Source organism: Flavobacterium terrisoli, assembly GCF_030167905.1.
Lineage (GTDB): Bacteria > Bacteroidota > Bacteroidia > Flavobacteriales > Flavobacteriaceae > Flavobacterium > Flavobacterium terrisoli.
Map to the genome: position 1 here is coordinate 57,672 of NZ_JARGNA010000009.1, position 57,671 is coordinate 115,342.

General features: G+C 32.4%; 48 protein-coding genes (1 of these 48 only partly in view). 27 read left to right on the forward strand and 21 right to left on the reverse strand.

Going from position 1 to position 57,671, the window contains the following annotated elements; all coding sequences use genetic code 11:
- Positions 1 to 124: 124 nt before the first annotated feature.
- Entirely contained in the window at positions 125 to 262 is a 138-nt protein-coding gene (locus P1K33_RS15390; RefSeq protein ID WP_350028985.1) for a DUF5763 domain-containing protein, read from the reverse strand.
- Between the two features lie 111 nt (positions 263 to 373).
- On the opposite strand from P1K33_RS15390, the gene P1K33_RS13400 reads away from it, so the two are divergent.
- The 8 genes from P1K33_RS13400 to P1K33_RS13435 all read left to right on the forward strand — a co-directional run bounded on the left by P1K33_RS13400 (position 374) and on the right by P1K33_RS13435 (position 10,666).
- Positions 374 to 1,177 (forward strand): hypothetical protein, encoded by an 804-nt coding sequence (locus P1K33_RS13400; RefSeq protein WP_284653497.1) that lies wholly within the window; start codon positions 374 to 376, stop codon positions 1,175 to 1,177.
- Positions 1,178 to 1,341: 164 nt separating this feature from the next.
- Positions 1,342 to 2,079, forward strand: a complete 738-nt coding sequence (locus tag P1K33_RS13405) for a methyltransferase domain-containing protein (protein WP_284653498.1) — start codon at positions 1,342 to 1,344, stop codon at positions 2,077 to 2,079.
- A 186-nt stretch (positions 2,080 to 2,265) separates the two neighbouring features.
- The gene (locus P1K33_RS13410) at positions 2,266 to 3,078 is read left to right on the forward strand and encodes a restriction endonuclease (protein WP_284653499.1); all 813 of its coding nucleotides are present in this window, start codon (positions 2,266 to 2,268) and stop codon (positions 3,076 to 3,078) included.
- 160 nt (positions 3,079 to 3,238) lie between these two features.
- Complete coding sequence (locus tag P1K33_RS13415) at positions 3,239 to 4,000, forward strand: hypothetical protein (RefSeq protein ID WP_284653500.1); 762 nt, start codon at positions 3,239 to 3,241, stop codon at positions 3,998 to 4,000.
- Between the two features lie 263 nt (positions 4,001 to 4,263).
- The gene (locus P1K33_RS13420) at positions 4,264 to 7,365 is read left to right on the forward strand and encodes a GmrSD restriction endonuclease domain-containing protein (protein WP_284653501.1); all 3,102 of its coding nucleotides are present in this window, start codon (positions 4,264 to 4,266) and stop codon (positions 7,363 to 7,365) included.
- Positions 7,362 to 9,236, forward strand: coding sequence for an AAA family ATPase (locus tag P1K33_RS13425; RefSeq protein ID WP_284653502.1), 1,875 nt, complete (start codon positions 7,362 to 7,364; stop codon positions 9,234 to 9,236). The genes P1K33_RS13420 and P1K33_RS13425 overlap by 4 nt, the downstream gene beginning before the upstream one ends.
- Positions 9,237 to 9,678: 442 nt before the next feature.
- A complete protein-coding gene (locus tag P1K33_RS13430; RefSeq protein ID WP_284653503.1) occupies positions 9,679 to 9,993 on the forward strand; it encodes a hypothetical protein in 315 nt (104 codons plus the stop codon).
- A gap of 10 nt (positions 9,994 to 10,003) precedes the next feature.
- Positions 10,004 to 10,666, forward strand: coding sequence for a GNAT family N-acetyltransferase (locus tag P1K33_RS13435; RefSeq protein ID WP_284653504.1), 663 nt, complete (start codon positions 10,004 to 10,006; stop codon positions 10,664 to 10,666).
- A gap of 20 nt (positions 10,667 to 10,686) precedes the next feature.
- Here P1K33_RS13435 and P1K33_RS13440 read toward each other — a convergent pair whose 3' ends face one another.
- The 6 genes from P1K33_RS13440 to P1K33_RS13465 are packed head-to-tail and all read right to left on the reverse strand — an operon-like array spanning position 10,687 to position 18,100.
- Positions 10,687 to 11,742, reverse strand: coding sequence for a hypothetical protein (locus tag P1K33_RS13440; RefSeq protein ID WP_284653505.1), 1,056 nt, complete (start codon positions 11,740 to 11,742; stop codon positions 10,687 to 10,689).
- 1 nt (position 11,743) lies between these two features.
- Positions 11,744 to 13,252: a restriction system-associated AAA family ATPase gene (locus P1K33_RS13445; RefSeq protein ID WP_284653506.1), complete on the reverse strand. Its 1,509-nt coding sequence runs from the start codon at positions 13,250 to 13,252 to the stop codon at positions 11,744 to 11,746.
- A 5-nt stretch (positions 13,253 to 13,257) separates the two neighbouring features.
- A complete protein-coding gene (locus tag P1K33_RS13450; RefSeq protein WP_284653507.1) occupies positions 13,258 to 14,856 on the reverse strand; it encodes a restriction endonuclease subunit S in 1,599 nt (532 codons plus the stop codon).
- Complete coding sequence (locus P1K33_RS13455; RefSeq protein WP_284653508.1) at positions 14,853 to 16,268, reverse strand: class I SAM-dependent DNA methyltransferase; 1,416 nt, start codon at positions 16,266 to 16,268, stop codon at positions 14,853 to 14,855. The genes P1K33_RS13450 and P1K33_RS13455 overlap by 4 nt, the downstream gene beginning before the upstream one ends.
- A 20-nt stretch (positions 16,269 to 16,288) precedes the next feature.
- A complete protein-coding gene (locus tag P1K33_RS13460) occupies positions 16,289 to 17,350 on the reverse strand; it encodes a nucleotidyl transferase AbiEii/AbiGii toxin family protein (protein WP_284653509.1) in 1,062 nt (353 codons plus the stop codon).
- Positions 17,351 to 17,374: 24 nt separating this feature from the next.
- Entirely contained in the window at positions 17,375 to 18,100 is a 726-nt protein-coding gene (locus P1K33_RS13465) for a DUF6577 family protein (protein WP_284653510.1), read from the reverse strand.
- Between the two features lie 340 nt (positions 18,101 to 18,440).
- On the opposite strand from P1K33_RS13465, the gene P1K33_RS13470 reads away from it, so the two are divergent.
- Positions 18,441 to 20,129 carry a hypothetical protein gene (locus P1K33_RS13470; protein WP_284653511.1) on the forward strand — a complete coding sequence of 563 codons (1,689 nt, stop codon included), beginning with the start codon at positions 18,441 to 18,443 and terminating at the stop codon, positions 20,127 to 20,129.
- 4 nt (positions 20,130 to 20,133) lie between these two features.
- Here P1K33_RS13470 and P1K33_RS13475 read toward each other — a convergent pair whose 3' ends face one another.
- Both P1K33_RS13475 and P1K33_RS13480 read right to left on the reverse strand, forming a co-directional pair.
- A complete protein-coding gene (locus P1K33_RS13475; protein WP_284653512.1) occupies positions 20,134 to 20,982 on the reverse strand; it encodes a phospholipase D-like domain-containing protein in 849 nt (282 codons plus the stop codon).
- On the reverse strand, positions 20,960 to 21,664 hold the full coding sequence (locus P1K33_RS13480; protein WP_284653513.1) for an Nmad2 family putative nucleotide modification protein: 705 nt from the start codon (positions 21,662 to 21,664) through the stop codon (positions 20,960 to 20,962). Before P1K33_RS13480 ends, P1K33_RS13475 begins: the two co-directional genes overlap by 23 nt.
- A 123-nt stretch (positions 21,665 to 21,787) precedes the next feature.
- Between P1K33_RS13480 and P1K33_RS13485 the strand changes: the two genes are divergently transcribed.
- The 4 genes from P1K33_RS13485 to P1K33_RS13500 all read left to right on the forward strand — a co-directional run bounded on the left by P1K33_RS13485 (position 21,788) and on the right by P1K33_RS13500 (position 28,254).
- A complete protein-coding gene (locus P1K33_RS13485) occupies positions 21,788 to 25,039 on the forward strand; it encodes an SNF2-related protein (protein ID WP_284653514.1) in 3,252 nt (1,083 codons plus the stop codon).
- Positions 25,040 to 25,320: 281 nt separating this feature from the next.
- The gene (locus tag P1K33_RS13490; RefSeq protein WP_284653515.1) at positions 25,321 to 26,160 is read left to right on the forward strand and encodes a hypothetical protein; all 840 of its coding nucleotides are present in this window, start codon (positions 25,321 to 25,323) and stop codon (positions 26,158 to 26,160) included.
- Between the two features lie 302 nt (positions 26,161 to 26,462).
- The gene (locus P1K33_RS13495; RefSeq protein ID WP_284653516.1) at positions 26,463 to 27,080 is read left to right on the forward strand and encodes an HD domain-containing protein; all 618 of its coding nucleotides are present in this window, start codon (positions 26,463 to 26,465) and stop codon (positions 27,078 to 27,080) included.
- Between the two features lie 346 nt (positions 27,081 to 27,426).
- Complete coding sequence (locus P1K33_RS13500; RefSeq protein WP_284653517.1) at positions 27,427 to 28,254, forward strand: RteC domain-containing protein; 828 nt, start codon at positions 27,427 to 27,429, stop codon at positions 28,252 to 28,254.
- A gap of 94 nt (positions 28,255 to 28,348) precedes the next feature.
- On the opposite strand, the gene P1K33_RS13505 is transcribed toward P1K33_RS13500, so the two are convergent.
- On the reverse strand, positions 28,349 to 29,071 hold the full coding sequence (locus P1K33_RS13505; RefSeq protein ID WP_284653518.1) for a hypothetical protein: 723 nt from the start codon (positions 29,069 to 29,071) through the stop codon (positions 28,349 to 28,351).
- A 339-nt stretch (positions 29,072 to 29,410) separates the two neighbouring features.
- Here P1K33_RS13505 and P1K33_RS13510 point away from each other — a divergent pair, with 339 nt between their 5' ends.
- The 4 genes from P1K33_RS13510 (at position 29,411) to P1K33_RS13525 (ending at position 33,464) form a co-directional block, all read left to right on the forward strand.
- Positions 29,411 to 31,084: an AraC family transcriptional regulator gene (locus P1K33_RS13510; protein WP_284653519.1), complete on the forward strand. Its 1,674-nt coding sequence runs from the start codon at positions 29,411 to 29,413 to the stop codon at positions 31,082 to 31,084.
- Between the two features lie 312 nt (positions 31,085 to 31,396).
- A complete protein-coding gene (locus tag P1K33_RS13515) occupies positions 31,397 to 31,672 on the forward strand; it encodes a helix-turn-helix domain-containing protein (RefSeq protein WP_284653520.1) in 276 nt (91 codons plus the stop codon).
- Between the two features lie 80 nt (positions 31,673 to 31,752).
- Positions 31,753 to 32,553, forward strand: a complete 801-nt coding sequence (locus tag P1K33_RS13520; RefSeq protein ID WP_284653521.1) for a transcriptional regulator — start codon at positions 31,753 to 31,755, stop codon at positions 32,551 to 32,553.
- Positions 32,554 to 32,840: 287 nt separating this feature from the next.
- Entirely contained in the window at positions 32,841 to 33,464 is a 624-nt protein-coding gene (locus P1K33_RS13525) for a P-loop NTPase family protein (protein WP_284653522.1), read from the forward strand.
- Between the two features lie 26 nt (positions 33,465 to 33,490).
- Here P1K33_RS13525 and P1K33_RS13530 read toward each other — a convergent pair whose 3' ends face one another.
- From P1K33_RS13530 to P1K33_RS13565, 8 genes are all read right to left on the reverse strand, one after another.
- Positions 33,491 to 33,844 carry an immunity 22 family protein gene (locus tag P1K33_RS13530; RefSeq protein ID WP_284653523.1) on the reverse strand — a complete coding sequence of 118 codons (354 nt, stop codon included), beginning with the start codon at positions 33,842 to 33,844 and terminating at the stop codon, positions 33,491 to 33,493.
- Positions 33,845 to 33,905: 61 nt separating this feature from the next.
- Positions 33,906 to 34,154 carry a hypothetical protein gene (locus tag P1K33_RS13535; protein WP_284653524.1) on the reverse strand — a complete coding sequence of 83 codons (249 nt, stop codon included), beginning with the start codon at positions 34,152 to 34,154 and terminating at the stop codon, positions 33,906 to 33,908.
- Positions 34,147 to 36,135: a hypothetical protein gene (locus P1K33_RS13540; protein WP_284653525.1), complete on the reverse strand. Its 1,989-nt coding sequence runs from the start codon at positions 36,133 to 36,135 to the stop codon at positions 34,147 to 34,149. The genes P1K33_RS13535 and P1K33_RS13540 overlap by 8 nt, the downstream gene beginning before the upstream one ends.
- A 99-nt stretch (positions 36,136 to 36,234) precedes the next feature.
- Positions 36,235 to 40,014 (reverse strand): hypothetical protein, encoded by a 3,780-nt coding sequence (locus P1K33_RS13545; protein WP_284653526.1) that lies wholly within the window; start codon positions 40,012 to 40,014, stop codon positions 36,235 to 36,237.
- A 467-nt stretch (positions 40,015 to 40,481) separates the two neighbouring features.
- A complete protein-coding gene (locus tag P1K33_RS13550) occupies positions 40,482 to 42,026 on the reverse strand; it encodes a T9SS type A sorting domain-containing protein (RefSeq protein WP_284653527.1) in 1,545 nt (514 codons plus the stop codon).
- Positions 42,027 to 42,284: 258 nt separating this feature from the next.
- On the reverse strand, positions 42,285 to 43,688 hold the full coding sequence (locus P1K33_RS13555; RefSeq protein ID WP_284653528.1) for a hypothetical protein: 1,404 nt from the start codon (positions 43,686 to 43,688) through the stop codon (positions 42,285 to 42,287).
- A 66-nt stretch (positions 43,689 to 43,754) separates the two neighbouring features.
- A complete protein-coding gene (locus P1K33_RS13560) occupies positions 43,755 to 44,417 on the reverse strand; it encodes a response regulator transcription factor (protein WP_284653529.1) in 663 nt (220 codons plus the stop codon).
- 2 nt (positions 44,418 to 44,419) lie between these two features.
- The gene (locus tag P1K33_RS13565) at positions 44,420 to 45,154 is read right to left on the reverse strand and encodes a hypothetical protein (protein WP_284653530.1); all 735 of its coding nucleotides are present in this window, start codon (positions 45,152 to 45,154) and stop codon (positions 44,420 to 44,422) included.
- A gap of 530 nt (positions 45,155 to 45,684) precedes the next feature.
- Between P1K33_RS13565 and P1K33_RS13570 the strand changes: the two genes are divergently transcribed.
- From P1K33_RS13570 to P1K33_RS13605, 8 genes are all read left to right on the forward strand, one after another.
- Complete coding sequence (locus P1K33_RS13570; RefSeq protein WP_284653531.1) at positions 45,685 to 47,202, forward strand: hypothetical protein; 1,518 nt, start codon at positions 45,685 to 45,687, stop codon at positions 47,200 to 47,202.
- Entirely contained in the window at positions 47,202 to 48,626 is a 1,425-nt protein-coding gene (locus tag P1K33_RS13575; RefSeq protein ID WP_284653532.1) for a membrane dipeptidase, read from the forward strand. Before P1K33_RS13570 ends, P1K33_RS13575 begins: the two co-directional genes overlap by 1 nt.
- A 38-nt stretch (positions 48,627 to 48,664) precedes the next feature.
- A complete protein-coding gene (locus tag P1K33_RS13580) occupies positions 48,665 to 49,228 on the forward strand; it encodes a hypothetical protein (protein WP_284653533.1) in 564 nt (187 codons plus the stop codon).
- Positions 49,229 to 49,414: 186 nt separating this feature from the next.
- Positions 49,415 to 50,617, forward strand: coding sequence for a tetratricopeptide repeat protein (locus tag P1K33_RS13585; protein ID WP_284653534.1), 1,203 nt, complete (start codon positions 49,415 to 49,417; stop codon positions 50,615 to 50,617).
- A gap of 10 nt (positions 50,618 to 50,627) precedes the next feature.
- Positions 50,628 to 50,915, forward strand: a complete 288-nt coding sequence (locus P1K33_RS13590) for a hypothetical protein (RefSeq protein ID WP_284653535.1) — start codon at positions 50,628 to 50,630, stop codon at positions 50,913 to 50,915.
- A gap of 49 nt (positions 50,916 to 50,964) precedes the next feature.
- Complete coding sequence (locus P1K33_RS13595) at positions 50,965 to 51,339, forward strand: hypothetical protein (protein ID WP_284653536.1); 375 nt, start codon at positions 50,965 to 50,967, stop codon at positions 51,337 to 51,339.
- Positions 51,340 to 52,234: 895 nt separating this feature from the next.
- Complete coding sequence (locus P1K33_RS13600) at positions 52,235 to 52,702, forward strand: DUF6943 family protein (protein WP_284653537.1); 468 nt, start codon at positions 52,235 to 52,237, stop codon at positions 52,700 to 52,702.
- 21 nt (positions 52,703 to 52,723) lie between these two features.
- Positions 52,724 to 52,903: a hypothetical protein gene (locus P1K33_RS13605; protein WP_284653538.1), complete on the forward strand. Its 180-nt coding sequence runs from the start codon at positions 52,724 to 52,726 to the stop codon at positions 52,901 to 52,903.
- 24 nt (positions 52,904 to 52,927) lie between these two features.
- Here the strand turns inward: P1K33_RS13605 and P1K33_RS13610 are convergent, their stop codons facing one another.
- From P1K33_RS13610 to P1K33_RS13620, 3 genes are all read right to left on the reverse strand, one after another.
- Positions 52,928 to 53,671: a hypothetical protein gene (locus P1K33_RS13610; protein WP_284653539.1), complete on the reverse strand. Its 744-nt coding sequence runs from the start codon at positions 53,669 to 53,671 to the stop codon at positions 52,928 to 52,930.
- Between the two features lie 310 nt (positions 53,672 to 53,981).
- A complete protein-coding gene (locus P1K33_RS13615; RefSeq protein WP_284653540.1) occupies positions 53,982 to 54,326 on the reverse strand; it encodes a hypothetical protein in 345 nt (114 codons plus the stop codon).
- A 174-nt stretch (positions 54,327 to 54,500) separates the two neighbouring features.
- A complete protein-coding gene (locus P1K33_RS13620; RefSeq protein WP_284653541.1) occupies positions 54,501 to 55,259 on the reverse strand; it encodes a hypothetical protein in 759 nt (252 codons plus the stop codon).
- 1,229 nt (positions 55,260 to 56,488) lie between these two features.
- On the opposite strand from P1K33_RS13620, the gene P1K33_RS13625 reads away from it, so the two are divergent.
- Entirely contained in the window at positions 56,489 to 56,992 is a 504-nt protein-coding gene (locus P1K33_RS13625) for a hypothetical protein (RefSeq protein WP_284653542.1), read from the forward strand.
- A 164-nt stretch (positions 56,993 to 57,156) separates the two neighbouring features.
- Positions 57,157 to 57,671, forward strand: the 5' portion of a protein-coding gene (locus P1K33_RS13630) for a hypothetical protein (protein ID WP_284653543.1). Its footprint extends 49 nt past the window's final position; 515 of the gene's 564 nt are visible here — the first part of the coding sequence; the start codon lies at positions 57,157 to 57,159; its stop codon lies beyond the right edge, outside the window.

Here is a 57,671-nt window from a genome sequence, read left to right on the forward strand (position 1 = left end):
GCGCTAAATTACGAAAAAACCGTAACATCTGCAAAAATACAAAAAAACTAACCCTCACAGCAGTTTATTTCATCCTTTCGCTAGCGCTCGTGTACAAAGCCTCACTATCGGGATTAGCATTATCTTATCTATCCGGATTGTGTTGAAAACAATACCCATTGGCTATACTGGTCATGTGCTTGCATCGTGTCCCTTTTTTAGTAGTTCCTTTGCATTGAACCGTTTGAGACTGGCCGCGACCCCGATGGCACGGATTTGCAATCTAGGCAATTAGATGCTTAAAGGCATCTTTTATACTTCTTCTTCCATAAAACGTCAAATATTCATACATTCGTAAAGAGTGAAAATCATCAGATCAATCTGTTTAAAAAGGATGGATAAGGATGATTCTGTCAGACCTATAAGTAAGTTACCAGTAATATTTATGACCAAAGTGCTAAAAAACACCAAATCAGTTTCTGAAAGTTATGACCTTTTAGAACAGCTTATTGGAAAACACTTGGAATCACATACTGACAAACAGAAAACTCTTGAAATTTGTCATACTGGAAAGTTTTTATTATTCTTTGAAAACTTAAACATCAGCCAAGTTTCTGAAAAACCTGATTTCATTTTATTCGACGGAAAAGAAAAAATAGGTCTTGAACATCAAATAATTGTTGAATCAAAATCAAAAGAAAGAGAAGGCTTTTTCGAAAACATTTTTGCACAAGCTGAAACAGAATTACAACAAGATACAGAATTACCAAACTTCCTCGCTGATTGTTATATTCAGTATTATGTAACATATAAATTAAATGAGAAGGAGAAATTAATTGAAATTGTAAAAACCGTCATTAAGGAATATGTTCTCAACGATAACTTTATTGAAAATCCAATCATTGAGAGCATTTCACTTCAACCGCATTCACAAAAAAACATAAATGCGAATATGGGCGCATGGTGGCAAAAAAACATACCAAAAGAAACTCTTGAAAACGCAATAAACAAAAAGAATGCTAAAGTTTCTAGTTATAGAGAAAATGGAATACAGAAGCAATGGCTTTTGTTGGTTATTGGAAGTAGCGGAGATAGTTCATTCGAAATGGATAAAGACTTGAAACTGGAAATTGAAACAAAGTTTGATAAGGTTTTCGTTTTAGAAGACTTAAGAAATACGTTATATGAATTGAAATAAATACTACTGGTAACAGCGGTTTGCAGCAATGGCTAGTTTAGATTTTCCTAGCCGGAAAATCTAAAAGAGAAAATTCCATATCTTTACAATTAAGCATTAAAATCGCCGCCACGGCTGCAAGCCGAGGAACGTTGTAGGCAGTTTTAACCCAAACCGCATAAATTATGGATGAAACTTTACGAATGTATTGGGAATTATTCAATGAATCATGTTCAAACGAATTGATGATTCACAAAAGCCATAACCCCCTAAGAAATTTTGAAGAAGAATTTATAGAGGGTCCAATACTTGAATTGGGGTGTGGGCAAAGTAGTTTTTTAGTAGAATATTCTAAAACAGGTAAAGAAATATTTGCAATTGACAATGAAGATTTTCAATTAAGTCTTTTAAAAAAAAGAATTGAATCTTATGCTGGAAAACAAGCTGGAAAATTACATCTGTTAAATATAACCATCCCGAAAAAAGAAATTCCAAAAGAAGTATTCTCTTTGGTTATTATGTCCGATTTTTTGCATTTTTTTTCAATAGAAGATTGTGGCAAAATCATCAATCAAATAGCTTCCAGAACTCAAAAAGGTTCATTAATTTATATTAAGGCGCATTCAATATCTCATTCTTATTTTAAGTCTACAGAGCCTGGGTTACATCAATATTATAAACATTTTTTTTCAGAAACCGATTTACCTAAACTCTTTGACAAAAAATACTTTGAAAGAATCATGTTTTCCGACACCGTTCAAAGTGTCAGATCAAAGTTTTCAAGAGAAATGCAGATTAAATGGCACGAAAGAGTTTTAGATAAATATGAAGTATTTGATCCCGAAGATAGAGAAGAAGAGCTTAAGTCGACTAAAGAAGAATCAATTGTTGGTTATTTAGAATGTGTTTATAGACGAAAATAAAAACTGCCTACAACAACGGTTTGTAGGCATTAAACGTCTTGGTCTGTACATCGAATTTTCTCCGAAAATTCAAAGCCAAGTTTTGTACTTGGAATCATTAGTAATAAATTATCGTAGCTGTTACAAGCCGCAAGAAGTTGTGGCAATTAATACAAACTTTGCTGTGAAATTTAAAATATATAGAAAATGACTTGGGAAGAATACGAAGAAGTAACAAAGTACATATATGAAACACTTGGAAAAGAAAAAGGTGTAACTATAGAATGCTTTGGAAAAGATTGCAAAGTTCTAGGAAAATCAGATGTTAAACATCAAATCGATGTATTAACAAATTTTTCCGATGGATTGCATAATTACAAAACCGCAATAGAATGTAAATATTGGAATAAAAATATAGACAAAGATATTGTTATGAAAGTTGCGGAGATTATTGAAGATTCTGCGATAAATAAAGGGGTAATTGTTTCAAAAAAAGGATTTACACCAGATGCAATTTCTTATGCAAAATATAAAAATATAGGTTTAGTTGAATTGCGTGAATTTGAAGAAGGAGATTGGAAAGGAAGAATAAAAACCATAAAGTTTAATATCGATATGCTTTTACCACAAATAAATAGTTTAGAATTCTTTATAGATAAAGAAACTGAAACAGATTTGAGACCGGGAGAAATGCTAATTGAAAATTTAAAACACAAAAATAAAGATGGTGAAATCATAGGTTTAAGGTTTTATGTAGAAAATTTTAGTTCTGAATTAACAAAACAAAAAGAAGATGAAATCTTTGAAAAAATATACAAATTTGAAGGTGAAAATTTCATTATTAATGGCTTAACAAACTCTGAAACTTCTATTGGCGGACTGAAATTAACTGGTGTTTTAAAAATTGCAAAAGAAGGATTTCAAATAAATGGAGAAGATCATGTCTGGTTAATTATGAAAGCATATTTTGAAGATAAAACATATACAATATCGAAAGACAAGGAAATTAGAGAGCGTTAAAATTAAACTGCCAATTATAGCAATTTGTAACAATTGGTTGGTTTGGGTTTATACCGAATTTTCTACGAAAATTCAAAGCCAAGTTTTGTGCTTGGAATCATAAGTAATAAATCTACATAGCTAAGTTGATAATTAACAACATACAATTAAATAGACTTATATGAAAAGAACTAAAATAGGGATATGTAAACTTTGCAAACAAGAAAAAGAATTAACATACGAACACATTCCTCCACAGTCTGCATTTAATAGAAATACCAAATTCTACAGATTAGAAACAACAGAATACTTTAAAAATGCAAAAGAATATGTTGAAGGAAACTTAAAACCGAAATCACGTAAAGAACAGGGTGGTGTTGGAGATTATTGCCTTTGTGGAAACTGTAATGGTTATTTAGGATCAAAATATGTGCGTGAGTATAAAAGATTAGCTGAAATTTCATATTCAATTATTACTCAATATCCAGATGCAAAATGTTATGAATTTGATATTTCTGAAATAAATCTTTTAAAATTTATAAAACAAATCATTGCAATTTTTATTTGCAGTAATAACGTTAGCTTCACTAAAAACTATCAGGGTTTAATTGAATTTGTCTTAAATGAAAATTCAAATTATTTACTAGAACGGTATAAACTTTATATGTACTTAAATCATGAAGGGAATCTAAGAAGCGGGAATTTATCATACACTAATTTACATGGTGCTATATGCGAATTCACATATAAACCTCTCGGATTTGTACTTAATATTGACAATCCAAATCAAATAATGGAATTATCAAACATTACAGATTTTAAAAAGTTTAACCCTTTTGCAAAATACAGTGAAATTATGATTAGGTTAAATAAATACCCCACAATTTACCCCTTCCCAATGGACTTTAGAAGTCAAGAGAAAATCAATAATTCACTTGCGTAATTTTTTGACTTAACTACATCCCGAATCGCTTTTATATATTAGTAATAGCAAAAGTGTATGTTTATCATACGCACTAATTAGTTAGCTATAAGTTTTAAAACATGACTGCAAAAAAGACATCTTTTTTTGCCCCACACCAACCCAAAAAGGGCCGAACTCATAGTAATCTAGGTATCATGGACGCTATAAAAACTCTTGCAATTTGTAAATAAATAATCGAATATTACTACATTTACAATTATTCTTTACCTGAAATTAATACAATGGAAATAAAAGAAATATTTGAACATAAAATAAAGATAGAGCCAAAGGTGATGTCAATAGAGAGCCTTTTCAATAATGAAGAAAGGGTTGCGAAAACAGATTATCAACCGTTTTATCAGAGGAACTATGTATGGGATGATGAAAAGGCGACTTATTTTATTGAGAGCATTTTATTAGGGACTGAAATTCCTCCACTTATATATTTTAGGAACGGTACCAATATAGAGGTCATTGATGGTAGGCAAAGATATCAAACTATTCTTCGATTTGTTTCTGATGATCTAAGGTTGAAAAAAAACGGTCTTCAAAAATTAGACAATGTTGGCATTGCCAACAAATTTTTCAAAGATTTAGATCGCCAGTTACAGGATTTGTTTTGGGATACTAAGTTGCGTATAATTGAATTTAGCTTTCACAGTCAGGAGAATATAGACTCTGAAATGGAAGACGTTGTGAAGCAGGAAATTTTTAAAAGATATAATTCCGGAATCACGCCACTTAAGCCTACCGAAATAGATAATGCCGTGTATTTTGAGGATGACTTGAATTCATATTTAAAAAGAAAACTGCTTAATGATAAAATTTTATTTAGAAACGTCACAAACATTTTGCATTTCGATAAGCCAAATAATGAAATCATTTTAAAGAAAATTAGACAATTGCTTGTTCAGCATAAGATTCCCATTAAATATTATGCTGTAAAAAAAGACACAATAATTTCAAAATTTTACGAAGTTCTTTTTTCTGATATAAATGAGGAAGAAATTGAGGCAATTTTTTCAAGTTTTATCGAAAAAATTAATCTCTTACTTAAGGTTAAAGAAAGGTTTCCTGACAAGGGAATATCATATAACAGATTAATATCTGAATGTTTATTTTGGTCTTTTTCAATACTTGAAGCAGAAGACTTTTCCTTGGAGGTTATAACACCATCTGTGATTGAAGAATTGGGAGTTTATATACTAGGTAATATTGAATTTTTTGAGATCACTCGTAGTTCTTTTGCTAAAGAGTTATACAAACGATATGAAATTACCTCAACTTTCTTTAGAAATAAGTTTGGTATAGATTTTAATATTTATTTACAATACAATCAAGATTTTAAACAAAGAAACCAAGATCTTTCTGCGGATGATGAAGAGCGGGTTAGTTTTGATGAGCTGAGAATTAATAAGCCAGAACCATCATCAATTGCTATAACTGATATCTGTCGACAAATGGAAAGGCATCGATTTCTAATTAGGCCGCCATATCAACGGAATGAAGTAATAAATAAAAAGAAATCATCATTAATTATCGAGAGTATTCTATTAGGAATAAAATTGCCCCCAATTTTCGTTTTTAAAAGGGAAGATGGAATTTCAGAAGTGTTAGATGGTCAGCAACGACTTTTAAGTATATTAGGTTTTATAGAGAAACCATATTTAGATGAAAAAAATCAAATAAAGCGATCATCAAAAAACGGCTTTGCTTTAAACTTAAAGAGCAGTATTTTAAAGGATTTGCAAGGAAAAAAGTTCACTCAATTATCTCCGGAACAAAGGGAAACAATTACCAACTTTGATTTGTGGTTCATTGAAATTAATTATGTTAATAATAAAAATTTTGAGCCTATTGATCTTTTCATTCGCCTTAATAATAAACCTTATCCGATAAAAGAAGATACTTTCGAAATGTGGAACTCGTATGTCTCACGAGATATAATTAGTACTATAAAATCTATTTATACAAATCATAGTGGATGGTTTTATATTCGAAAAAACAATTCTCGAATGGAAAATGAAAATATATACACAGCATTAGCGTATTTTCAATATACTTGGAACTTATCCGAGAAATCCAATTCCTTTACTCCAAAAGATGTTGATATCTATAAAGTACTGAATAAAATAAATTTACGAGTTAAGTCGAAAAATGAGATTACAAAAGTTCTAGAGGATAGTTCACTTAAACTTAAATTCATTGATGCAGCTAATGATTTGGAATTTAATTTTATTAGAAAACTTAAACTTTTATTGTCTGACACGAATGATTATTCACTCACCAGCTTGAATAAAAATCTTGATGAAATCTTTAATGTTGAAAATGGGCGACGAACACAACAAGCATTTTATGCATTGTGGTATTTCCTATATGATATTTCTCCAAGCATGATAGAGCAAAAAAAGTTACATATTAGGAAAGATTTAAAATCTCTTTTTAAAGACATGACAGGCATTGAAAGTAAGGAAATATTTGATAAAAATGTATTAGCGTTTAAAGAGAAGTTTAAAATAGAACCTAATTTGTTTGATTATGAAACTGCGACAATTACAACTAATCTAGCTTTATTGGGTGAGATTGCTACTGTTAGTCCAGGAATAACTGTAACAGAAAAAACATCATTATCAAATACCTTAACTGATGGATTCCCGTATTTGCAAGGTGGAGAGTTTTATAACTTCGAAATTAATAAAAATGAAATAGCATACTTAACAGATAATGCGCAATTTAGCTCTAAAGATTTGTTTAATTCTAAAAATAAAATACTTGTTAAACGCCTTACTCATTCCGATTCAAAGCTTAGCATTGCCTTTTACGATGGCAAACTGGCCTTTAGTACGTCATTTATAGGGATTTTGGTTAATAGATTTAGTTTCGATCCTAAATATGTGCTTTGTATTTTGGGGAGCAGATATGTATATAGCACAATAAATCGTGCGATTGATAAGTCCGTTAATACAGTTCGAAGCTTAACGGTAACTGAATTAAAATCAATTCCTATACCATCGATAACCTTAAATCAACAACAGCCGTTTATAAGATTATCCAGTTATTTGTTGTCGTCTGAAATCGATCTACAAACAAGTATTTTTTTCGAAAGGTTAATCGATGCAATGGTATATGAATTATTCTATCCATCAATCCTTAAAACCCATACAGCCGAAGTATTACAATATGTCCAAGATATTGAGGAGTTGGATGCACTCGATCAAGAAAGAAATAAAAAAATTATTGAACGGCATTACAAATTTTTATCCGATCCTAAGCATGCAATAAGCTCTGCGTTGCTAAGACTTTTGAATATAAATGAAGTTAGACAAATAGAAGGCCGACGATGAAAAGGATTACTCAGATTGAAATCGAGAATTTTAGAGCCTTTTATCAGTCGTACAAGATCCGTCTTCCAGAGGGACAGAATTTATTAGTGTATGGGGAAAATGGTAGTGGTAAAAGTTCTCTATATAAGGCACTAAGTATACATCTTGCGAGTTCGAGATTACCAACTTTGGGATTTTCGAAAAATAATTATCGTCCGGCAGGAGATGATGGCTTTATTCGAATTACATTTGCTGATCAAGATCCGGCAACACTAGATATAATATCTGCTTCTGCAATTGATTTAGAGTTTGGCACATCTGTAGTATCCAACAATGTTAACTTTCTACAGGACACAGAATTAACTAAAGGCTTTTTAGATTATCGTATTCTGTTAGCCGTATACAATCATAGGGAACCAAATCCAAATTTATTTTCACTAATATTATTTGAGTTATTACAAAATTTTATACCTGTTGGTTATGGTTATCCATTAGGAGTTCGTTTTACTGAGTTGACGCATGAGATTGAAAATTCGTATACTAGGCAAACCTGGGCGTACAGAATCGCTATTGGAAATTTATCAACATACGAAACGGTATTACGTGACACACTTAATCGGATTTTCGTTCAGCTTAATTATTTTTTAATACGTTACTTCAAGTTAAATTTAAGAGTTGGATATACTTTAAGGCCTTTTGTCGCATCTCCATACAGCTGGAGGACTATACCTCAGGAACTGAATTTGACTATAAAGCATAATGGGTTGCAAGTTGCTCATCAATCCGATTACCTTAATGAGGCCCGATTATCTGCATTATCAGTTTGCTTGTATCTCGCCGCGCAAAAGCAAATTCCACAAAATATTGACTTCAAAATTCTTTTCCTCGATGACGTATTTATTGGTCTCGATTCAGGGAACAGAATTCCAATAGCGAAAATACTTTCTGAAGAATTTAAAGAATATCAAATTTTTGTCACAACATACGATCGAAACTGGTTTGAATTAGCTCAGCGGTTTTTTAAAAGTCATAATAGTGGTAAATGGGAATCTCTAGAATTATATTCGTCAACACAAGAAATTAGTGGACTGAAAGTTGAAATACCTATAATGCTTCCCTACGAAGAAAACTTTGATAGAGGTTCTTATTATCTACATCATAAGTCGCGACCGGATTACCCTGCATCGGCGAATTTTTTTAGGAAATCATTAGAAGAAATTTTAAAGAATAATTTGCCTTCTCATGAAATTAGAGATGAGAATTATGCAATGATTGAAACGTATCGACTTGGCGCTCTAGTTAGTAGTGGATTAAAATTTTTGCAGAAAATTGCAGCCGATGATAAGATTCTTTTAGAATTACAGAATGCACTTCCAACTCTTCTTCATCCTTTATCTCACTATGAATTGTCTACACAAGTTTACAAAGTGGAGTTAGAAAGAGTTGAACATTTAATTCCGTTACTACAAGACCAACTTTTGCATATAAACCTGAATTGCAAGGTTTTTATTCCGAAAGGGAGGTCCTTCACTCTTAAATTTTCGATTAATGGTACTGATAATGGTTTTTATGAAATATACTCAAAAGAAACTATCTATGCACTACGAGCTAGTAATGGGGCATTAACTCTTTCTGTAGGAGGTTGCCATTGCAAATGCAGTTACAGGACTAGTAGTGGCGGTGAAATCTCAAGATCAAACTTTTCGCCCGCAGCAACTTTCGTCCAGTACATATCTGTATTAGATAGCTATGAGACGATTTATAATCATATCCACGTACAGCCTGAATTTTCTCATATTCCGATTGCTATAAATCCGCTAAATGAGTTTGAATATTACAATGATAACACAAACCAAACCCTAGAGCAGCATCTCCAGCAAGTGATCTGGTAGTATCCTGATAGCATTTGCAATCCTTGTATTTAAACTGGTTGAGTTATAAAAATAAAAATGCGTCAAGCTTCTTAGTTGTTTCAGAAAAAACTCAAATTATTATATAAAAATCCACATTTGCATACCAATATCTAAATATTTTCCTGCCTTTGCTTAAACTTAAAAAATCAAGTATTATGATGTGGTATGAAATTTTAATAGTTATTGTTTCTATTCCGGTCGGTGCCTACATCGTTGGTAAAGTCTATGAACAAAAAAAGAACATGTATCATAATGACAGTTGGAAGAATAGAAACAAATGAATTATTTTTCAATTACATTAATTTTATACTTTAATACCACGATTAAAAGATGCTGAAAGGCATCTTTTTTTTATCGTTTTTTAGGTTAAATATTTTTATCGTATTATATAGTATATAAATTTTATAAAAAAGGTACTATCATGAAAACTAATGACTTTATGAATGCGAATCTGACTGATATTAAAATTATGATTAAGAGCTTAAATAACGAGTTCGACTCTCACGATTTTATAATGGCATTTGCCAAAGAATTTGAACCGCAATATGTTTATCTTTTAAACCTCCACAAAAAGAACGCACATAGAATCCTCCATGCGCAAATTTCACTGTATCTTTCGAAGAACAAGGACTACTTTGAAATTGATAAAAATGGGAAAGTTATAAGTAACACTGTTTTTGGTTTTAATAATCCGAATGAATTGTGGAGTAAAATCAATGTACATTTGTATTCCTAACTTTTACATTATGTTTAAAATATATAAGCAATCAAAGCAAGTAACACAGAATCAAAAATTGCAAATCTTAGATTTGGTTGCCCAAAATTCTCATGCAATAAGCGCATATGTTTTCAATCCTGAAAGTGCCTTACATGGATATTTAACTGCACGGGAAGTTGCAAGAACAAAAAAGTATTTAGACCGTCTTGGAGAGATTGGTGCTCACGGCGCAGTATTGCTTATTACTGAGTATAATGGCATAATTATAGGTTATATTTTGTATCACTGCACCACACTAAATGAAAAAGATATTGCAATCGCAAGTACAGTTGTTGATGCAAAATACCGCAATCAAGGAATTCTTAAAAATATGATGGATTTACTTAAAACTGATAATGATAGCATCACACTAACGTGTTTTGTCGAAAAAGTAAAAATTTATGAAAAATTAGGTTTTAAGATTATGATGCAACAAGGTACACAAATATGTATGTATTATGGTAATCCTGATGATGGTGAAATATATGCTGTAGATGATGACTATATAGACAAGGATAGTGCGGTTCAACTAGAACTTTCAAAATTTCAAAGTCAATACCCTACAACTTGGAGGACATTTTGGGACCAACTTGCTATTGACTGTAATACTGAAATCAGAAATGCAGAGGCGTTTATTAAAAATTTAGTCTAAATACAGACTTTATTTTACATTCAAAATTTACTTTTTTCATCCATCAACGTAATAACTAGTTCTAAATCTGAATCCTGAACATCAACTAAATAATTCCAAAATTTAACATGTAACATATATCCTAGATCGTTTTGGAAAATTTTTAGAACATCTTCTACATATGACTCTATCTTCTGTTTAAATTCAATTATCGTTGTAGGCAAGTTTCCATGATAGTATGTTGTAAAGCTATCGATCCAAAACGAATATTCACTTTTAATGTAGTTTGCGTACCTAGAATCAATTTTAAAAACAGTTTTCCATGTTTTGAAACCAATATCGGGATTGCTTGAACTACTTGTTAAAATCCATTTTTCAGTGGGCATAAATAGATTTTTACAATTTAGTTTAATTTCAAAAGACTTTACACTTGAATATGGATAATATGCGATACGACGATTTCCTTTTGTATCAAAAATTAGATTCTGCGTACCTTTATTTGGGCGTTTATTGCATTTGCCACACATAGGAACGAGGTTATTAAAGTTTAAAGCAAGATAAGGGTATGTGCCTTTGTCGAGATAGTGGTCATATTCATTTCTTTTCTCAATGGGATCATCCAACTTAGATAAGCCACAAAATGGGCAAATCCTTCTGCTTTTTTTATTAAGAGTGTCATGTTCTTGGTAGTGGTGGTCTAAAGTTCCATAAGTATTGGAACAGGTAAGAGTGTTGAATGTTGATGACCAAATAAACAAATATAAATTTCGAATTTTCTTAATTAAGTTATCGTACAGAGGCTTTTCTAGAGTTAGCAGTGGATAATTGACATTTGTTAGTAGTTCAACTACATTGTTGTTATTAGAAAGAAAGTTGAAAACAACTGTTTTATCAATACCAGCACGATTCAATTCAACAAAAACATCTTTAAATTTGCTCTCCAACATTATTGAATCTGCAACAACTTTTTTCAAATTATCGCTCATTGCAGACGTGGAAAATCTAGTACGAGTAATTGATTTTTGAAAAAAATCTATTACATCATTATTTACACTGTAAATTCCTGCGTTATTAACATATTCAAAATGATAAAGCATACTATGACGAAATGTTTTTCAGTTTTTTAATTAAGCCCAATCTTTCTATTGAAGGACCCGATTCATTCAAAAATTCAGTTATTTCCTCAGCTGTCCCTTCTTTTATCAGAGTATTAATTTCTTCGTTTGCTTCCTCAGAAATGGTTGCGTCAATGTTAAAAGCCTTCTTGAGTATAAGGTCAAAAGATGTACCATATGTTTCAATATCGATTGGATTGAATGAAACCTTATCGCCATTTCGTTCGAATTTAAATACTCGATAACCCTTACAGTCGGAAACAATATAGGGCGAGTGAGTAGTGATTATAAAATCTTGCTTTCTTCCACTAGAAATTTCATTTAAAATATTTATAAATTTTGTGCGCCACAATGGATTGAAATGTGTTTCCGGCTCATCAAATAAAAATAAAATATCTTCTCTATCGAATATCATACAAGCACCTAAAAGTTGTAGAAATTGATGTTCACCGTCACTGATTCCAATATACGGAATAATTTTTGTTGGTGAAGAAATCTCAATATATATCTCATCAAATCTAAAAACTTTATCTTCTTTAGCTAATACAGGACGCCCTTCCAGTAATAAATCTTTAGATCTAGTTACTCTATATTTTTTTTCTAAATTAATAGGATTTAGTAGCTCAAACTTTTGAAAGCACATAAACAAATCATATACAGAATCAAAATTTTTCTTGAACGCCTCCTGTGTTTCTGGGCTGTATAAAAAGTCCATTTCATAGTATCCAGAATTTGAGTCTATGCTATAACATATCGAACAATTGATCAGTTTTTGTATATTTCCTTTAAGCTCTTGAGATAAAATTACCAGGGAATTTTTACCTGATTTCCCTTTTCGTTTTAAATTTATTATTACTTTGAAACTATGGAGAGATTTTATTCTTAGAAGATCATTAAAAACTTTTAATTCTTTAGTTTCACGATATATAAAATTAGATATCGCAATTGCTTCATTACTCGCATAATCTAAAAATATCATTCTATTATCATGCATTTCTTTTTTCGATTGTGTACGAGCACTTTCTAGAACTAGCTTGGAGTAATCCTCGTCCAACTGATTTAATCTAAAACTTAAAGTTTCGTTCATCCCTGAAGTATAGCCAATAATCTTATTGGGGAGAAATTTTAAAATCTCATCTTTATCAATAACTGGTTTCCATTCATTTGTCTCCTTCAATTTTATTGATAACTTTGGAGTAGAAGAAGTAATTGTTTCAATTTTAACTTCTGTTCCACTTTTTTCATTCATTGAATATATAAGTTCAACTTTTAAAGGAACTTTTTTTAATTTAATACCAAATCTGTATAACTTCTCTAGATAAAAAAAAGGTTCGACAATTAGTTCTAACAAATTTGATTTACCTGAACCATTTACGCCTACGAGACATATTGGATCAATTTTTCCATCTTCTCTAAACGAGTGTCTGAATCCCTGATTAAAAGGTTGCAAACTATTAAATGTATTTTCAAGTCTTATACTAATGATTTTCATACCAGTTAAATTAATGAGAACTTAAAAGTTTTTATTTTATCGTCATATTGATATTTAATTTTATTTGAATTAAGTAGTTCAAAAAAAATATCCTTTGATTCTTCGTAATTAGTTGCAAAGAGATCTTCAATCTCTTTGAATTGAAATGTCTTCTCTACAAATCGGCTTAAAATTTCTTGATGCAGGTTTTTTGTATTTTCCATAATAGTAAAGCTTTTATTCGTAAATCCTGTTTCATTTTGAATTGTTGTTAATTCAGAAAGTTCCTCGAGAATGTTTCCACCGTCGCCAAAGGTATCATTGAGAATCTTTTGAAGAAGTAGCTCAGAATCAATTTTTCTACGTTCAATTTGACTAATGAACTCAGATGCAAAGTTCTTAATAATATCTACTTTTTTTACTATTTCGTCCTGCTCACTTTTTGGAGGAAAAGGCACCAATATTTTTTTGAGCTTAGACCCACTAAAATTTGCTTGATTGGTTTGTGAAATTATATTAGGTTCAATTTGTGTTCTTCTACAGATAGGAGAATTAAGATATATATTAATATAATCTGGATTTACGTATTTATCGAAAAGAGAAATTTTAATTAGATAAGAAGCCAAAGTATATTTCTTTTCCTGGCGATGAAATACAGCACTCTTACCAACCAACTCATAACTATTAGTCCTGTTAAAGACAATGTCTCCCTCTTCTAAATATAATTTTGGTAAATCTTTATGATTTAAATTAATATATTTCAAATTACTATAAATAATTCCTCCGTCAGAAGTTATATTTCCCATTCTTAGTACTGGGGCTTGATCAGAAAAATCGTGAGTTTTCTGAGAAGTTCCATATGCCATAAGTTTTACGAAATCATTAAAACTACACCACTTCCATGTCGAAGGGATTTCAAATGGAAATTTTTGGTCTGAATTATTTATTTGAGTCTGAACATTGAAAAGTTTTTGTTGTTTTTCAATTTTTAATTCTTGAATGGCATTAATATCATGGAGTGCTAAAGACTTATTTTTTAGTCTCCAGTCATTTGTTAATTTTCCCTGGACAGCTTCCTGTAAATTAGTCTTTTTTAATTTATTTATTAAGATAATTTGTTTGTCTAGTTCGGTCACAAATTCGTCAATATACTGTTCGACTACAGATATTTTATTAAGAATTTCTCGTTGATCTTCCTTTGTAGGAAGAAAAATTTTTAAATTGAATAATTGTTTTGGTTGTATTCTTTTTGACCCAATTCCTTTTGCTAAAACCTCAAGTCTACTATAAAAATTATTTTGTTTAAAAAAGTAATATATCCATTCCGGATAACAATCATCCCTTACATCAAAAGCTGGAATATCTGAGCTAGATTCAAACCCATCTAGTTCGTTAGGGACAATTCCAAATGCACCCTTATGAAGATTTTGCTTTCCATAAATAAATTGTCCCGCTTTTCTAATAAAATATTTTGTAGCACCAGACTTATCATTAATCTCTGGACGTTGCTCAATTCCACCCACATTTAATTTAACGCGGATGCGATTTCTTGTATCAGGAGTTATTGCATCAACTTTGGATTCGGTTAGGAGGTCGCCAAGTTTAACGGTAGCCCAATTTTTCATTGTAATTCTTTGTTTAGAAGCGCTAATAGTTGATCGCTATTTTCAACTGATTTTTTTAATCTCAGAATTATATCAGAACTCGAAACATTCTCATCCCCTTCTCCGAAGTATGGACTGGAAATATCTAAATTATAATTTCTTTTCTTTATATCTTCAATTGTAACTTTCCATGTATTATCTCCTTCAACTCTATTATACCACCATTCTTTTTCTAAATCAAACTCCTTAATCGTAACAGGACGCGACTTATTGTAGCTTTTCTGGCCTATTGGATAAAGATGTTCATAATACCAAATCTCTTTCGTTGGTGACCCTTTTTCGAAAAATAATAAATTAGTTTTAATTGATGTATAGGGACTGAAAACTCCTTGTGGTAGCCGAACGATTGTATGTAAGTTACAATTGGCAAGAAGCTGTTCTTTTATTCTTGTTCTCACACCTTCACCATATAAAAAACCGTCTGGTAAAACCACGGCGGCACGTCCTTTATTTTTTAAGAGTTTTACAATTAAAATAAGAAATAAATCCGCTGTTTCTTTTGTTCTAAATTCTACCGGGAAATTCGACTCTGTACCGCTTTCCTCAATGCCCCCAAATGGAGGATTTGATAAAATGATGTCTACTAAATCTTCTTTTTTCCAATTGTCGAAAGGCTTAGTCAGTAAATTATCTCGATTGATTGCTGGTAAGTCAAATCCGTGCAGCATTAAATTTGTGGTACATAGTAAATGTGGCAAAGGCTTTTTCTCGATTCCAATAATATTTTTTTGCAACGCAGTACTATTTACGTTTTTTTCTGAATCACGTATAAAATCAACACTGCATGTCAAAAACCCTCCTGTACCACAAGCTGGGTCTAAGATCTTTTCATTTGATTTGGGGGCAATCATGTCAACCATAAATTGAGTAATTGCGCGGGGAGTATAATATTCTCCTGAAGAACCGGCGCTTTGTAATTCTTTTAAAATACTTTCATAAATGTCGTTGAAAACATGTCTCTCGTCTGAGCTATTAAAATTTATTTTATCAATTTCGATAATAACTTGTCTGAACAACTGACCATTTTTCATGTAATTGTAAGTGTCCTCAAAAACGGATTTTACAATTTTAGCTTGTTGACTTGAAGACGAATCTAATTTTTTTAATGTTGGAAATAGTTCTAAATTTATAAATTCTATCAATTCTTCACCAGTTAACTTATTTTCTACATTGGCCCAGTTCTTCCAACGTAAATTTTCTGGGATTGGGCTTTTATATGAGGAAATTGTAGTCTTCCAATCTTCTTCTTTATCGGCAAATATTTTCATAAAAAGCATCCATACCATTTGAGATATTCTTTGGGCGTCACCATCAACACCCGTATCTTTTCGCATTATATCTCGTATAGATCTAATTATAGTAGTAGTATTCATAATTTTGTAATCAGTAATTATTATAATTTATTTGAAATTGCTAGTGCTTTATACCAGTAATAAAAAGCTTCAGGATTATTTTTCTTTAATTTATTTAGTTTATTATAATCAGTATTCTCAACCATCCAATGAGTAATTTGCCCAGGATTATTAAAACGATCTATGGTTTTGGCATTGGTTTTTATAAGTTCAGTCAAATAAGCTACTTTGGCAGCGGCAACCGTTGCTTCATCAATATTAAAAGATGAAATGATAAAATTGGTAAAGTTTCTGATGCCCAAAAATAATTGCTCAAATTCAGGCGAAGCTGTATTACGCAATGCCAACTCATAACAAGCTTCAAAGGTGTCAGTTAAAACCTCATCAGCACCAATAGTCAATTTTCTAAAACCAATCTCTTCAGCAACTACTTTAGCATAACTTGATAATACAATAGCCAGGTCAGCATCAGTAATGTTGTCAAATAGGAAAGCAATATCATAAAGCTGTTTAACAATCTCAACGGATCTATTTTTACTATACAATATACCGGTGGTTTTTGGTGCAAATGCCGTCAGTTTATCTCCAAGTATGGAAGCAAAGGTTGGCACAGTAACGGCCGGAATTTCTCCTGAAGTACTAATCCAATCATGTTGTATTGGAATTTCCATTGTCTCCGGATATGGATTTGGGGTATATAAAATATCAAGTAAGATCGGCTCTTCATAAGTGCTGTCAATAACACTGTTATAGTACATTTTAAAGTGTCCTATAGGTGCATCCGGGGTGTGCTTGCGTTTATTATCATCTTGCCATCTTGTAAAGATTCCGGCAGCAACAATTTTATCTAGTATGGCAATAATATCAACTTCAGATTGCTCCGCTATGATGTCAATATCAATCGAAAATCGCTTCGGCTCTTTTGTAGCAAGCAATAATGCTGTACCTCCTTTAAAAATAAAATCAAGGCCATTAACTTTTAATTGTTCTAAGAGTGATAAAGCATATACCACCTTTTCAATTAGTTTCGCATCGACCTTTTTACCTAACTTTTGTTTTAAATCAAGTATCCATTCTTTGGAATATGTTTTTTTATCTATCATAATTAAGCTTTGGCAAAAAACAGATTATTTTGCCGAAATTAAATTAAGCAAATCAATCACTTCATTTTCCCGGTTTCTTCTTATAGCGTAACGTTTCATCCGCGATTCGTTAATTGCATACTTTTCAAAGGCATTCAGGAATATATCTTCAATTTCGCCTTGTTGCGCGGCAAAAAGATCTTTATCCGTAAGCATATCAACCAATAACTTCTCTAGTGATGGAATTACAATGTTCCCTTCATTATTGACAGGAGCTTCGGATACTAATGGCTTTATTATTATCGCTTCGTTTACATTTGATATATAGTAATCAAAAATGTTTGAATCTGGATTCAAAAATACATTTTTGTTTGATTCATTTATGCTGTTAAATGCCTGGCTTAATACATCTTTCTCTACTTCAATAATGATATATTGTTTAAAGGGTTGATGACGCATAAAGCTGTTAAGCCAACGCGAATCCCATACACAGCAATTAACAAACGGGTATTCCCTATGAACTTTATTATACATTTTTTTAAGTGACGGTGTGATTTCCGGATGAAAGACTTTTTTAAGACTCAAAGTATACATTCCTCGATAGGGTCTGCGTAATTTCCCTGCCTTTGTCAATTTCGACATATAGACAGTAATAGTACTTTGTGTCCACGATGGATAATCCTCATGGATAGCCTCAATCAAATCCATTCTCGAAAGAGAATCTTTTTGTTCAAAATAATTAACTAGTTTATTTTCAAGAGTTTTATCCACACAAATTAATTTTTAATGACGTGAAGATAAGACTTATTTTTCAAAAATTAAACTTTGGCAAAATATTTTAGCTTTTGCCAAACATTAATAATCATTACTATATCCGTTATATATGTACAAATTATTCTTCTGTTTCAAAAATTACTGGCAACCCTAAAAAATTATTGCGTACCTTGTGACAGATTTGGAAATAAATTTAAAAAAAAATAAATATATGCTATTTTTAATAAATTTAAATAATTGATAATCAGAATATTAAATTTTAAAGACACTTTACTTCAAAAAAATTGTGCAGCGCTAAAGGGGTTAAAAATATAATTTATAAGGGCAGCGTGACAAAATGGAAAATAAAAAAGAAACAGCTCAGGAAAAATACAATGTCTTTTTAAATAATTTACTAAAGAAAAAATTATTTGAATCGGCAATGGACATTCATAATGCTTTAATGAAAGCTTTCAATGTTACACCCGAAAATGCGAGAAAAATTGTTGCAAGGGCTGTTGACCAAAAAGTAATCAAATCATCAAAGCCATATACATTTGGAAAAGGGCAATATGTCTATATCTATAACGAGCACTATTTTGACAAGGAAGGCATAAAGACAGTTACTCAAAAGTCCCGCCCTCCTATTTACCGGCTATTGGAACTTATGGATCAAAATGGGGGCATTACATCCTACTATGAAGCCCTTAAAATTACAGCTGCACCACTTGAAGAGAGTTCTACCAAGGTTACATCACTTGAAGACATCTTAACGCTGTTGATGAAGTTGGACATCATATATAAAAAGAAAGACCGGAATGATGTTGTTTTTATCATATACAAAGAGGATAAAAAGGAAGTAAACGAAGTGCGCGAAGGTATGATGATGGCATTTCATTTCAATAAAATGGTTATGGATTGTACTGTGCTTCCTGACATTCTCCGATGGTTAGGAAACTCTAATATTATAGATAACAATGGGGTTATATATCGAAACAAAAAAACACCTCAAATTGGTGCGGTCCATAATAATTTAGTCTGGGATGCTTTTGCGTACACAAAAGCAACAGGAATAAATCATATAATGGGTGCCCGGGCTACTACAAGTGACAAACAAACCTTAGTAGCGCTAGATGTAGTTTTGGCGGAGGAGTATAGCGCTATACACCTAGATGCATTTTTATCAAGAATTCAGATAAATTTAAATTCGGTAAAGGAAGGAGACAGAAAAATACTTCCCATTATAGTTTATAAATCCTGCTCAGACCATACATTTAATAAGATTAAAATGAATGGGATATTGGCCTTTGACGTAGCCTCAATTTTTGGTACTCGAATTTATGAAGTTCTAGACCGTATGGCTGAGTTGTCAATATTGCTATTCAGGAATGACCAGATTGATAACACAATCGAAGGCATATTAAAAACCATTAGTAGTGCCGGCCAGGATGAAGCTTTAAAAGAACTGCGTGGTACATTATTTGAATTTCTTATGTATCCATTACTAACTATACTTTATCCCAATGCGAATATCAAAAGGGGTAAAATACTTGAAAGAATCAACGAGGTGGGTGAAAAGGAAAAATACGAATACGATTATATCATCGAGTCCAGCAACCCACCCGAATTAATTTTTGTGGAGTTAAAAGGGTATCAGGCGGGCGCAACTATTAAAACCGGTGATAGCAATACCAAAGCCAGTTTAAAATGGTTCTTTAAAAAAACACTTCCGTTTGCAGAGAACTTTTACAAGGCAAGATTATCAGAACTTCCCGTGAAAGCGGTTTTTATAACATCCGCAAATTTTTATGACGACGGTTTGGAATTCCTTACTAAGATGGACAATAGTAAGTATAAGGCAAAGAATTTAAACACAGGCTATAACAGGACATCCCTACTAGCATTACTGAAAGAAAATGGATTTGAAAATGAAATTCGTATTCTTAATAAGTTCTATTCACGATCCGATGATAGAGATGAGTTGTCAGATGCCGGCCAAACTGGTAACATTTTACAGGATTTAGAATTGGATTATCCAAAAGTGTAAATATTTACAAATGGTATTTAAGCATTAGGTTTCTACAAAAAGCTACCTCATCAACAGTAAACAACGCTTGAAACTTAGGTTTTGCAACAAGGTACTCAAGCGAAAGTTCTATCCTCGGCGGATTGTTCACTTCAAGTTTTCTAAAACCCGATTTCATTTCTTTGGTCTGTATTTCGTCATTCAACAGCCTTTTAACAAAGTTTACACCTCCACCATCACGATGCATATTTTCTCTTAATTTTGGAAAATCAAGTTTAATTTTTGCTTTTTCAGCAGTTTCAATGGACATTTGTACAGCATCCTCGAATTCCTGTCGCAATTCTATTTCCCATGACTCAAGCTCAGACAGAACTATTCCCATATCTCTACTGTTAGCTTTGAATACTCCCAGCTCAGCAACTTGATTTATTCTCGTTGCATTTTTATATAATGTAATAAATTCAGCCTTAAAATTTAATAATACTAACTTGTCTTGTCGAATGCTGAGATCGGGTATCATTGTCAGCAGATTTTCGTTATTTCGTTGTGCAGGGTAAGACCAATTATAAGAACCATTCAAAATAACTTTATCATCAATAATACAAAATTTGTGATGCATAAACGGTTGAGTTGCAATACACATGCCTCCACCATACCTCAATAAGCCTCCAAAATGACTAGTCTTCTTAAAATTCTCTGTTGAATCGCATATGACAATCTGCACAATAACTCCCTTCTCTTGCCTTTGCCCAAGCACCCTGATAATGTCTTCATCTGTTAACCAGGCAACTGCAAGCTTTATTTCATTTTCTGCTTTATTCAGTTGGGCAATTATCTCTTTTTTAATTTCCTTAAAGGTTACAGTTACTTCCATGGGAATATTTTTTAATTTTGAGATGACTGCAACTATTAGTACAGTTATTGATAATTTCCTTTTCCATTTCCAAAATAGTTTGAAAGCTAAGCTGTGGGTCAGACCTCATACCTATGGGTCCAAGAGTAGAAATCCACTTTTCAAATTCTGCTACAAGAAATTGATAACGAATAATTTTATGCCCTTGGTTTTTCTTTACAAACCTTTGAAATTGCTGTGGTAGCAAAATAGGATTTTCGCCGAAGTAATAAAAATGCTTCGATAAAAGTACATTTTTGCCACTTAAATCACGTGGCTGATCATTTAGATTATGCTTGCCTTTACGTTGTGAAGGTTCTAACCCTTTTGAATAATCATAAATTGAATCACCTAAGTGTAATCTCCAATCAAGGCTTCTTTTATCTGGGATTTTCGCAGGTAAATGGGTTTGGCAATGTTCATCATATTTTTTCAGACTTAAGCTGTCTTCTATTTTCATGGCATAAACAAGCATACCGCTAAAATCATAAGTATTACCATCATTGCACTTGGAATACTTTGATCCGGTGCCAATAACCCAGCTTCCTGGTTCCGCTTTCCTTCTGATTGCGGGTTTGCATATGGCTAAAGTACATACTTCCCAGAAAGGATTAGGTGCTGCTCCATCATCAAATCTTAAAACATAGGAATAGATTTTTGACATAATACAAACTGTTTGAATAGAAATATCTTCTCGTTTTCTAGGACTAAATATAAATAATTCAGTTATAATAAACCGATATTTCTTATATTTATCATTTAACACCCTGAAAATCCACAACATAAAATGGCAAGAAAAAGTGATAAGGACCAAGTTGTAATGGATTTTGACACCCATATTTGGCCTGCTCAGGAATTATTTCCTATCAATATAAAGAGCGACAAAAGAACGGTTCAAAAAATACTTTACAATGATATTGAGCAAAGTGCCAATTATATTATTGTTACCGGTTTTACGTCCCTATCAAACCTCATTGACCTTTTCGGAAAAAAGGATTTTGATAACCATAAAAAAGTCCGCATTCTTATTGGGTTTGAACCTAATTTGGTGGGACGCAAAAAATATGTAAGACTCGAACTGGATAAGGAAATTAAAGATTTTTGGTTAAAAGAAGGATTGTCTATAATGCAGGGAGGGGCTGTAATTCATCTCATTGAAAAAATAAAATGCGGCAAAATTGAATTCCGTTTTCGCAATAAACTTCATGCTAAAATTTATGTTGGTGACTCTTTTGCAATGCTAGGCTCTTCAAATTTTAGTTATAATGGGCTTAACATACAGGAAGAAGCAAATATTAGGGTTGAGAATGATAAAGATAATTTTTATTCTCAACGCCAATACAATGATATTAAACAAATAGCAGATTCCTATTACCAAGATGCTTCCGATTATAACAGCAAAATCATAGCGCTTTTAAAAGACTTAATAAAAGAAGTTGATTGGAAAGAGGCTTTAGCAAGAGCAATAGCAGAAATATTGGAAGGTAATTGGTTAGATGAATACAAAGAAATTATTTCTAACATACAGCAAACCAATCTTTGGCCAACGCAATGGAAAGGTTTGGCACAGGGAGTATCAATACTCCAAAACCAATCAAATGTTTTAATAGCCGATCCAACAGGTGCAGGAAAAACAAAACTTTGCACAGCAATCATCCTATCATTACAGCATTGGTTATTCGAAATAGGCAAAAACTATCGAACGGAATCACTTATTATATGTCCCCCACTTGTAGTTGACAAATGGGGTGATGAATTCAAAGCATTTAGAAGGATTGGTCATTCACAACGCTCAATGGGAATATTAAGCACTCCTAATAGTAAAAAACATAAAGATGTTATTGAAGAACTCAACATTGCTAATATCTTAACTATTGACGAAGCTCACAACTATCTATCTCCTGATACTCATAGGACTCATTTAATTAAAGACAACAAAGCCGATTTCAAAATCCTAATAACCGCAACCCCAATCAGTAAAAAGGTAGAAGACCTTTTACATTTAATTGAATTACTAGATGTTGACAACCTCTCAGATGAAGACTTTACAACCTTTCAGGAACTAAAAGCCAAACCCAAATTAAAAGCACACGACACTGAGCAAGTTGAGATGCTGCGACGATTTATCAGCAAATTCACGGTGCGAAGAACCAAAAAAAAGTTGAACAAAGAAATTGATAAAGAACCAGCCAAATATGTAAACAGACTAGACGAAATATGTCGGTTTCCGGAACAACATGAGAAAACATATACAACTCAGGAAACGGAAAAAGACATAGTCATTGTAAAAGAAATTAATGAACTTGTTAAGACATTAAAAGGCATTACCTATCTAACTTCTTTTAACCTCCCTAGCTACGAGATAAATAAAGAAGAAAGTTTAGAAACATATATTAAAAGAAGGATTACGTCGGCAAAGGCATTATCCATTTATATGGTTAGAGCAGCATTGCGTTCTTCTCATGTTGCTTTAGTTGAACATATTGAAGGAACAAAAGCAGCTGAAGATTTTTTTGGGTTCAGAGGAAAAAGTAATGTCTCTGGTGATAAGTTAAAAAAAATTCAGGATATTATTCAGTCTTCAAAACTTCCATCACGAAACAAAAAATTTTTGGAAACCTTTTTCCCTCCTTGGCTCAACGATAAAGATTTGTATATCACTGCATGCAATAAAGACTATGAGATATATAAAAAAATATCAGAACTGGCTAAAAAGTTATCAGGTAAGAGAGAATTGGGAAAAGTAAAAGAACTGATAAAAACATCAAAAGACCATGCAGACATATTGGCGTTTGATAGTACAGTAATTACATTATATTATCTTAAAAAGTTATTTGAAGTCAATTATCCAAACCAAAAAGTTTTAGTAGCGTCGGGAAGTGATAAGGATAAAGAAAGCAGCAAAATATTAGATATATTCAAATTAGATTCAATCGAAAAAGGCAAATACATTGCCCTATGTTCTGATAAAATGTCCGAAAGTGTTGATTTGCAAAAAGCATCTTGCGTATTTTTATTGGATATGCCTAGCGTATTAAGAATTGTCGAGCAACGTATCGGGCGAGTCGATAGAATGGACAGCATGCATAAGGACATTGATATTTATTGGCCTGATGATACCGAGGAATATGCATTAAATGCGGACCAGCGAATAATTGACACTAACAATATGGTAGAGCAGATTTATGGCTCCAATTTCAATGTCCCGGATAATTTAAAAGGACCATCTTTTACAAAAACAGATTCAACTGATGCTATGATTAATGAGTATAAAGAATTTGTAGATAAAGATGAATCTTGGGCAGGTATTCACGACAGCTTTCAGTCGATTATAGATTTGAAAGAAGGTGATAAACCATTGATAGATGAAGAGACTTATAATCAATTTACTAATGTAAGTTCAGAGGTAAAAACTCGGGTTAGTTTCGTTTCTTGCCCTGAGGATTGGTGTTTTGTTGCTCTGAAAGGAGAAAAAAGCAAAAGCCCACGCTGGTATTTTATCGATAGTAAAAATAATATTCATACTGACTATCCCGATGTGTGCTCTCATTTGAGACAAAATATAACTACTGAATCCGAGGGGCTAAAATGGGATGATAAAGCACTTGAAAAATATATCAAGCTCTTTAAAGCTAAGGAAAGAGAATTATTACCCCCAAAGAAAAAAAGAGCATTAGACGTAGCTGAGTATATTCTGGATAAAAAGTTAAAAATAAAAGACATTAATAATGATACAAAAGACGAATATAACCGCATATTGAAAATAATGAAACTCAAGTCCAATAAAGCGGTAGACTTTGAAAGGTTAGCCGAAGAATGGATAGTAATTTTACAACCCTATCTCAAAATTAAACGAGATAAATTAAGACGCAAAAAAACAGTTTTGAATTATTATAGCCTCAAAAGTGAATACAAAAATATTCAGCTCGATAAGGAAACAATAAGTAAGATTGCAAAAGTTTCAATCATAGCTGATGAAATTGATAAACGTATTGCAGCTTGTATTATAGGTGTTGGAAACAAAAGTGAAGAAACATAATTTTAAAATAAGCTTGAACAGTGATAGGCACAGATGGTAACAATAAGTCCGAATTCAAGGAATAAACATTCTGTTTACAATTAGAATTAACCGATATACTACTTTTTTAAAAAATTAAACTTTGGCAAAATGCAATCGTTTTTTGCCAAAGTTTAATTTCTTGTTTAGACCATTAAGATTAAATGTTTTTAAATTATTTTTCAATAAAAACGCATATTTAACCAACTTAATTGGTAAAATACAAAAACAAATAAATTTACTAAAGGAAAATAATAAGAATTGTGCTAAGAGAAAATGAACAATTATTTACTACAGAAGAGTTGCAGGAAATTCAAAATAATGCTGCAGATAACTTTGATTTTTATTGGAACACGGTTGTAATGGATGGAAAGGCAACCGAAAAAACAATCGAAACCATTTCAAAGCATAACCATTTAATATTCGTAATAGGTAATGCAGATACCGGTTTTAAGCACCTAAATGAAAGACATAGCTATTTTTCATTTCAAAACTTTTGGGTTAAAAAAGATGAAACTGAATTCAAACTGGACAATCCGACTAAGTTTCATCCCAAGATGATGCCAATAATTGATTATGTAAAAATTGCCGATGCTATTTTTTGTTCTGAAAACAAAAACATAACAAAAAATCACAGCCCACACCTTTTTGATAAATATACCGGAGAATATCTTTATGAAAATGGTTCTCAGGAAAAATACCATCTTATAACCTATAAAGACACTAAGATTGTGCATACTATGTTTCCCGACAAAAAAAAGCACAACCAGAAAATTAGGTTTAAATATGGTAAAGGAATAGCAACAACAAAACTTAAATACATGCCATCTAATGCCTATAATGATTTACTAGTTCCTTATGAAAACAAAGACAAGGTTGTGGCATACTCAATATTACTCCGCAAATTTTATAATGAGAAAATAGAAAGGTTCATTATTCAGAAACACGATAAGGAAGGCAATCCAGAAACACATTATATTTTAGGTGAGAGAGAGTTTGAAGATTTTGAAAGCTTTAGTCGTGAAACGCTGCATCTCTTCCAAACATCTGACTTAGGAGAATTAGAAGATATTATGGCACAGATAGAAAAAAATGAAGAATAAACCATAAAACCGAACACATTATTATGATCAAAAGTAGTATGATTAAAAGTCTTTCTTTTTCCAGTTTATTCACCCACCCATTCACCCACTTTAATAGAGTATAATCCGCATACTACCTGACACAATCAGTGAATATTGAAAATAGTAGCTTAGATTCCTTTATAATTTTCCCTTTTTTCCACCCACCTTGTTTAAGTCTTACACAACAAAATACTTTAGATTTCAGTTGTGACATAGAATGCAACAAACATTCAACCGAAGTCACTATCAATTTTTAATACCTTTGCATCACAATAATAACTATGCTTACTGATACTTTTTTACATCTCGTCAAACAATATTCCAACGACCACGAATTGGCCAATAATATGTGGTTAGAGATATTTACAAAATATTCTGACTCTAAAAGACACTACCATACTATCGAACATCTGGAAGCAATGGTAGCAGAATTAAAAGAAGTAAAGACCAAAATCGAAGATTGGGATACTATTTTATTTGCTACTTTTTATCACGACATCATCTACAAAGCTTCAAGCAATTCAAATGAAGAAGACAGCGCTAAAGTAGCTATGCAAAGACTCTCTGATATTAAGTATCCTGCTGAAAAAATAGCAAAATGTGCACAGTTAATAATCGCAACGAAACAGCACGAACTTTCCGAAGATACCGATACCAATTTTCTAACAGACGTAGATCTATCAATCTTGGGTAAAAGTGCTGACATTTATCAGTCATATGCTGAGAAAATAAGAGAGGAATACTCCCTCTACCCCGACTTCATGTACAACTCCGGTAGAAAAAAAGCACTGCAACATTTTCTGCAAATGGACAGTATTTATAAAACAGAGCACTTCATCAACAAATACGAAAAACAGGCTCGCATAAATATCGGAAATGAACTAATCGCTATTCAATAGCTTTCTCTTTCAAAAATCGCTCAATTTCTCTTAGTATATGCTCATCTCCTAACCTATCTTCTTCAAGATAGCGCTCATAGTCTATTCGTATTTCCCTGCAAAAGAGGAAAACAAACAAAACAAAAATAAAAACAGTTGGAAGTAGGACAATCATAGTTAAAACAAGTTGATTTTGAACTAGGTAAATGCACTTGGTAATACTAGGCTAAGATGCTTATTAAGCAGCAAATCCTATATACTATTCAGGAATACAGCTATTCAATTCGAGAATTAAACAAAGGCTCATTTGGTGGCAATAATAGCCAAGCATAGATTTGCTTAAACCCAAAACTATAAACAACCAACTATGAAGTCATACTCCGAATCGCTGATGGCTGAACTAACATTACAACTTCAAACTATTAATTCTGAAACTACAAATACAATAAAGCAGATAGAACTATCTATAAAAGTAACAATTAAAACAATCGAAAAGTTAAAGTCATTTTTCAACAAATACCACTTTGAAACTAAATCAGAAGAAATTCAATTCTTCAAGATTATTAAACCTGAGTTTGCGGCCAAGTTGATTTACTTCAACGAAATTTATAATATCGAAATTGCCAGACCTTCCGGGTCAAAAAAAGCAATCAAAAAACACTATAACAATCACCTTCAAAAATTAAAGCAATCTCACAAAGAAAACATCGAGTTCTATAAATATTATAGGGCAGGAAATGACAGTCTCGACAAAAAGTACTTTCTCAGAGGCAAGCATGATATAAAATTAACTCTGGACAGCTTCTATTTTCAATCAGATTACAGCTTTGCTACCTCACACGATTACAAAGTAGCCATGATAATCGCCAATGATGAAATACAATCATTCTTAAACGCTAATCTGAAATCATTAAAACAACCAACATCAACTGATAAAAAACTAAAATGGTCAGCTTCAAAAGCAGCCCTTGTAGAATTATTATATGCTTTAGACACTGTCGGTGTATTTAATGATGGAAAATCTAGTCTAAACGAAACTGTAGGTGCAATGCAATCCTTTTTTAATATCGAGTTAGGACAATTCAATAGAATTTACTTAGAAATCAGAAACCGTAAAACCATAGAAAAAACACATTTCCTTGACACTCTAAAAGAAAATTTAATCAAACGAATAGAAAATGCAGATGAAAAATAATGATTAGCTCCCCCTCCGTTAAAGGAGGGGCAACTACTGATGATAAATCAAGGTGGTATTATTCATCATCCTTAGCTTAAGCTAATAATTTCTATTACTTATTCTCAACAATTCCCGTGATCAAACCCTTCATCACAGCATCAGCCATGCTATCATCAGCTCCATCGATAGCAGCAAAGATATTACCAACCATATATTGCCATTCAGGATCTTTATCTTTCTTTGGTTTTTTCTTTCTGGCATAAACTGAGTGCCTGGCAATTGAGGTTGTGGTAAGAATTACTTGTTTGTCTTTTAGGGTTAAACTTTCCTTTTTCAAAATGCTTTCTTCATAATTAATTATGTAATTGTGAAGTATGCTATAATCCTCTTCCAATTCGCATAAACTCAAAAGAGAGGTGACAAATGATTTCAAACTATTCTTAGCTTCATTAGTTTCAAGAGTACCATTAATTATTTCATCCTGAAAACCATCAGGTTGGGAAACAATGTAAGCAACCCTATCAGAATAATTAAACATATAAGGCACTCCTTTAGTTAAATTCATAAATGAGGTTGTCTCATTAGCTATAGTTTGAGTAGAGCTAATTATTCCGGTTAATGTTAATGGCAGGCTCTCGCCGTTATAATAAGCCGTTAAAAGCTCATGATGTATTTGACCGGCGGCATCATATGGATTATCCTTATTAATTGGTATGGTATCAATATTAACAACTGCAAATCGGTGGGCAGTTGTATTTTGATGATTGGTATCTGAGCTGTCACTACAAGATATAAATAAAGAGCAAAATAAAATACATAAATAAAAAAATTTCATGTTAGTTAATGTTTTAAAAATGGTACTGATTGTTTTTACATCAGTTCATTTCTCCCAGGGTAATCTGAACAGGGGTTGGATTTACAGAATAAATCCTTTTGAATTCGAGGCAAAACTATGGGCAGAAAAAAGGCCACACAAACCATTATTTAACTGATTCTCGAATTCAAACTATGTCATTCTCGAATTAAACACTCCACTACAGTAACTAAAACACAAGCATTCAAAACATTGCAAAAAACCATTTATTTTATTGCTGATTATCCATTTTTGACAACTTTTTACAGATATTATTTAATAATTTAGCTACAATTTTTATTCGCAACTATCATTCTTTAAATGCATTTACACACCATATTATCGAACAAGAAAATACGCTACTTAATTATTCTAATAATATGCAGTAAGTGTGTCGTTGCGCAAAAATCAGTTGATGATTTATCTTCAAAAGAATATCTTTATTTAATGAATGGTGTCAACAGTTCAGACTCAATTAACTCTATAGCATTTGCATCGGCATGGATAACTAAATCCAAATCAGAAAAAAATTGGAAGCAATTGGCAATGGCTTACAGAGCCATTATGTATTTGGGAGATAAAAATAATTTGATGAAATATGCAGATAGTCTTGTAACTGTTGCTCAATATTCAAAGCAAGCAGATATTATTGGTGGTGCCTATCTAACAAAGGGAATAATACATTATAGTCAAAAAGAACACAATAAAGCTTTAGATAATTATATTCTAGCAGATCAATATATCTCACAAACCAATGACAAACATGCCATCTACAAAGTCAAATTTTCTATCGCTCATACCAAATATTATTTAGGGTTTTATCATGAGGCTATTTCGCTTTTCAGAGAATGCTTAAAATATTTTGAGGATGAGAGCGACATAGCATATTTAAACACACTCCATTCATTAGGTTTATGCTATAATAAAATTGGTGAATTCAAACAATCATCATATTACAATCAATTGGGTTTTGAAAACGGTAAAGCATTTGAGAATTTAGAAATGGAACCTTACTTCAAACACTCAGAAGGTATAAATGAATATTTCAGAAAGGATTATAAGAAGGCAATTATTGAGTTAGAGAAAGCCGTACCCTTAATGAAGCAAAAAAAAGATTTTGCAAACGAAACGGTAGCCTATTTTTATATTGGAAAAAGCCATTGGGCTTTACATCAGGAAGAAAGTGCAGTTTCCTTTTTTATTAAGGTAGATGATGCATTTCTAAAGTACAATTATATAAGGCCGGACCTAAGAGAAAATTATGAACTATTAATTGATTACTACAGGAAACACAACAATCAGAAATTACAATTAAAATACATTGACCGATTACTGAAAGTCGATAGTATTCTTAATCATAATTACAAGTATCTCTCAAAAAGAATCTTCAAAGAATATGATACTAAGAAATTAATTATGGCCAAACAGGAAATTGAAAGCGCCATGATTGTAAACAATCGGATTCATTATTTAGTTATTACTTCCCTTTCAGGCGCAATAATAATTTTAGGGTGGCGTCATAACAGAAATAAAAAACGCTACAAGCAAAAGTTCGAAGAGTTGATGAATGAAAAAGCAAAACCGGGAAAACCAATCCATGACAGTAATACCGAAATAGCATTCGATATCAATCCTGAACTTGTAAAAACCATTCTTCAAAACTTGGAAAAATTTGAAAAGAACAAAAAGTATTTAGAAAAAGACATGACACTCATAAAATTATCGGGGCATCTTAAAACCAATCCGAAATATGCTTCTAAAATCATTCTGAAATACCGCAATAAAAAAACTATTGAATACATCAGTGATTTAAAGATTGACTACATCGTAGAAAAATTAAAGACAGAAAACAAATACCGAAACTATACCAACAAAGCACTGGCAGAAGAAGCCGGTTTCGGCTCAACCCAAAACTTCACAAAAGCATTCAATAACAGATTAGAAATGCCTCCAACATTCTTCATCCAAGAATTAAAAAACTCTTTTCCTCTCTAATAACAAAATAGCTCCCCTCCTTTTAAAGGAGGGGTATCCCGATTCATCGGGACGGGGTGGTTATATATTTCCATCACAACTTGTGATGTACTTGTGATATAAAACAAATCAAACACCACAATTTTGCATTACCGGTTAATATTCAAAATTGCCTTAAAGAAATTGAGGCTTTTTTTCTCTATTCAATAAAGAAAAATCAAGCATAGTATGGCTACGTTTTATTTTTATTTTGAAGAAGAAAGGGAAAAAAAGCAATTAACTAAGGTTATTTTGAGTGTTAATCGGTAAAATATAACAATCTAAACATACGTTATGGCTATCGAAGTAATTACAAGAGAAGACTTAAACGAATTCCGTTTACTACTACTCAATGATTTGAAAGAAATCGTCAATTCTAAATCTCAAGAGCAAAAAAAGTGGCTTAAATCCAAAGAAGTCCGCAATCTCCTAAACATCTCACCCGGCACACTCCAAACCCTCCGAATCAACAAAACCCTATCCTATACCAAAATCGGAGGCATTCTCTATTACGACAACGCCGACATAGACAAACTCCTATCCGCCAACAAAGTCACCGCCAACCTTTGATATTAAGAGGAGGACTGCCAGTGGCAGTCAGGTACACGAACTTCAGTTCGTAATTCGTAATTTATAATTCGTAATTCCCAATGAACTACATCAAACACCTAACCGGCTTTTTCGAAAGAGTAACCAAAGACAAAGAACTCAACCCAACTCACGTAAGCTTATACATGTCACTCTTCCAATTTTGGAACTGCAACCGATTCAGAAACCCAATAAGCATATCCCGTGATGAAGTAATGCGCATTAGTAAAATTAGCTCCAAAGCAACTTATCACAAATGCCTAAAAGGCTTACACGCTATGGGCTATATCAAATACGAGCCATCATACAACCCTTTCAAAGGCAGCCATGTCATTATGTTCAATTTTGCTGAAGACTTAAAGCCTCAACCAAAGACAAGTTCAAAAAATGAACCTTCTTTTGAACCGGTTACAGAACAAGTTTTAAACAAGCGGGGAACAAGTACTGAACAAGCGGTAGTACCTTATATAAACAATACAAACGAAGTAAACATTTTAAACAATTCAAACTTGGGTAAACCCGAGCAAAATTTAAAAAACAAAGAGAATGACTCTTTAGATGAAGGAACCAATCCCAAAGAAAAAAAGTTGCGCCAAAAAAAGAAAGGATTCATAATTCCTGATATCAAAGACGTAAATAACTATTTTCTCCAACAACAGTTCCCGGAACTCGAAGCCCAAAAATTCTACAACTATTTCTCAAGCATAGGTTGGTTAGTCGGTGGCAAATCCCCAATGATAGATTGGCAGGCCGCAGCGCAAAACTGGATGCTCAATGCAGGTAAATTCAGTTCAAATCTGAAACCATTAAAAACTAATAATCTTAACACAACAACAGATAAGAATTATGCAGAACCATTGTAAAATAATACCTTTTGAAAGATTTTGCAGAGCAAAGCGGAGCAAAATGAGAATAAAAACTTCCGCTTAGTATCGGCCTATTTTCATTTTCGTATGATTTTCCAATCTTGGCTACGTTGGCCGAGGGAAGGCGCTCCGCGAGACGAGCCTAAAAGGCGAGCGGCTCGGGGCGCTACGGGAGTAGCAGGGATTGTAAAAATCAAGAGAAAGAAAATTAAGCCTTGATTTTTTTGTTTCTTTTTTCATCAAGGAAAAAAGAAAAGAATTAAAAACAAAAACGTTTATCCTATATGGAAGAATTAAAATCACATTACAATTACGAAGAAGTAATCTCATGGATTGAAAAAAAAGGGATGGAATTATACGGCAATCACTTCAAAATCATCGAAGAAGATTACCCTATCATCTACAAACTAATCGCCTATTTCCTCAAAGACGAACAAGCCTGTTTTCAGTTCGGTATTAACCTCAACAAAGGGATTTTACTATCCGGGCCAATAGGTTGTGGTAAGACATCTTTGATAAACTTAATGAAGCTCCTGACTCCAACAGAATATAAATTCTCAGTAAAACCCTGCCGGGATATTAGTTTTGAGTTTATTCAAGACGGCTATGAAGTAATACACAAATACAGCAAAGGACAGCTATACAAAACCGATCCTAAAATCTATTGCTTTGATGATTTAGGTTTAGAAAATAACTTGAAATACTATGGAAACGAATGCAACGTCATGGCAGAAATACTTTTGAGTCGTTATGATTTATTCATTAGCAAAAGAATTCAAACCCATATAACCACTAATCTTTCAGCTTCAGAAATTGAAACTCAATACGGGAATCGAGTGCGAAGCCGAATGCGCGAATTATTCAACTTAATTGCATTTGATAATATCATAAATGATAAACGCAGTTAAATTATCATACTCTAAAATGAGTTAAATTATCTATAATTATAACTCCCAAGAAAAACAAACTTATCTGTATTCAGCACAGACTTATCATATTCAAAGTTGAAAAGCAAAACATAACTGTTATATTCACCCCAATTTTTATCAGGAATTTTTTCGATAAAATTTTCAGAATACGAAAAATCTTGAAATATATTATTCTTATCATTAGCCACTTTGAACATTACTTCCTTGAAATTTTCATCATAAAAATCTATTTCAAAATCTTTCATGAATAAAGAAGTTAAATCACCTTCATCAGAATATGATTCCTGCATGTAATTTTTAAATTCACTCTCAGAATCATGCTTTCCAATCCAAATTGATACTATACTATTTACTTCCATTCTACAAAATATCCTAAACTTATATTTCAAGCTCATCAACACTAACTTCTCATTGAATCTGTTATACTTTGTAGAATATTTTATTTTTAAACTCTGAGAGAGGTAAATTATCAGTTAAATTTTTCACAAGTACAGAATCTGTTTTACTATTTATGATATTATCCATACCTATCCCAGTTATTTGAAATTTTAAATTACTAACCAAGTCTTCATAAATATCTCCTATCAAATATTTTCCTTCTTCAACCTTTATTTCAAAAAAAACTTTACTTGATACTTCAAACACTTCAAACACTTTAATCTTAGTCATAATATCCTAATTTTTTTAATTCATTATTAAAAGTTTCTAATCTTGTTTTAATTAAATCAATTTCATCATCTGGCAGTTTCCATTTTTTTGAATTTTTAAGTAATTCTTCAGCCGCTTCTTTTTCCATTAAATATTTAGCAATAACATTGTTATACTTGATTACCCATCTTTTATATTTTCCGCTTCTAAATTGATTTGCGTGAATTAACTCTTCATAAACTGCAGATGTTGTAGCATTTTTATTCAAAAAAATAAGTTCTTCATTAAAAGTAATTGCTTCTATCGTTTCATTATGAAGCTTTTCTCTAGATGCTATATATTCAAATGAGTCATTATCGTAAATTAAATCACCTCCCATTTTTTTAAATTCCTCTTGTAATTGTTTGAGCAATTTTAAATCAATAGGTTTTCCTATAATTTTAGAGAACAACTCTACTAAGTCCTCTTCTGCCTCTTTCACAGCTTGTTCACTCACTTCTTCTACGCTTTCCTTTTCAAGCCTTTGCATTACCTCTTTAGCAGCAATCTCTTCAGTGGCAGTAGCTACACTACCTGCCTTCGCCAATTTTGAGGCTTTAACCCATGAGACATAAAAAGTTAGAATATCCGGTATAAGTTCTCCTATATTCTTGGCCAATTTATAACCATTAAAATCAAAATAATAAATCTCATAAAAAAGAGTTATTGTTTTGTCTAGTAAGAGATCTAAAAAATCCCTTGTATCATAATATATAAAATTAAGTAATTTTTCAATTTTTTCCCACAGAGCATCTGTAATTCTAAACCCAACTTCTTGTTTTAAAATTAAAACTAAAATACCAATTAAATCAATAAAACCGGCTATAAACTCAATAATTCCATTCCAAATACCTACCCACAAAGCATTATAAAATTGAATTATAGTTTCAACACCCTCAACAACATCAACGAGTTCAAGCATCTTTAGACCATGAGGTTTTAAAGATTCATTCAAACCTTTTTTAATGGTTAATAATTTGGGCTTAATAAAATTGCTTAACGCATTTTCCTCTCCAAACTTCTCCTCTAATAATTTATCTATCAACTCTAATGGCTGATTAATCATCTTATTTATCAGCAGTTCTTTTTCTTCTCTAGTCTTATTAAAAAGAAAGTCTGGTAAAAATGCTGGTTCATAACCTTGCTCTAAATGACCATTCCAATATTTTTCTTCTTCATACTTCTTTTCACGAAGCCAATCCGTTATACTCGAAACCCAATTGTATGTTTTAAAACCTAAAAACTCCACTCCGTCTATGAAAAATAAAAACCATGAGAATTCATCAAACTTTTTATTGTTAAACTCAAATTCAATTGCTCGAATCAATAATTTTTCAAAGTCTTCTCTGTTATTAACGTCTTCAACAATATTTTTATGAGTGGTTAATAACCTTATCTGTCTGATTATCTCTGGAGCTAAGTCGTCAGCATCTAAATCAGTTTCAAAAAACTTATCTTGTAAATCTTTTACAACATTTTCACCAAGTTTTACCCGAACTATTTTACCAAAATCCAATTTATCGTCATCAAGTTCCAAAAAAATGAAAATCTCATTAGGTCCAGGTTTAATATCCGAATCATTATATAATCCTAATACAGCCTCACCATCGTAGTTGTCTTTAGCTATATATATAGTATACTTATATGGTTTGACTTTAAAAGCCAACAAAGAGTTATAGGCATCAGCCTTAAACTGTGAAATTGTTTTGGTATTATCTACAAACTTTAAATTAGAAGTAGCAATAATCCTAGCTTCTCCAAAAAAAGGAAGAGCCCAATCTGGAAGTCTTTTTTCCCAATTTGCTCCAAAAGGACTATTAGAAAACATACTATTACTACTGCTTGAAATAGTACTTGACACCCCTTCAAATATGTTAGCATTTGCATTTAAAGAAAAATCAGGAAACAGATTACTATCCTGCTCCTCATTCCAGTTAAAAGGTATGTTGCCGGTATTACTCATATATTACTTTGATTTGTAGACATCAATTTTTTGAAATTAAACTTTGATTAAAAATGCAGAGGAGCGTCATTACACTAACCCCTCTGCATAAAAATTAGATTATGGATTCATTTCATCCAAAGTATTCTTGATTTCCTCAATGTCTTCTTTGATTTCCTCGATACTATCAGTTATAGTCTCTAAGTCCTCAACAACATTACCTAATTGAGTGCCGTCTGGATTTTGTTGAATTGGATTGACAATTGGATTATCATCCGAATCAAATCCGCTGTAATCTTTACAGTCATCATCACAAGGCAATCCTTCTACATTCAATCCAATACTTCCGGCTTGAATTACAGTTAAAGAAGTTGGTACTCGGCTTTCCCACGTTTCCTCTACAACCCTTTTTATGTCTCGTAACTCCTTAACAATGGAAATAAACAAAGGATCATTGAAGGTTGGAACTTGACCACCATTCCATACCTGACCAGTACCCATAAACCAGTTAACCACTTCTTCAAATCCTGGTCTTACAGTTACAATAACTCTGGCCATACCACTTTGCAGAAATGACCTGAATAAAGGATCATCAGCCTCTGTTTCATTATAAAGTTTTTGCCAGTTGGCTTTTTGTGCCCAATAAAAAGGATAAAAATTATAACTCATCAGATTCCATTCAAAGGCTTGCTCAAAAAACTTAACCGTATTGGCGTAAGTTTCCAATTCAAGACTATCATATCTAACGTGCGTTGTACTGAAAGTATCTCCTTCAAGCAAAGGTGTACCACCTAAAGCAGTATGGCCAATCATGTATTCAATACAATTTTTACGCAATACCAAATTCTCTATCTGACGATAAAACAGTGGATTGGTTTTTACTTTTATTTCTTCCATCGATTTGAGTTCAGCCATTTTATCATTGTAGGCTGCTAATTTGTCCTCATAAGCTGAAATAATAGCATTAAAAGTGTCCATTTTCCATTGTAATTCAACTTCTGCAGATAGCTTACATTTTACAGAAACATTAACAATCCCTGTATGATAATTATAATACTGAACAGCAATTGGAAACTCTCCTCTGAAATTTGAGACATTGATATATGGAATAGCATCTTCTGTTAATGAATTTGCACTTGAAGATAAAGACGGGAATATACCTTTAACTTTTGTTAGGGTTCCATAATCTCTATTCCCAAACAAAACAGTTATTGAATGAGGTTGATTACTAGTGTCATAATGACCTCCTATTGTTGCTTTTGCTTGATAAGAATAATAACCTTCTTGAATTTTTATATTATCACTCTTTGAAACACTCTCATTTTGAGGTGGTGCTTGTTCAATAAACATAGACTTTCCAATTACTATTTCGGAAGCTGGCATTGGTTCAATTTCCGCATTATAAATAGCGGCCCAATGAGGATAAGTATCTTCATTAATATAAGTATAATCTTTTAAGGTTAAATTCCCAGGAAATGTTCTTGGATCTATTGGTTGCTCTAATAATTCAACTTCATTACCCTCAATCTTGATTTTTGTTGCCAAATTATGAAATGAAGCCGGCTCCGGAATCATAAATTCATACATCAATCGTTTACCGTAATTAACCACTTGGTTTCTGTAAATCTTATCAACCCATCGGTAAACCCCTGAAATGTGCCTGTCGCCTTTACGATTGTCATAACCGTGTTTATTGTTCTCTTCAAACTCTTCTATGATTTTAGTAATACGTTCTTCCTTTACTTTTTGAACTACTCTTTCTAAAACCCGTTCAGTTACTTCTGTTGCCTGGGTAACAGCTTGATGATCTGAGTTCTCTTGGCTGGTATTATAAGCAAAATCTCCTGAATAATTTGTTGACATACTTCCGGCACCGCTTAAATTTACGGAAGTTGATACCCCTGCATGAAGATTTAAGGAGTATTGTTCTGCTAAAACCGAACTAACTTCCTGATTCATCTCAAATCGTTCAGTTGAAGTACTGTCAGTCAACTTTTCAGTTTCTTTCTCTTTACTGGTTGTTATAGTATCTTCCTGACGGCGCAATCTTCGGGTAGATTTCTCCTTGTACTCCCGGGCCATGACATTCTCTATATGAGATACCTCTCCTGGTACGTAACAGCAAATTTCCTGCTCTACTTTTCTATAATCAGCAATTCCCAATCGCTTAATACCATATCCGGAGGGGATATATCTAATTACATTTTGACCGGATGAAATTACAGTTGAAGGTTCATCTTCTGGTGGATTAGTTATTCCTGCTCCATAATCATTTGTATTACTTGTTCCGCTGCTTCCTACTACCAAATCTTCATAAATATAACTCCCATAACCTTTTGCTAATAAAATTTCGGTTAAGGGATCATAAGTGGTTGGGTTGGGATCATTTTCTATTGCGTCACTCAAACTTAAATTAGTGCTGTTTGCAGCTGCAATATCACCTGAACCATCAATAGTTAAAACCCTGCCTACAGATGAAGTAAAAGTTCCAACTATAGATAAAGTACCCTCATCCGCAGGATCGAAATAATTCCCTGCATAATTAAAAATCTTAAGTACTAGTTTTCCGTTAACCCATTCACTTGAAGCATTTTGATTAACATAAACTCCTTCAACAGTTGAACTATCTTCAAAGGTAATGGTATACTCTCCTGACACTATATCCGTACCGGGTTCCATATCTAAAAAGGTAAGCGCCAAATATTTGTTAGGATAAGAAGAATTTAAAGTCATGAAAGTAAATCCGGCAACAGTTCTGGCAAAACTTTCTCCTGAATTGGTCTGAACCACAACTCCGTTAACATTGGCCAATCTTTTTGAAGTTTCAGTTCGCCCAAATTGCTGAGAATACAATTTGCTTATGGCATCGTCAATAAAATCATACGCTTCTTTAAAAGTAGAATACAATAGTTCATTAACACAATATTCAATAAAATTAAAATGAATATTTAGCTTGGATGACACATCTTGGCAATACGCTAATTGTCCTTTAGGTTCAAAATTATATTCAGGTAAAGTAAGATCTTCATAAACAATATAAGTTTCTTCTCTTTGAGTTACCGGATCCGTATACGTTTTTACCACCTCAGTAGCAGCCGCATAAGCAGTTTTTACATCATCATTATGTTGAGCATTATATTCATTTAAATCATTTTGATTTACAACATTATACTTTCTCTCAACTTCTAACAATGATTTTCTAATAGCCTCATAAGTTTTTTTATTGTCTTCTATTCTCAATAATTCATTAGCTTTTTGCAATGTTTTAGAGTTAAATGGTAGTTTAGTAGGATCAACTTTTTTTGATTCAACTGCCATAGAGTTATCTTCTGCTCCAAACAAAAATTTAGGCAATATAACTCTAGCCTGAGCTAAATCTCTGATTACTTTTATTTCAGTTTCACTTGTATCATAATGTTTAATAAAGAATTCTGCAACAAAAAGTGATAACAAAGCATCTCTGACATAACTGGATTTAAATGTAACAATCTGATAAAATAAATTATCCCAAAGATCAATTTCTACGTCATTAAAATCATCCAATGCAGTTACGCTTAATGCTGTGGTTTTATCCTTTATTTCGTTTATATCAAAACTGCTTCGATTTTTTGATAACCACATTGCATAATCGTAAAGTTCTCCTCCTACGGCTGCTCTCAATTTATCTTTGTTAGGAATAGCTGTTGATTTAAAAGTATTTGCCGTTTCGGATAAAACATCTCGTCGAGTCTGCCCGATAGTGATGCTTGATACTGCATCCAAAAAAACACTATTAAAAGGGGATTCTTTATCCCATTCAGGATGCTGAACAAAACTTCCATTAATCTCTGTTTGTTCAATTAATTCAGGTGCTCGCATTGTTACAAAACGATAGAGCGTGTTTTTGATTTCTGTACCCATAAATTTAATTATTATTAGTTTCTACTTTAAATTCAACATTTCTTGGCAAACCTTTTTTTATGAATTGTTCAGTGAAAATATTAGCTGACTAGACAAAATTCATCAACAACATTTTCTAGCTTTCTCACGTTACAAAAGCATTCTTCAATAAAAGCAAGACAACATAACAGCCTAATATTTAGACTTATTAACTTTATAAAGTTAACCTATGTCTAAACATCAGACAATGCGTATTAATACGTAATTTGATTGTTAAATAAAGTGGAATGATTTACAGTTTTTAAACTGTAAAATTTAATTAAGAAAATATCATAACAAAAAACTGCCTTCATTACCAAAGGCAGCTTTCTAAAATCTGTTATGTAAAAATTGAATCACTATATGGCAATTGGGTTGATAATCTACTTAGGGAAGTATATTGTTTTTGATTACACTTGAAAAAATGTTAACCAATAAACACAAAACAATTATTGCTTCACAAACTTGTAGGCACACTTACCCATTGCTGAGTAAACTTCAAGTACATACATTCCATTGGATAACATTTCAACATTCACCATTTGCGTATTTGTCGATTGTTGCAGTACAGTTTTTCCTGTAAGGTCTATGATTTTAATAGCTGTTATCGGTTCATTCATTTCTTGAATTTGCAATACATCAGAAACTGGGTTTGGATATAATTTAATTTCGTTATTGTTGAAATCAGCCGTCCCCAAAGGATCGGCACTTAATTTTACAATCCAATAATCGCTCTCACCATGATTTCCTGAGACATCCTCATTATTTGAGAAAGCAAATCCGGCCACTGCTAATCCATTATCTGCAGTTTTAATGATGCAATGGGCACGGTCAAACTCAGTTCCGCCATAATTTTTTTGCCATTGGATAGCTCCTGCACTATTTAATTTAACCAGCCAATAATTGCCATTCATATCGTTCGATAAATCTGAATTGCCATTAGTCGACTGGGAGCTTCCAGCAACCACTAAACCACCATCGATAGTTTCTACAACTCCAAAACCATAATCATAGCTGGTTCCGCCTAATGGTTTTTGCCATTGCAACACTCCTGCAGAGTTTAATTTTACCACCCAGTAATCATTATCGCCATGCGCGCCTACAATATTGCCGGTATTTGGGGTAGTAGTAAGCACAGTTCCGACTACTGCATAACCGCCATCATTAGTCTGGATAACAGTTGCGGCTTCATCCTCCAGGGTTCCACCTAATGTGTTTTGCCATTGAATAGTTCCTGTAGCGTTTAATTTTGCTACCCAAAAATCCCACTCTCCGTGATTACCGCTAACATCAAAATCATTCGAAAATGTTGTTGCGGCTACAATAATTCCACCATCGGCTGTTTGTTTAATACTCATACCTTCATCAGAATCTGTTCCTCCAATGCTTTTTTGCCATTGTAGAACTCCAGCTGAATTTAATTTTACAATCCAGCAATCTCCATATCCGTTATTTAAGGTAATATCTCCATCATACGAATAGGTAATACCACATATCAATAACCCTCCATCAGCGGTTTGGGTAACACCATTGGCGATATCATTCTCTATACCACCTAATGATTTTTGCCATTGGATAACTCCTGTGCTGTTCAACTTCACAATCCAATAATCATACTCTCCGTGGTTTCCGGTTACATCTCCATCGTTCGAACCTGAATAACCGGCAACAACATAACCTCCATCAGCAGTTTGAACAATACCCTTGGCTATATCATCATTTGACCCACCTAAAGTTTTTTGCCATTGGATAGTACCGGTACTACTTAGTTTTACTACCCAATAATCTTCACCACCGTGATTACCTGTTACATTACCATCTGTAGATAAAGTGTTTCCTGCTACGATATAGCCACCATCGGCAGTTTGAATAATGCTATTTGCGCTTTCTTCACCAGTTCCTCCTAGTGCTTTTTGCCATTGTAAGGTTGGCTGTGCGTTTGTATATACCGAGTTTATCAGCAGGGTTATTAAAATAATAGTAGTTTTTTTCATAATTTTATTAGTTTTTTTGTCAGCAGACAAAAAAAATACAGTTGCTTTTCTTTGACACTTTAACATACGTAATGCTTTGTTTATTAATGAATTAAATCTGACCAAATATAATTAAAATCATTAGATATTCAACATTATAGGTAACTTCAATTCTGTTGCTTCTATTAACGTTATTCTCTTTTTATCTATAAATAAAACTAATGTTAATCCAAAAACTAAACAATACGTATAAACACGTAATTAGTAATGATATACTTGTTACTGAATATTTTTTTTGGCAAATAATATCTTTTTAAACAAATCAAGAGAAGCTTTTTGATCATCATCCCAATAATTAGTATGGGAAGCACAAGGTAACTTTCTTTTAAAATAAGAACCATTAGCTTTAAATTTATGATTTTGAATACCATCGCCAAAATAACAATTCAAATCTCCTCCTACATAATCATTCTCAAAATAGATATTATTCCATCTTATTAAGGAAAATTGAGAAGAATGATTAATGATTCTCATTTTTACATTTTTATCTTCCTTGCTATGAATATCATCCTCATAGGAAATGGCTTTTGTATAATCCTTTTCTATTTTATCTTTAACTTGTTTAACTTCTATTTTAGGAGGACTCAAAGGAAGTTCTCTGTAATTAGTCTTTCGTATAAACTCTTCTTCACTCTTTGCCATTATGTAAGCTCCATGGCAAAGCGGACTGCCAACAGTTATAAAATCGCTGATTAACCAAGGGTTTTTCAAAGATTTAATTTCATCATATAACTGTTCCTGCAATCTGTAATAGTCAGCTTGAAATTCACTTTTCTTTTTATTTTTTTCTTCCTGTTCTTTCTTATTTAGTTTCTTCTTGCTCAAATTTTCATTATACTTATGATAATCTGAAACCAGCGAACTCATATCACCCAAAATCGGCTGCAATACAGGAGCCTTTTCCGGCGCATAGCTATAAGTGTAATCATGCCATAAGTTGGTAATAATATCATATCCTACAATACTTCCTAAACTGTGGCCAACAATTACTATCCTGGAGTAAAGTGGCTCTCCGTTTTTGTCTTTCTTCTCATGGAGTTTTTTAAGTAATTCCACTCCTTTTTGTCTGATTTTAAACCTGGAGTCAATATTTTGAGGAGAGGGAGTTAGGTATTTAACAGCGTCTCCAACTGTTTGTGCTGTTTTTAAATTAATTCTTGGTAAAAAATAACGGAAAAACATAAAAGTCAATACACTGAGAATACCGGTATTCAAGATAGAGGTCATTATTCGCTTACCATTTTTAAAATAATCGTATATTATAAAGGCCGCAAATAATGAAACCAATACAAAAACTAAAAGCCTGATGAATAAAATAATGCTTTTGGCTCTCAATGAAGGCTTATTTTTAAAAAGTAACTTCCTTAACCATTCTATCAAATCTGAATTATTGGGTTCTGTCACAAGATTAGCCCAATAAAACTCATAAAAATCAAATTTTTTCCCACTCAAACTTAACCTCCGGGTTTCAAAAAAATTGGCTTCTCTGTCAGGACTACTATACAAAACATCATTTTTATCTTTGATATTCTCCACAAATTCTCTGGCAGTATCCATTGGAAATTGACTACCAATACCATGAATAATTACTACCGCCTGCTTTTTTTCCTTTTTATTTCCCATAGCTTAAATTTATAACCAAATAACAGCAAAATCAATACGTGTAAATACGTAATTTGGAGTTAGCCCTTATATATCTTCTAGGGATATATAGTTATTCTTCAATGCATAAAGTATGGCGCCGATAAAATTTTTGGAGTGAGCTTTTTCCATAATATGATTACGGTGTTTTTCAACAGTCCTGACACTTATATAAAGAGATGAAGCTATCTCTTTGCTGCTTAACTCTCTGCATGAAAGTACTATTATTTCAATCTCACGTCTGCTAAAATTGATGCCATTAGTTCCATAATTGTTTCCTGGTATCTTCTTCTCCCATAAAATGGCCTCTCTAATAACAGCTGAAAGTTCTAAATCAAAATAATAATCTTTCTCCATAACACTTTTGATAGCAACTTCCAATTGTTCCGGAGGTGAGTTTTTAGTGAAAAATCCATTTGCTCCAAGTTCCATAACTTTATGAACAGCTTCTTTTGTTGTTAACTGTGAAACGATAATTATCTTGACTTGAGGATAACTATTTCTTAACAGTTTGCAGAGCTCATAACCATCCATCAATGGCATTTGCAAATCCAACAATGCAACATCCAATGAAGAATCTTCTAAAAAATCAAGTAGACTTTTACCATTGTCAGTATCAAAAACTGTTGAAATATTTTCAAAAGAATTGAGCAATAAAGAAAGGCTTTTTCTAAAAAGCTGGTGGTCATCAACAAGAGCAACAGTTACCATAATCAGTTATTTATAATCTTTAGGACAAAATGATTTCCTTTCTCAATGATTTGCTGTCTAATCTCATAATTTAAAATCTTGAGTCGAGATGGCAAACTCAAAAATATACTTCGATCATAAAATTCAGAACCACTATTTAACGCAAACGAATTACCGTCATCTCTTAATTCAATTTGATTTTCTTTAATAATCAGATTCAAATAAGTTGCAGTTTGGTCATCAATTACATTTTCGCAAAACATTTCAATCACTCTAAACAATTCATAGGCTTTATTTTCATTCAAAGTATAAGTATCAGCCATTACCTCAACAGAGAACTGCTTCCCGGTTGTCTTTTTTATAGAATCAAAATAGTATTCGACAGCTTTTATAAAATCTCCTTTTTCAAGGTAGGGAGGTGTTAATTTATGTGATAATTCCCTTGTGTTAAGAATAGAAGAATCTAATGTCAAATCAATATTGGACAGTAAATCCATTTTATCCTTTTCATCCTTAAGTTGATCATAAATAAAAATAAAATTCTTGGTGGCGATTAAATCTCCTTGAAGCTTATCATGAAGAATATCCGAGGCCTTTTTCAAATTTCCCTTTTCATTTTCATGGGAATTAGACAATAAAAGCTCTAACCTTTTAACGTTGTTATCTAACTTCTTCATTTTTCGCAAAACGATTATTAAATAAATCAATGCACTTAAAAGCAGTAAGGCTGAAAATTCAATTAAAAAATAGAGTCCCATTTATTTTCCTTTTGCATAAAAACATAAAAATAATCCTAAACTAAACTAACACTTTTTAATTTAATTATTTAACTAATGTATACGTAAATCGTCAAGGGTAAAATAAATATAAATACTTAATTAAATACGTATAAATACGTATATGTAATATAAAATTATCCATTAATGGATAATCTATGCAATTTGGTTTTAATTCTTTTGATAAGTTTTACAGCTTAATGATTAGTAATTTCGTGAAAAAACTATGCCTTTTAAGTAAAAATACCTAGATAATTACGTGTTTTTAAGTATTCCGTAGAGTTTTGGCATGAACTAAATTTGAGAGTAACATTAAATAACTGCGTATTCCTCAAATCGCAATAAATCATTTTAAGGTTATTTAATCTGAAAACTCCAAATCTTTATCACACTATAGTAAGATTCACTTATCGAGTTTTTTAAAACTCCAAATTGATTTTTACAATTTATTAAAGTAAGTAAACCCTCAATTGGGTTTGGTAAATAATGGTTAAACACTAAATTTTAATACTATGAAATTATTCACAATAGGAGATAGCATATCTCAAGGTTTTATGTCCGGAGCAGCCGCCAGGACAGATTTAAGTTATTCCACTATCATTGCTGACATTTTAGGGGCAAAAAATTATAGCTATCCTACTTGGGAAAAAGGTGGACTACCTCTAAATATTGAAGATGTTTTCAGAAGGCTTGAGAGAAGACTGGGAACTGATATTTCAGGAATATTTGAATGGCCAATAGCATTAAATTTAATTAACAATTATTTAGACGAAGTCGAAGATTTCTATGAAAGAGGAAATGGTAATCTGAAAAATGCAATTTCAAAAAACTGCTACCACAATGTAGCGGTGAGAGGGTTTGACGTTTCAAATTCATGGCAGTTGAAACCTTCAATTTGCAAACAAATTGTAAATCGATCTGATAAAAATGGAGATAACCTTTTTGGGATGGTTAATGAGTCCCTTCAAAGAACTGCCTATAGGGTTTTAGGTTCAGGCGGAGTCGGAAATGACTATTCACAGTTAGACTGGTTTAGACACCATAACACCAACGAAACTGATGGAGTCGAAAACCTAATTTTATGGTTAGGAGCCAATAACGCATTAGGAACTGTAACTTCTTTAAAAATTAAGCAAACATCAAATGATGGTTCACTTTTTAAAAATGGTGTGGACAAAGTAAGCTATGAAACTAGACTAAAAGAAAACTGGAATTTGTGGCACCCTGAGGATTTTAGAAAAGAATATGAATATATGATTGATAAAGTAATCACAATCCTAAAGGAAAAGCCAAATAACTGTAAAGTATTTGTAGCAACCATCCCATTAGTTACTATATGTCCATTGATAAAAGCCGTTGGCGAACAATCCGACAGAGAGGACATAAAAGTTACGGAATGGCGTGTGGACCAAGACAACCCCGCTCCTATGGACATAAGTGAACTCTCTCCTGGCTATGAAGAAGAATACTCATATGGCAAATATTATCCATACTTCCCATTTGCAGACAATTTTGATATAAATGACCCTCATTTAAATCGCAGTGACATAGTACATATTGACAATTGCATAAGAAAGTATAATCGAATAATACAAGAAGTAGTATGTTCTGCCAATAAAAAAATGAAAGAAAAAAAATTTTATGTTGTTGACATATCTCAAGCACTTTCATCAATGGCATTAAAGAGAAATCATTTCAATCCAACCTATAAATTCCCTGAGTATTTTGATTATATCCATCCAAAAGTAGATACAAGATATTATGGTACAACAAGAGATCGAGAAATAAAATCTGGTGGAATCTTTAGTCTTGATGGAGTTCATCCAACGGCCATTGGACAAGGATTAATTGCCTATGAATTTCTAAAAGTAATGAAAGTCGCAGGCTCATTTAACGGAGATCCTGAAAAAGCAATTGATTGGACCAAAATCTTTGAAAAAGACCAATTATACCAAAAACCTATTGGCCTGTTAAGTGAAATATATGATAACATAAATTTCAAAAAATGGCTAATTAAAAAAATAATATAATGAATACTTCAACACCAATAATCGATATTCATATTCATCCGACACTAAAACCTTTTGGCAACAGTTTTTATGACAACACCAATCCAAGGCTTGTCAATGATGCATCCTGCATATGGGCAGTCGACAGAGCAACTGAGGTAGATAAAACAATTGAAAACACACTCGGCATATCAAGATACAGACAAAGTGATTTTAAAACCTTAGTACAAGGACAAGTTAAAGTCTGTATAGTATCATTATATCCGGTAGAAAAACAATTCATTAAACTCAAAAATCCCAATCTAAGATTTGCTCAGGATTTTTTGGCGCAATTTGCAAGTTTATTGGGCAAAAAACGAATTGATGTAATTACCCATGAGAGTTTCAATTATTTTGAAGACTTAAAAAAAGAACATCATTATTTAACAACGCTAAACAATCAGGCAGCCACAGGAGGTTCACATTTCTATACATTGGTTCAAAATAATGAATCCCTTAAAATAGAAACTAATTTATTAGTCATTCCCTCTATTGAGGGTTGTCATTGCTTCTGCGAAGGAAATAACACCCAAGATATTAATAACTGGAAAAATTTAGACTTGAATGTTCTACATGTAAAAAATTGGGATTCCCCTCCTATGTTTGTTACTATGGCACACCATTTCTACAATGGTTTGTGTACACATGCAAAAAGTCTATTTGAAACTTCAGGGAAATTATTGGATCAAAGTCATGGTATGAGGGATTATAATATAAACCCAACTGATGGGCTACCTCCAATAAGTGAAATTGGATACAAATTAATCGATTCTCTTTTAAGCCAGGCAAATGGGAAACGCATATTAATCGATGTAAAGCATATGTCAAAAGAGGCAAGAAATGCCTTTTATCAATATTTGGAAAAGGAAGAATACATCAACGAAAAAATACCGGTAATCTGTAGCCATGGCGCGCTAAATATTGACACTGAATATGAAATCAATCTTAATTTTGAAGATATCCGTAAAATATATAAAACTAAGGGGTTAATAGGTATAGAGATAGACCAACGAATCTTAGGATACAATGAAAAAAGATTTAAAAAATGGTTGGGTAGAATATTTAAAGGAAACCAAAAAGAGTGCTACGAAGATGCTTTCTATTTTTGGAGGCAAATTATCAATATAGCTGAGTATGCCTATAAAAACAACCTTTCTGAAGATCCGTGGGAATGTATTTGTTTAGGCAGTGATTATGATGGTGTAATAAATCCACTAAACCGCTACAGAGATGCCTCTACTTTATCTGTGCTATACCAGAATCTAATTATTTATCTTGAAAAGTATTGGGAAAAAGACAATCCTGTAATTCCTAAAAATCATTCGGGTAAAGAAGCAACTGATGTTATTTACAATATCATGTATAAGAATGCCTATAGTTTTATTGAAAGATATTATGCTTCATAAATCTAAATAACTTGTTTAACCATAAAAAAATAATTATCATGCCTAACGTACCTCCTTCAAAACCAAGATTAACAACCGCTGAACTTCATCAACTAATAGCCCCATTTAATATAGATCGGATAAAATATCCGCTGATTATTGTTGGGATAAGAGGCTACTATAAAAATACTCTTGGTGCACCTAACATAAACGACCGTGGAATCTATGATGACGCAATTTTTATTGATACTCCAAATGTATCATCTTCTTTCAATGCAAATACAGATCCCTCAGTCTATAAAACCGGCCGTGCCGTTCTTAAACCAGGAATTTATTACGCCCATAAATTTGATATACATGGTGGAAGTTCATCCCAATACCCTGCTATATGCCAGCGTTATGGTAAAGTAACAGTGATACGTGATCAGACAGGTGAAGATATTGGAAACTTCGGAATTAATATTCATAAAGGTGGTTATAATACCACATCAAGTTTAGGTTGCCAAACTTTATATCCCAATCAATGGGATGCGTTTTACTACCAAGCAAAATCAGAAGCTGTTCGATTATATGGTACTAAATGGAATAAAACAATAATTCCTTATGTATTGTTAGAATTCTAACTAATAGAACTAATCTCAAATAGGTTAACAATCGATAATTTTATAAAGAGCTAACTTCAAAATCAAAATCTTTTATATACCATGAGACTAACATTTTAGTAAGAGCTTTTATAAATAAAAATACGTATTTACACTTATTGTTAACTGCATTTAAAAAATTAGATTTATAAGTTAAAAATAGCAGGAATGATTAAAAAAATACTTTTCACCACTCTCACACTTCTATCATTATTTGTTAAAGCTCAAAATCAAGATGGATACTGGGATAAGGATAGAACAACTAATCGCGAAACAGTTTTAGCTTCCGGCTCAAAAACATGGATTAGAACCGATGAATTCCCTATAGGCACAACTGAAATTGTTTATAGAATTACGATTTTAGATGTTGATCAAAAAATGGTAAATTCTTTATCCGCAGCATTAATGGCTATTCCTGACCCTTCAGGCATTAGTAAAGGGTCAGGACTGGCATTATCTCTCATGTCAGGCTTATCGGGTGATGATTATTGCTATTATTCCATTTTTAACTCATACGAATTGGCGAATAACTATTCAAAAACTGGCAATTATAAAACTGCCTGTTATAGTAATCCAAATGAAATAAATAAAGATGTTAATAGAATTGTATTAAATAAATCTATTTGCCTAACTGAAAACACTCGCTATTTATGGTTTGGTTTTAAAAATACCAATATGGTAATGAATGAAAAAATAATCCTTGAGGTTGTACCATGGGTTGATAATAAAGCCTCCAGAGGTTGGACCAATGAAATAAAGACACAATTTATTGAAAGGTGTAAAACTAATCAAGTTATGTCTAGTATAAGCAATCCTGAAGAATACTGTTTGTGTCTCTTGAGCGAATTACAAAATGGCTATAAAGTTCAGGATTTTCAAAAATTAATACCTCAGGAACAAAACAAAATAATCGAAGATGTTGGTAAAAAATGCCTATCATCAACAGGTGAATTAGATAATATATACGATAAAGAAAGAAATCAAGCGTCTGTTCTTATTTCAAATAAGCAATATGTTGCAGCCATCAACAAATATCTTGAAATAATTAAAAATTCAACACCAAAATATACCGATTATAACAATCTTGGCTATTGTTATATACTAACAAAGCAATATTTGAAGGCCATAAAATATCTGAAAGAAGGAGAAAAAATAGACGAAACCGACCTAATGATTAAAGGGAATTTAGCTCATGCATACTTACTCAATGGTGATTTTGAAATAGCTAAGGGTATGTATTTAAAATACAAATCACAAAACATTAATGAAACTATGAGTTGGGTTGACATGGTCAAGGCAGATTTTAATGATTTTAAAACAAATGGTGTTTTCTCGGAACATTATAACGAAATACTAAGTTTAATTAATTAGAAAATAAATTATGGCAAATTTCACAGGCAAAGATTTAGCATATACTGGTTATTCCCCAACTGTTGATGGTGGAGACAACCCTAAATACATTGGGGTTTTAGACAGAATTAAAGTAGATAAAACTGAAGAATATGAAGTAGTATACTTCTGCAATAGATTTCTTGAATTATACGATGTCCCTCAAACTAAAGAAAGCTTTCAAACAGTTGAGAGACTTTTACATCATAAAGAACTGATAGGCGAAAACTACAGAGCTAATTTAATTAAATGGATTGCCCAAAATTGGTATTCAAAATAGAGACAAAAAAGACATACAGAATTTTACGTAATATTATAATCAATAAAGTATGAGTTTAAAAATTATCAGCGTTGTAAACGCAAGCAAACCTGAAGGAGAGTTTGTCAGATTATATGCCTCAGCAAAAATGAACGCAAAAGGTTATGCTTTAGTAGACAGGACGTTTGATTCGGATGGCACCATATCTAATGAATTTCGGCATATCTATGTCTTTCCTAATATAGAATTGAAGGCAAAGGACTGGATAAGATTATATACGGGAAATGGAAAATACAAAACAGTTGAAAACACAGACGGCAGTAATATCCATCTTCTATATTGGAATTCAAATGAATGCGTATGGAATGATAAAGGCGGAGATACAGCAACCTTGATCAAATATACTGTTGAAAATAAAGTTATAGTTCCAGCTGTCTCAAAATAGAATAATAAAACTAGTCCACTGTAAATCAAAGTAAATAATAAATATAACAACCTTGTACTCCTAAAAAATTACCGTCACAGTTTTTAGAAAAAACACGTGCACTTCGTGACTTGCGCCGGTAATTTTTCTCCCAAAGCTTAGTTACATAATGTGGCGTTATAGCTCTGTCGAGACTATAACAACATTATGTAAAAAAGCCGCGCAACCCCTGCGAAGAGGTGGTGGCTCCAGGACAACTTTTTTTAAAACTCCCTCGCGCCTGCCAGTTTTAAAAAAAACCATCCTTCACCACCCCCATAAACAACATTCACCTTTTCAATATAAGTTCTCCTGTTATCCCTATTTCTATAAACTTTCTCGTTAACTGTCTTTATCAGCTAACCGCTTAAATCGGTAGCATTTTCATTGCTTTTATAAGTGCCTTTCCATTTTTACAACAACTACTCTTCTGAATCCTAAATTCTGCATTCTGCAGACTATCCGGGGCACCCATAAAACCAAACCAAGGAAAGAGTATAAAATCCGTACCGGAATTTCATACCCTTTCCGACACAACCCCATTTCAATAAAACAAAATCTTTCTCAGAATAAATGGATTTGGAAATCAAAATAAAAAAATAAAAAAAGAGAGCAAAGGTAAGTTCCGTGTATTCCAAAAAGCAAGTTCAAGCCCTTTGGGTTTTGAAAAAAATCTCCACCCAATCCTTTTCACAACAACTTCTGTTTACAGCATAAAATCACCGATTCAATAGAATGTCTCGGGTAGTATTTTTTTCAAAAAACTTGCTTTTTTGAAACCCTCCACTTGTACAACCGGCTTTCTTTTTTCTCTTTTTTTCTTTTGAAAATTTTGTGTGCAAAGCGTAGCGGAGCACCCCACTTTAAATCCGAAGCCATGAAATCAAAGATTCACGAACACCAAAAAAACAATTTTACAGAAGTGAGTAAAAACTATGTTATTAAAACCCACAAAAAAGACACGCATTATGCGAAACCACACATTTTCATTCTTAACAAAGGACTTAACAGCGGTAAGCCCTCAAAAGAGCAATTTACCAATAGTTATGTGTTCATTTTTGAAAATGAAGAAGATTGCGAAAATATCTATTGGATAACCTATAGTCTTTGGTTATCGAAATTTTGGCACAGAAACTTAGTAGGTTCAGTAATCCCATTTCTAAGAAAGTCAGATTTCATGAAAGAGTTTTCAGCTAAAGCTGACGAAATGCTATACGATTTTGAGCAGCACAAAAAAGACTTGCAAGCACTTCGCCTGTTAGAACTGCAGGAAAAGCAGTTTCATCAAAATATCAACCTAATAAATGACTTGCGTAGAGTGATACTTCATCGCTATTGTAAATAATCAATTTTTAAAATCAACATTATGACACTATTTATTCTATTCCAAACTGACATTTGGAAAACAAAAGCTTCTCGCGTCTTTTTTGGTGTATTTGACAGCAGGATTAAAGCAATTGACTGCGCCAAATATCATGGATTATATTCAAATAATAATGAAGTTGTAATAGAAGAAGTTATACTAAACTTATGTGAAGAAAGTTAAAAATAAATGTGGCTTGTCAAATATTTATTTCATTAAATCATAAAGCAGTCGTAAAACAAGAGGAGTTATAATTGAAAAAATTATTATATAAGCTTTCCTTCTATTTTCCTTTGGCTTTTGAAGATAATTTGGACCTGTTTGCAATTCAACAGAAGGCCATAGATTATCAAAATAAGCAAACAATTTATTTAATAGAATAAGTGATAAAATTGGAACTCCTGCAATTAAAAAAATCCCTAGAAACTCATTTGTATTGTTCTCAACAAAAAAATTATAAAAAAATTTAAAATAAACTACATTAAAAAGGACACAAATAAAAAGCATTACATATCCCGTTTTATCCTTTATTTTAGGTTGGTTTTCTGCTAAAGCTATTATTTCAGATAATCTGGTCAGTACTCCATTAACCCAGTTTGAATAATCTCCACTTACCAAAATAAAGTTTTCAGAATTTTCATTTTGGACTGAATGAATAATTTGTATCTCAATATTTTTGGAGTTATCAAGAGTATAAAAATGCATTCCTATCTTTCTCACAGCTCTGTTTTCAATTACTTGACTCTCTGAAAATATTTCGTTTGATTGGCTCTCAAAAGAGGTGTTATCTGTTGCATCAACAGAGTACATAACATAATAATTATCTATATTTTGTGATTTTAGATCCTGAATCTCGCTTTCAATGATATTTGAAAATGCTCTAATTGTCAAAGGTGTAATTCTTTTATAACCAAAAGTAAGTCTCCGTTTCTCCCTTATTACGTTTTTCATATAAATCATTTAACACAAATATAAAAATTTAACCTAATGATGAGCAACTAGTTACAATATAAACAAAAAAAGCCAGGTCTTGCGACTTGGCTTTCATTTTGTTTAACCCAAAGGTCACCACAACAAAGGTTAAACTAATTTTTGTTCTTCTTGGTAATCCTTTTGAGAATTAAGGAAATTGTAAAACTGACAATGGCACCAATTGTAGCTAACAAAACTGTCTTTACAACATCTGCCGAAAGAATATTGGGTATTATACTTAAAAATGTCCCTCCGGCAGTACCTATTAGGGTGTTGTTATTTGAGTTCATTAGCTTAACCCCTTAATTGGAACTGGTTCTGGGTTTTGCCTTACTCCCGTCGCTACCATACTCACAACGGGTATTGGTTCAATTTGACTTTTCCTAACAGAACCCTCTCCACTTGAACTTCTTCCTCCTATTTCTAAGGGAAAAACATTTTCAATCAAAAATTTATTGCTTACAGCAATGATTGATTTGTTGGTATACGGTCCAGGGTCAGGGTTCTTACTTCCTCCTATAGGTGTTATAATTACACTGGTTTGAATTGTCTGTGCATTCCCAACATAATTGCTTGATGCAACAAATAAAAGAAACATTAATAGTTTCATACTTTTAAAAAAACTTGTTTTCATGATTTAAAAAATTTAAGATTTGATGATGATTAAAACTTTTGTGGTAACACTTTCTATAAAATATTTCCCTTTCGGAATGCAGAAAACCTTCGTCTCGTTATTCATTCACGACAAATCAATTTGCCTTCGCATTCGAGTTTACCATTAATTCCGTCCGGGAAATAAGTTCTGGTGTTATACACCACTATCAACCTTTGCAATCGACAAAGGGTTAAATGCTCCATTTTTAAGTGGATACATCTGTCCGTTAATCTCCTGATAAAACTCAATTCCCAAAGCCAAAAACAATGGTTTGGTCGAGTTAGCAGTAACTGCATTGGTTTGGCTGATAACTGCAGTAGCAGTTCCATCCCATGGCAAGATTGCCGTCTCAGAAGTTGAAACAACATAAGTTTCAGCTTCAAAGTCAACTTCAGCTCCACCAGAAATGATTTTAAAATGAGAAGTCCCACTTGGCGCAGCAATCATATTCGCCGGAATAAATGACGCTATATCAACAGTAATCTCTCCAGAGACTCTATCAATAGCGCCAACAAATGGAGCATATAAACTAGTACCTAACTTTCCACGAATATTGAATTCAAAGCCAAATAGTAACTCAGCTTCTCCATCAATCACATTTCGCAGCCCCCTAACACTCGTCATATCTGCTTGAATAACTTTCACCATAGCTTGGGTAAGTCTGCTGACCATCCTACTGTCTGCTGAATTAATAAGTAATGGTCTTAATGCAGTTCGTAAAAGCTTCCCAGCCTTTCCTGCCCTGCCAAATTCGGAACCATTTTCACGCGTTCTTTGAAAATTTGGATCATTCGCTATTCTGTTAGCGTCAATACCTCCTTTCTCTCTGGCCAAATGTCCATCCTGCGTTTTGTAAAAGGTAATATCCCCGATAGTGCCTTTTAATTTAATTATGCCTTTCTGTCTAGCCATAATCTTTACAATTTTTGATTAATACTCATTTTCACAATTCATTTTCATTTCGATAATCGTTGCAACTAAATCTCAATGATTTGATCAAAGATTCAGACATTAAAATCACATTAAAAAGAGCCGCAATCATTAGCCACAAATAATCGACTATAACCACCAATAATAGCACTTGGTAATTTCAAGAAATTACATAGCTTTGTGTTTATGGCTAGTAAATAGTAAAGCCATACCAAAGGCATAGATAAAGTATCAATAGTTGAAATGGGAGCAAGCAATGCAAGAGTATGCATGTATCCGAAAGACGTTCAACGCATAATGGGAAAAGAATACACTCAAGCCAGGTTGTATTTAAAAAAGATTAAGAAGCACTTGAATAAAGAAAATCATCAGTACATTTCTGTTGAGGAATTTTCTAAGTATTCCGGGCTTCCTTTAGAAGAAGTTTTGCGTTGCATGTTGTAGGGTAAAATTAAATAGATTTAGGTCTTAAGGCTCATTGAAAAGTTTACTAACTAGTTCAAAAACCAGTTCAAAAAATAATATGATTTAGCATAATTAATTTTGTCAAATCGTGAATTATCACTAAATTTATCTCATAAGATTTAATGATTATTGCAGTACAGATGCAAAATCGAGACCCTAGTTTTTTAGGTTTTAAAAACCACCATAAATAGAGGGATTAGCAGAATGGTTCGAATCCTGCTCTCCCCACGAATAAATGTATAAATAATAAAAAACGCTAAGCTTGCTTAAGCGTTTTTTTGTTTTATGCATTTTCAAAGCGTAGCTTTGAAGGATGGCGAAGCAATCCTGCTCTCCCCACAAGAAAACCGAAACTTTCGTTTCGGTTTTTTTATTTTATGGCCGCGCCAAAAGCTTGCTTTTAAAAGTGGACAGGAAATAAAAAACCAAAACACGGCTTTCGCCGTGTTTTGGTTTTTTTGTGTCATTATACCCATAACCAGGATCACGAAGTAATCCTAGCCAATTATAACTACATTGTTTGGAACATTTTTTACCGCAACAGAAAATTTGTTCCACTTTTGGGAACAATTTTTTCAAAATAAAAAATTTTGTGACCACTTTCCTTGAGATGATTTGTAAAAAAACAATTATATTTGAACATAAAGCGCCACAAAACAGCGCCTATCAACCCAAATTAGGATGTAAACCCGCTACTTTGTAGCGCCTATAAACTAGTTATACAACATTTTTGCCAGACACTGCAAATGAAGAAACTATTTCTTTTTCTACTACTATCTTCAACTGCTTTTTCGCAGCCTAAGACGGTACGCGAGAAATCAATAGAAAGTAATTTAGATTGGATTAAAAGGTTTGAGGAAAATGTAACTATGAAAGAGAAGCTTAATCTGATAATTGAAAAAGTTAAGCAAGATTCAATCATAAGCTATAATCCAATAATAACCTACATTTCAAATGGTCACATTCATGATAGCATTGATTCATCTAAAAACTGTAAAATACTTTTCGTTCTAAATCAGAAAAGGAATATGTGGTTAATTGATTTAAATCAGTTTCCGAAATATTCTAAAATTCTAAAATTTATTACCGCTGAGAAAATCGAAAAAATAAACGTTATCAACCAAAATGCGGGAATAGCAGTTTTTGGACAAAGAGGTGGATGTGGAGTAATAATGATAAATTCTCACAGTGGAAAGTTAAAAAGATTATTTAAAAAAGCTTCGAAAAGTAAAAGCAAAAACGTCGTATAACAGCGGTTTTGCGCCATAGCTCCTAACCGCTCCGCCGGAAACCTAACGGTTTCCTGAAATCTTTCTTTACGCAGAATATTTTTCCTAAATTTACCGCTACGGCGCAAAGCCGCAGAACGTTAGGAGCAAGTTTTCCACAACTGCAAATAAAGACCAAAATGAAAATGAGAAATATATTCTTCTTAATCACAATTTTATTGTTTAGTTGTAACTCAAAAACTAATGAGAAAACAGCAATCGAAGAACCGGTCTACAAAGCTCCAAAAATAACTGGAGCTAAATATTTCAATTATGACGAGCTAATCCATTATAAAAGTGAAATTGAAGAAAATAAATTACGCGGAGTTGATGAGAATAAGCATAAATCAGAATTGGATTCGTTGAAGTACAATGTAATTTTAAGAGATATACCGAAATCAATAAAAGACACAGGTTTCATCAATAAATTAGAGAAATTAGGTTACTCAAAAACCGAAGTTGGAAAAGAAAAGTTTGAAGAAATAAATAAAATCTTCGTAGAAAAAAAGCACAAAGAAATTATCGGTTATGCTTGTGATTATGTTTATCGAGACATTTTGATATTTAAACACAAATCAAAAACAATCGGTATCGCGAAATTATGCTTTGGGTGCAACGGAAATCAAATTGTTGGGACAAAAGCAAACACCGAAGAGTTTGG

What these genes read in the sequence shown, in the direction of transcription:
- P1K33_RS13400 (WP_284653497.1), top strand. Translation starts at nt 374, where the DNA reads ATGGATAAGGATGATTCTGTCAGACCTATAAGTAAGTTACCAGTAATA.
- P1K33_RS13405 (WP_284653498.1), top strand. Translation starts at nt 1,342, where the DNA reads ATGGATGAAACTTTACGAATGTATTGGGAATTATTCAATGAATCATGT.
- P1K33_RS13410 (WP_284653499.1), top strand. Translation starts at nt 2,266, where the DNA reads ATGACTTGGGAAGAATACGAAGAAGTAACAAAGTACATATATGAAACA.
- P1K33_RS13415 (WP_284653500.1), top strand. Translation starts at nt 3,239, where the DNA reads ATGAAAAGAACTAAAATAGGGATATGTAAACTTTGCAAACAAGAAAAA.
- P1K33_RS13420 (WP_284653501.1), top strand. Translation starts at nt 4,264, where the DNA reads ATGGAAATAAAAGAAATATTTGAACATAAAATAAAGATAGAGCCAAAG.
- P1K33_RS13425 (WP_284653502.1), top strand. Translation starts at nt 7,362, where the DNA reads ATGAAAAGGATTACTCAGATTGAAATCGAGAATTTTAGAGCCTTTTAT.
- P1K33_RS13430 (WP_284653503.1), top strand. Translation starts at nt 9,679, where the DNA reads ATGAAAACTAATGACTTTATGAATGCGAATCTGACTGATATTAAAATT.
- P1K33_RS13435 (WP_284653504.1), top strand. Translation starts at nt 10,004, where the DNA reads ATGTTTAAAATATATAAGCAATCAAAGCAAGTAACACAGAATCAAAAA.
- P1K33_RS13440 (WP_284653505.1), bottom strand. Translation starts at nt 11,742, where the DNA reads ATGCTTTATCATTTTGAATATGTTAATAACGCAGGAATTTACAGTGTA.
- P1K33_RS13445 (WP_284653506.1), bottom strand. Translation starts at nt 13,252, where the DNA reads ATGAAAATCATTAGTATAAGACTTGAAAATACATTTAATAGTTTGCAA.
- P1K33_RS13450 (WP_284653507.1), bottom strand. Translation starts at nt 14,856, where the DNA reads ATGAAAAATTGGGCTACCGTTAAACTTGGCGACCTCCTAACCGAATCC.
- P1K33_RS13455 (WP_284653508.1), bottom strand. Translation starts at nt 16,268, where the DNA reads ATGAATACTACTACTATAATTAGATCTATACGAGATATAATGCGAAAA.
- P1K33_RS13460 (WP_284653509.1), bottom strand. Translation starts at nt 17,350, where the DNA reads ATGATAGATAAAAAAACATATTCCAAAGAATGGATACTTGATTTAAAA.
- P1K33_RS13470 (WP_284653511.1), top strand. Translation starts at nt 18,441, where the DNA reads ATGGAAAATAAAAAAGAAACAGCTCAGGAAAAATACAATGTCTTTTTA.
- P1K33_RS13475 (WP_284653512.1), bottom strand. Translation starts at nt 20,982, where the DNA reads ATGGAAGTAACTGTAACCTTTAAGGAAATTAAAAAAGAGATAATTGCC.
- P1K33_RS13480 (WP_284653513.1), bottom strand. Translation starts at nt 21,664, where the DNA reads ATGTCAAAAATCTATTCCTATGTTTTAAGATTTGATGATGGAGCAGCA.
- P1K33_RS13485 (WP_284653514.1), top strand. Translation starts at nt 21,788, where the DNA reads ATGGCAAGAAAAAGTGATAAGGACCAAGTTGTAATGGATTTTGACACC.
- P1K33_RS13495 (WP_284653516.1), top strand. Translation starts at nt 26,463, where the DNA reads ATGCTTACTGATACTTTTTTACATCTCGTCAAACAATATTCCAACGAC.
- P1K33_RS13500 (WP_284653517.1), top strand. Translation starts at nt 27,427, where the DNA reads ATGAAGTCATACTCCGAATCGCTGATGGCTGAACTAACATTACAACTT.
- P1K33_RS13505 (WP_284653518.1), bottom strand. Translation starts at nt 29,071, where the DNA reads ATGAAATTTTTTTATTTATGTATTTTATTTTGCTCTTTATTTATATCT.
- P1K33_RS13510 (WP_284653519.1), top strand. Translation starts at nt 29,411, where the DNA reads ATGCATTTACACACCATATTATCGAACAAGAAAATACGCTACTTAATT.
- P1K33_RS13515 (WP_284653520.1), top strand. Translation starts at nt 31,397, where the DNA reads ATGGCTATCGAAGTAATTACAAGAGAAGACTTAAACGAATTCCGTTTA.
- P1K33_RS13520 (WP_284653521.1), top strand. Translation starts at nt 31,753, where the DNA reads ATGAACTACATCAAACACCTAACCGGCTTTTTCGAAAGAGTAACCAAA.
- P1K33_RS13525 (WP_284653522.1), top strand. Translation starts at nt 32,841, where the DNA reads ATGGAAGAATTAAAATCACATTACAATTACGAAGAAGTAATCTCATGG.
- P1K33_RS13530 (WP_284653523.1), bottom strand. Translation starts at nt 33,844, where the DNA reads ATGGAAGTAAATAGTATAGTATCAATTTGGATTGGAAAGCATGATTCT.
- P1K33_RS13535 (WP_284653524.1), bottom strand. Translation starts at nt 34,154, where the DNA reads ATGACTAAGATTAAAGTGTTTGAAGTGTTTGAAGTATCAAGTAAAGTT.
- P1K33_RS13540 (WP_284653525.1), bottom strand. Translation starts at nt 36,135, where the DNA reads ATGAGTAATACCGGCAACATACCTTTTAACTGGAATGAGGAGCAGGAT.
- P1K33_RS13545 (WP_284653526.1), bottom strand. Translation starts at nt 40,014, where the DNA reads ATGGGTACAGAAATCAAAAACACGCTCTATCGTTTTGTAACAATGCGA.
- P1K33_RS13550 (WP_284653527.1), bottom strand. Translation starts at nt 42,026, where the DNA reads ATGAAAAAAACTACTATTATTTTAATAACCCTGCTGATAAACTCGGTA.
- P1K33_RS13555 (WP_284653528.1), bottom strand. Translation starts at nt 43,688, where the DNA reads ATGGGAAATAAAAAGGAAAAAAAGCAGGCGGTAGTAATTATTCATGGT.
- P1K33_RS13560 (WP_284653529.1), bottom strand. Translation starts at nt 44,417, where the DNA reads ATGGTAACTGTTGCTCTTGTTGATGACCACCAGCTTTTTAGAAAAAGC.
- P1K33_RS13565 (WP_284653530.1), bottom strand. Translation starts at nt 45,154, where the DNA reads ATGGGACTCTATTTTTTAATTGAATTTTCAGCCTTACTGCTTTTAAGT.
- P1K33_RS13570 (WP_284653531.1), top strand. Translation starts at nt 45,685, where the DNA reads ATGAAATTATTCACAATAGGAGATAGCATATCTCAAGGTTTTATGTCC.
- P1K33_RS13575 (WP_284653532.1), top strand. Translation starts at nt 47,202, where the DNA reads ATGAATACTTCAACACCAATAATCGATATTCATATTCATCCGACACTA.
- P1K33_RS13580 (WP_284653533.1), top strand. Translation starts at nt 48,665, where the DNA reads ATGCCTAACGTACCTCCTTCAAAACCAAGATTAACAACCGCTGAACTT.
- P1K33_RS13585 (WP_284653534.1), top strand. Translation starts at nt 49,415, where the DNA reads ATGATTAAAAAAATACTTTTCACCACTCTCACACTTCTATCATTATTT.
- P1K33_RS13590 (WP_284653535.1), top strand. Translation starts at nt 50,628, where the DNA reads ATGGCAAATTTCACAGGCAAAGATTTAGCATATACTGGTTATTCCCCA.
- P1K33_RS13595 (WP_284653536.1), top strand. Translation starts at nt 50,965, where the DNA reads ATGAGTTTAAAAATTATCAGCGTTGTAAACGCAAGCAAACCTGAAGGA.
- P1K33_RS13600 (WP_284653537.1), top strand. Translation starts at nt 52,235, where the DNA reads ATGAAATCAAAGATTCACGAACACCAAAAAAACAATTTTACAGAAGTG.
- P1K33_RS13605 (WP_284653538.1), top strand. Translation starts at nt 52,724, where the DNA reads ATGACACTATTTATTCTATTCCAAACTGACATTTGGAAAACAAAAGCT.
- P1K33_RS13610 (WP_284653539.1), bottom strand. Translation starts at nt 53,671, where the DNA reads ATGAAAAACGTAATAAGGGAGAAACGGAGACTTACTTTTGGTTATAAA.
- P1K33_RS13615 (WP_284653540.1), bottom strand. Translation starts at nt 54,326, where the DNA reads ATGAAAACAAGTTTTTTTAAAAGTATGAAACTATTAATGTTTCTTTTA.
- P1K33_RS13620 (WP_284653541.1), bottom strand. Translation starts at nt 55,259, where the DNA reads ATGGCTAGACAGAAAGGCATAATTAAATTAAAAGGCACTATCGGGGAT.
- P1K33_RS13625 (WP_284653542.1), top strand. Translation starts at nt 56,489, where the DNA reads ATGAAGAAACTATTTCTTTTTCTACTACTATCTTCAACTGCTTTTTCG.